We start from the raw sequence: 49,661 nt of genomic DNA, 5'->3' as shown, positions 1-49,661 counted from the left end.
CGGTTAACACTTCCTGCTGTAATGGCGTGTTCGGGACTTACACCCTAGAGTTATCACCCATGCTGGGCACACATATACAAAAAAGACTATCAGCATTGATAGTCTTTTTTGTTTTATCCTAACTCAATCTACTCCATTTAAATCAAGAGTAAAAGACAAGTCACTACTATTTTTTATTTAACTGAAGAATAAGATCACTATACGATACCGCAACTAAATCTTTTTTAGTCAACTCCATTAGATCAAAAAAATAATCACATTGTTGCTTTAAATCAACTCCTTCTTCTACTCCAATATCACAAGCTTCTACTTCCACAAAGCACCCCAAACCGTCTACCTGATCCAAATGAATACTAACATTCTTATACTTTAAAACCTTACGCACTTTAGACACCTTTACTTTTATACCAAACTGCAATTCTAATATTGCACCTAACGCAGAATCCTTCTCATGTTTATAATAAATAACATCTGAACTCTTCGCCTCCTCCCCATTAACACGATTATAATAAATCAAAGAACTATACTCGTCATACTCACGAAGCTTCACCCTTCCAATAGGGACATTATAATAAGTATCCACTTGCTTATATACCCCGTCTAAAACGAGCTCTAATCCTTTTAATTTATCTTCTATGCTATCTAAGTCAGCTACACGTGCTTTAAATTCCACATTCTGTAATTCCATCTATCTCTTTTTAGGTTCTAGCAAATATAACCGATTAAAATAAAAAAGCCTCACTGCATACAGTAAGGCTTTTAAATATATTAAGTAAGATAAATCAGATTTGACAAACGTTTATTATTTTACTTTATTAACGATAGCTGCGAAAGCTTCTGGGTGATTCATAGCTAAATCTGCAAGAACTTTACGGTTCAATTCGATATTGTTAGCTTTTAATTTACCCATGAATTGAGAATAGCTCATTCCGTGTAATCTAGCACCAGCGTTGATACGCATGATCCATAATGAACGGAAGTTTCTTTTCTTTTGTTTTCTATCACGGTAAGCATATACCATTGCTTTTTCTACCGCGTTTTTAGCTACTGTCCAAACGTTTTTACGTCTTCCAAAGAATCCTTTGGCTTGCTTCAAAATTCTTTTTCTTCTTGCTCTTGAAGCTACTGAGTTTACTGATCTTGCCATTTCTTAAAAATGTGTTTTTTGTAGTGGGCGGTTATGTTTCAAACACTTCTAAACTTTCATTTGCTCCACTCCAGGGTTATTAAATAATTTTAACCGGAATTAAGATTAGATTAATCTTAATTGATCTTTGATACTGTTTGTATCTGCTTTAGACACTAATCCAGAGTGTGTTAAAGCTAATTTACGCTTTTTAGACTTTTTAGTCAAAATGTGACTTTTGAAAGCGTGTTTTCTTTTAATTTTTCCAGAACCAGTCAACTTGAAACGTTTCTTAGCACTAGATTTAGTTTTCATTTTAGGCATTATTTCCTAGGTATTAATGATTATCTTACTTAACTATCTTAATATACTTAAATACTATTTTTTCTTTTTAGGTGCGATAAACATAGTCATACGTTTACCCTCTAAAACTGGCATAGTTTCCACTTTCCCGAATTCCTCAAGATCTTGAGCTAATCTTAATAATAAGATTTGTCCTTGATCTTTATAAATAATCGAACGTCCTTTAAAGAATACGAATGCTTTTAATTTAGAACCCTCTTTCAAGAATTTCATTGCATTCTTCTTTTTGAACTCATAATCGTGCTCATCTGTTTGAGGACCGAAACGAATCTCTTTTACAGTGATTTGAGTCGATTTAGCCTTTAGCATTTTTTCACGCTTCTTCTGTTCGTAAAGGAATTTGTTGTAATCAGTAATTTTACAAACAGGAGGTTCAGCATTTGGTGAAATCTCAACTAAATCCAATTCTAACTCCTCTGCTAAACGCATTGCGTCAGCAAGTTTATATACACCTGTTTCGACGTTGTCTCCTACAAGACGAACTTCAGGAACGCGGATGGCATTATTAATTCTATGCGCATCTTTCTTTTCTTCGCGAGGATTTCTTCCTCTGTTTTGTCTTATTGCTATGGCTATAAAATTTTATGTGCTTGTTCATCAAGCGTTATACTATTTTTACTCTCCAAATTGTTTAATAGAACTATTTACCTCTTCTTGTACTTGAGCGATAAAATCTTCTATCTTCATTGTCTGATTAGATTTACCAGAATCACCGTGTCTTCTTACAGAAATCGTACCGTTTTTCTCTTCATCTTCTCCTACAATTAACATGTAAGGGAATTTTTGTACTTCAGCTTCTCTAATCTTTTTACCGATAGTCTCATTACGGTTATCTACCAGCGCGCGAATTTCGCTATTTTCTAGCAAATTTAAAACTTTTTCGGCATATTTTTCATATTTCTCACTCAAAGACAGGATTATAGCCTGCTCTGGCATTAACCATAATGGGAAATTACCTCCCGTATGCTCTAAAAGTATCGCTATAAAACGTTCCATAGAACCAAATGGAGCTCTGTGGATCATCACTGGACGATGCAGCTCATTATCCGATCCTTTATAACTTAACTCAAATCGCTCTGGTAAGTTATAGTCTACCTGAATGGTACCTAACTGCCAGCTTCTACCTAATGCATCTTTTACCATAAAGTCTAACTTAGGACCATAGAAAGCAGCTTCTCCACTCTCGATGACATAATTAAGCCCTTTATCTCTAGCTGCATTGATAATAGCATTCTCAGCTTTTTCCCAATTCTCTACACTACCGATATACTTATCAGGATTACTTAAATCACGTACTGATACTTGTGCTGTAAAGTTCTCGAATCCTAACGACCCGAATACATATAACACTAAATCAATTACTTTTTTAAACTCTTCATCTAATTGTTCTGGTGTACAGAAAATATGTGCATCATCTTGAGTAAATCCTCTTACACGAGTCAATCCGTGTAATTCTCCCGATTGCTCATAACGATAAACTGTTCCAAACTCAGCAAAACGCTTAGGTAAATCTTTATAAGACCATGGTTTTGCATTATAAATCTCACAGTGGTGAGGACAGTTCATCGGTTTTAATAAGAACTCTTCTCCCTCTACTGGAGTATAAATCGGTTGGAAACTATCTGCTCCATATTTTGCATAGTGTCCAGAAGTAACATATAATTCTTTTTGTCCAATATGAGGAGTAACTACTTGCTCATATCCAGCTTTCTTCTGTGCTTTACGCAAGAACTGCTCTAATCTATCTCTTAACGCAGCACCTTTTGGCAACCATAATGGCAACCCTTGTCCTACTTTTTGAGAGAATGTAAACAATTCTAATTCTTTACCTAATTTACGGTGATCACGTTTTTTAGCTTCTTCTAATAAAGCTAAATACTCAGTTAAATCCTTTTGTTTAGGGAATGAAATACCATAAACACGAGTTAACTGCTTATTCTTCTCATCTCCTCTCCAGTATGCACCAGCAATAGATAATACCTTAAATGCTTTAATAATTCCTGTATTAGGAATATGACCTCCACGACATAAGTCTGTAAAAGTGTCATGATCACAGAAAGTAATCGTACCATCAGCTAGGTTCTCTATTAACTCAACTTTATAAGGGTTTTCTTCTTTTTTATAAAACTCTAAAGCTTCAGCCTTAGTAGCAGAACGCATTGTAAAGTCATGCTTCCCACGTGCTATCTCTAAAACCTTATCCTCAATTTTCTTAAAGTCAGCATCTGTCACTTTATAATCCATGAAATCCACATCATAATAGAATCCATTAGCGATAGCTGGACCTATTGTTAACTTGATTCCAGGGTATAAATCTTGTAAAGCTTGCGCCATTACGTGTGAAGTAGAGTGCCAAAAAGCTTTTTTCCCTTCATCATCATTCCATGAATATAAAACTAGACTACCATCCGTGGTCATAGGTGTCGTGGTTTCGATGGTGGTACCATTGAAGTTTGCAGAAATAATATTTCTAGCTAAACCTTCACTTATACTTTTTGCAACATCGAAAGGAGTTACGCCCGAAGCAAACTCTTTCACTGAACCGTCTGGTAATGTAATTTTTATCATAATAATTTTAAAAAATAAAATGCAAATATACGGGTTTTACCATAGAATCGCAACATTTAGCACTGCTTAACTCATTTTTTTTAACACTAAAAAAATAAAGTGCAGCCAATACTTACCTCACTAAAAAAAGAATACTTGATCCATCTCATTATTTCGGCGCTACTCTTAATACCTTTAAGCAAAAACAATCCCTCTTCTTAGCTTTCTATATAACAAACTAAAGCCTCTCCTCCCCCTATTTAAAAACATCTGTTTAGATTGACATCAATCCTACTAACACTAATCTTGACACTCACCTCATCCTCTTATTTAAAAATTGGCCATCAAGACTTATATCCATCTCAAATAATATACGCTTTTTTTCATTCATTACCGACTCAAAATAAATTAGTTACAAAAACACACTTCAAAAAACTTATTTTTTTCATTCAAAACGCTTGCAAACATCAGACTTTGCAGTATATTTGCACTCGCAATACGGAAGTAATGTAGACCTCTGGAGAAATGGCAGAGTGGTCGAATGCGGCGGTCTTGAAAACCGTTGACTGTAACAGGTCCGGGGGTTCGAATCCCTCTTTCTCCGCAGTAAAGCTTGATTATCAGGTAATTACAAGAGCAATACCCAATTTTACACCCAAAAATGTAAGGTTGGGTTTTTTTATAAAAGTCAATACTGATATTTTTATTCAAAATATTGGATCACAGTCAAAAGTTGTGGGATAAGTAAAAAAATTGAGGCTTAAACTACCAAGAGATTTTCTAATTGGGTAGTTTTTTATTATAAGCCATTAGGCAAAGTCTATTCTATATATTTATTTTCTAATATTCTTTTTATAACATCCTTTAGACCGGAATCAGAATTATCAAAATCAAGTCCTAAACTTCCTATAAATGGATAAACTGTCTTATTTCCAATAATAGAGTATTCCTCTTTAGAGTGGTAACTTTGGTGAGTTTCATTTTTAGGAAAAAGAATTAACAAAGCGATTGCTTTCAGATATCCTCCTTCTTTAGACCCAATTCCATGTAAATATTTTAAAGCTAAATTTTCATAATCATACTTTTCTATATTATTTAGTTTTTTATATTTTGCGTCTAAAATAACATAAGATAAATCATCAAACTCAATAATAAAATCAGGTCTTAAATTATTTGTATGCTTTTTAATTGTTGTTAAATTTATAGGTAAGCTCTGATAATATAAAGTAATTTTAAAGGTGTTTTTTTCAAACACTACTTTTTCATAAATGTTAGCTTCATTCAGAAAATTTATATTATCATCAATGATAGGAGTAAAACCTAGTTCAACAAATGTATCAAATAATTGATAGTAACATGCACGTTCAAACAGTTCATCTAATCGACTAATTCCTTTAAAATATTTATTGTCAGTAGAGTAATTAGTAGCACCTTTGTATAACAACCACATTAGTAATTGATTATAAACGTAAAAATAATGTTCTTTCGATTCAAATTTATTTGTATAAAAAAATCCAAATCGATATTAGTAACATATCTAAACTAACTATTGCTAAGTACATGAAAGAGTTAGGATTACGTAGTAAATTAGCTCGTAGATATAGAATAACCACAGACTCTGAACACAATTATTTAGTGGTTGATAATATTTTAGATAGACAATTTACACAAACTGAACCAGGGAAAGCCTGGGTGTCTGACATTACTTATATCTCTGTTAAAGAAGGGGGTATTTATCTAACTACATACAGTAATAGATTTATATGATAGAAAGGTTATTGGATGGAGTTTGAGTAAAGATATGTCAACAGAAAACACCACTTTAGCAGCCTTTAAAATGGCTAAAAGAATCTTAACATTATTCTGAATGACTGGACGAGCAAATATACAGAGAATACCTTGCTGACGGCAGCTGCGTTATACATGAACTTGGAGGAATATAATGAAGCGATTGTGCACCTCTAAAAACTGGAGATTACATCAGAACTTGAAGAAATATTACCTACATATAGGAGACTTGGATCAAGTGGAGAAGTATGTGTATTTGATAGAGAATTCTGATCGACTATCTGAGGAAGACATAGCTAGGGCACATTTGTACAGTGCACAGGCATTGCTAAAGAAAGGAGATAAAGCGTTTGTTATGAAGTAAAACAGAATTGGCGACAATGATAAGCAAGACAGTTATTGATGCAGAGGCACGTTATCGTATAGGACGACTACAGTATAAAAACAAACAGTAGGACAAAGCTCAGGAAATGGTCTTTGATCTGGTCAATAATATGGAGGAGCATGATTACTGGGTGTGGCCAAGAGTTTCATCTTGATTGCGGACACGTATGCTATCAAAGGCAATAAACTGCTGGCAAAGAATATGTTGGAAAGTGTGATTGAAAATTATGAAGAATATGATGATATTATTCCTTCAACAAAAGAGCGCTTAAAGAAATTGAAATTAAGGAAGTTAATTGATGAATTACGACAAACCCTGAAGAAAAGCATCGAAATCATCTTCCTTATCCAATTCAAATTTTTGTTTCAAACGATATTTTGCCATGCGGACACTTTTGGGTGCAACATTTAAGAGTTCGGCTATTTGCTTGGTGGAAAATTGGAGGGAAAAATAAGCACAATAGCGCAGATCGGTTTGGGTTAGTCTTTCAGAGGCTTTATCCTGTAATTGCTTGAAAAAATCTGGGTGAATATCTTGTATTTCTGAGCGGATCAGGTCAAAATCATTGTTGATTCTCAGTTCTTCTTTGATAAATTGATTGAGCTGGGGATGTTGGCTTTTGGCAGTTTCTATTTTTTCTTTTAATTCCTTGAGCGATTCAGCACCACGTTCTATTTGCAGCATCCCGACCATCAATTCCTTTTGCAATTGTTCTTTCTCCTGTGCGATTAAAGTTTGTTCAGCTTTTAATCTTGCCGCTTCCTCAATTTGAAGCTTTTCCCGTTCCAAAGCATATTTTAGTTTAAACCTATACGCTACAAACAAAAACAATAATCCTGTTATAGTAATAAGTGCTATGGCACTATACAGCCAAGTCTGTCTTTTTTGAAAAGCATTTTTTTGGTGTAGCAATTCCAATTCTTTACTCTTTTTGTCATTCTCATATTGAGCTTCCAGCTGTTGAATAATTTCGGTCTGTTTCGAGTCGAATACTTTTTTATAAGTCGTTATATATTTTTGATAATAGTCTAAAGCTTTTTGCGTATTTCCCTTTTTTTCATACAGGTTAGCCAACAATTCCAAGTTATTCAACTCTAAATAATAATTAGACGAAGGCAGTGAGTTAGCTAAGGCCTTTTGTGTTAGTAGTGCTTTTTCGGCTTTAGACCAATCTGCAGCCTGCATATGGATTTTGCCGAGTATTGCATATCCGTTAGCCTGCATCTCAATATTGTTGACTTCTTTCGAAGTTCGTAAAGCAAGATTCACGTATTCTATTATCTCTTTTTTCTTTAAAGAAGAATCATATTCCAGGTACAAGTTCGCCAGATACAGTGCAGAAAGAGCCACAACACTTGGATTCTTAATAGAAGTCTCATGTTGCTTGTATAGTGAAATGGATTGTTCAAAAGCATTTTCTGCAGTCTGAAGACGAGAAGTGTCCCTTTTTCGTTCAAATAAATCTACTTCATGGGTACCGTTAATCTGCCAAGCTTTGATCTGCGCATCTATATCTTTGCTTTTTTGTGCAGTTTTCAGTGCTAAACAGACATATCTTGCTGCGTCGTTTTGATTTTCACGCTCCGAATATATTCCGAACTTTAGGTAATAAATATTTGACAAGTACTTTTGTCCTTTATTCTCTTCCAGTAGGGGAATAGCTTTTTCCCAACTCTCAAATGCATCTTCAGGTTTGTTTTGTAAATTTTGCAAATAGCCCATTCTGAAATAGGCAATTCCTTTATAAAGTTTAGATGCATTTTGTGTATAGTAGAACATACTGTCAGCAGCTTTCTGAGCAGCTATGCCATCCCTTTGGATCATTTCAAACTGCACTTGCTGTGACCATGCGAGGCAGAGACCGTCTGTATATTGGTGTTTTTGGCCTAGTACAATGGCTTTTTTATTAGTTTGAATAGCCTTATCAAGGTGGGCTAATGAAATGCTATTTGCCAATTGACACAAGCTTAAAATTCGAGTTTGGGTGTCTAACTGAGAATTGGACAGCAATACCTCCAGCGAATCACTTATTGCTTTTTGAGCAAACGAAGGCGTCCATACAACGTATAGGAACTGTATTAAACATATATAAAAAAAACAAGTTCTTCTCATTCTATTTCTGATTGTTGTCAAATATAGAACAAAAAATAGACCTTCTATTTAACACTTGTAAAAGACTAACAATCAATAATTAAACTTATATGTAGATACTTTGTAGACGCTTCATATGATAAGAATATCTATTTATTAACATATTTTTGCTCATATTAATTAGTTAATACCACATCATCACAATGGTAGTTGAGGTATGAACAAACGACTAAGTCAAGGGATGCAAAACTTAAAAACATATCGCTTCTATATCACACAACTTCAACCAACCTACTTTTTTTTGCTGAGTCTGTTTGGAGGTTTGTTACTGATGATTGTTGTCCCTGTCATCTTTTTACTGAAGTATCAAGGTCAATCTATTTACATCTTATACTTAATAGGCTTTGTACTAATGTCAATGACAGGCAATATAATTTACAGTGTTTGGAAATGGCGCAAAGTTCGTGCAAAATATGCAGAACCTGAAAAGATAATTCTAAGAACAAATCGTTTCAATTCCCAATACTTCGGTATTATCCGATTTGAGGACATCAATAGCTACAGCATAAGGCAAAGCTTACCATGGATAAATTGGAATATGGCTTCTCCAACTCTAAAAATAAAATTACAGAACGAAAAAGTCATTCGGTTTCACCCCAAGCCTGACCAAAACAACACCGAACTGGAAGAGTACTTAAAATTCTTATCTGATTTCACTAGGTATTGGGAGGTTTATAAACAGAATTTGAATAAAGAAACTAGTTTTTCTTCAAAAAAGACAATCTCCTCTCCTTCTCTTTCACCGCAGGAAAACGAATATGAGACAGCAATTCGGGCAATTGCTAAAGCTCGGAAGAAAAAACTACGAAAGAATATTGTGATCCCTTTCAGCTTTATTATTGGTTTTGTCTTGTTTGCTCGATTTTTTGGCGGTAAAATAATCGAATATTACAAGACAAAACCTATGAGAGATATGATGACATATTCTCAGCAACGTATGGACCAGTATCCCGTATTGTTAAGAAATGCAATTGCGGAGGAGGGCGCAATATATATGTACACCAACGATAGCTTAGCCAAGCTTCACTTAGTTCCCTATATCAAGAGTACAAAAATTGAGGATCTAGATCAGTTGAACGCACTGAATACAGATACGCAGATCCTGAACTTTTTGACTCATCCGAAAGAGAGAAACTTCTATCTGTCTCTAGAAAATGAAAATGGAGTTTGGAAACAACTTAAAAGCTCTGGAATAGGAAAGCCAAAAGAACCTAAATCTATCAAGTTTCTATTGGACAATAGCGAGGAAAAAGAGACTGCCTCAAACTTAGGTTTACAATTTGTTGGACATTTTATTTTCGAATCCGAAGCAGAACTTAAAAAGCAGCTGTATCGACATGCACCCATGTTTAACAATCGCAGCTATTCTAAACAGCTACAAGCTTCTCAACCGAAATGGTATCTTATAGCTATGGAAAGTGAAGGAATGGATCTAGAAAGTTTTCAAATAGCCTCAAAAACTATTGTCGAATTTTTAAATAATGATCAAGATATTACTTTTTCATTTCATCTGTATAAGCATAACGGAAATGGGGATCCAATTGAAACTCCCCCAGAGGAAATCACAGATTCTTCAATAAAAGAATTGCAAGAGGCAATAGAAATAAGAAAACGTATTAAAGGGACATCACATAAAAATCAATAAGTATTCGAATGAGAAAACAAACACTATATATAGGTTCCCATTGGTTAACTACTTTAATTATCGTATTAGGTATGCTTAAGTTGGCAAAAGCGCAAACCAGCTTTATATTAGATGATTTTTTGGAAGAATATTATATCAAGTTGACTGTAGAGCCTGAAACAGATGACTCCGAAATACAAACCGTAAGATTCCATGTGTTTGACAAACAGAGTGACAAAAAACTTACAACCTCTTCTGCAGATTGGAGCAGTCGATACTTCACACAAAACTTCCCACAAGCAGAAGGCATATCTGTACCCTATCAAGAGCAGTCTTGGTTTTTGTATGAAGATATTAAATTTGATAGAATTAAAGACGTTGTGCTTCCTCAAACTTATATCCTGCTTTTTGAGAGCATCCCCTCACAGGGATTTGTAATATTTAAAAAAAAATGAATAAGCTGAATTAAGAAAACTATGGTAGGAATATTATACTTGATCTATTACTTTGCCATTACGCTCTGGTATGTTTACCTCTTAATAGGAGGGCTGTTACTATTCTTAGCTAAAAGGTGGTTTATAGTCACTACTTCTTTAGGCGGTAAGATAGGAAGTGGCTTCCTGATCTTTATAGGTGGATTAATCCTGATACTAGGAATATATGGTGCTTACGTTTATTTAGACAATCAGGTGTTTTATAAATGGCGGGCGGAACTCAATGATCGTAAGCTAGAGCGTACACAAAACACGGTGTTGGATACAGATTTAGACTTTCCTAGGCTTTCTTTACCCAAAGGGACACGCATAAGATGGCGCAATAGATTTGATGTTAAGAAAAAAGAACACGCTACTTTAGACGATATTAGGTGGGTAACACTTTCAGAATCTACAGATTTTTTTGGGTTTGTTTTTGATAAAGATTGGAGTGTGTATCTAAGGGAAGAAACTATAAGAGGTCATCTGCTGGATGTCCAATATATAGCAGAGTTGCCCGTGTGTGGAGAAATTGTTCTCAGCAAAGAGGGAAAGCCAATTCAGGCACATATTGCCGAGAACACAAAACTTAATGGACAATCTATAGCTAAAAACAGTATAGTTTATTTTGAGGTGGATGAAGAATCTCAAAAGAAATACATTCGGATAGTTCATCCTGAAGGCAGAGACTGTGAGTTTACATTTGAGTTGAAAATAGATAAAAAATGATTAGAAACAAACAAACACTTAGCAAAAAAGAAAGAAAAGACTTAATCATGCGTTATCGTTCTGCGCAAGCAAATAAGTGGGTAGGTCTGATACTTACTGGTTGTTTAACTTACTTAAGCTACCTCCTTATTCGTTTGGTTTATGATGAATTACGGTCAAATCGTTACAGCATAAAAGATGCGGAGATCATTGATTTAGGATTAGTAGTATTAATTTTTGGCACGCTTGCTATCTTCACGGTATGGATTACGATATTTGCTTTTCGATGGATGTTCTTGGCATATCGCAAGAAAGCAATATTGTTTGAAAAAGATAAAATACACTCTAAAAAAGAAGTGATCCGAGGGCAGCTGGTCGGAGTAGGTGGACGCAGGCAAGGATTCAGTTTCAAGTTTGATAATGGTGAGGAAGTTTCCGTTGATTTTAGTTATCTCATTTCTGGAGGATATAGGATAATCAATTCAGCTATATTGACAAATGCTGAAGTAGAAATCACTAGACTCCCTCACTCTCTGCTGTGTTATGGAGTGCGTTATATCCAGCTCTCGGAACAAAAGCAGGAATTAATGCAGGGAACACAAAAACAGGTAACGGTATCCGGAACAATTACTTTTGCCTTTGTTTTTGAGGTAGGATTGAAAGTTAAATACAAAGGAATCATCAAATTAGATAGACCACAAATGATAATACAGATTGGAAACTATCCAATAAAATTGGCTGTAACAGAACTTCCGATTCCTGGATCCTATACGAAGCAAATAGTACAGAAATACATGGAAATAGAACTATGAAAAATTAAAAACAGATGGAAAAAGCAAGTTTTAAATTTAGATTGATCAAAGTCAAATACATTTACAGACTACTTGGTACTATTATAGGTGGATTTGCACTGCTTATATCCCTACTCCTTATTGAAAGTTTTTTCTTGATTAAAAACTCTAATTATATTGAGTTAGCTACTTTTTTTATTATCCTTTTGATAGTAATGATTTGTGGGTATTGTGTTTTTAAGATTATTCAATCTACACGCCAAGGACGCGAAACCGTAAGCCTTACTCCATCAGGAATACAATCCAAAGTATTTGGAGATATTCCCTATGCAAAAATTCACTCCTATTGGATAGACTTGAAGTTCACTTGGTTGAATTGGGATAATCCTGCTCCGGGACTAAGGATTCGTTTGAAAAATAATATTTTAATAACTTATGATCTACTATCCAAAAACAATGAAGAAGGAAAACAAGAAGCAGAGGTGTATTTTAGTTTCGTACTACACTTTATGGATCAGATGAAGGCTTTAGATACGCAAGGCGAATTGTCTGAATCCTATTTTAAAGCCTTAGCTAAAATGGAAAAAGCAAGAAAACGAAAAAACAATCCACCCGTTTATCTCTATGCTATACTCCTGCTAATTTTTGGTTCAATCTTACTCTTAACCACATTAATAAAATAGGTTATAGAATGAATAAAAAAGGACTTACTGTTTCGAAAGTATCTGAGAAAGAATTAAAAAAATCGAAGTATCTTAATACTTACACCGTAATTAATGCAAAAATAGAGAATGCTAACCTTGGAAAAGGGGTGTTAGAGAGCGCTGATTATAGTATTAAAAAAACACAAAGTGTTGAATATATAACCTTTATAGATTTAAATCATGTGAGTTTAAGAGGATTGATATTGGAAGAAGATATAAATCAAATTATTTCTTTTAAAAAACACTATAATATTGTAAAAGATAACTTAGGATTAAAATTTAGGGAGTATTCTCCTTTAGCCTTTGGAAAAGTTTTAAACAATGATCTAAATAAATCTTTCAAAGAATTGGGAAAAGAAGAGTCTTATATTATATCTAATCCTTCTGAAGTTGTACTAGGGTTTTATAATCCTTCTATTTTGCCTCCTATAATAACAGATCCAACAAATCCAACAAATCCGACAAATCCTGGAACTAATGAACCAAGTAACTCTCCAGCACTATATAGTGAATCTATAAAAACAGAAATACTTAACTATTATAAAACTCCTAAGTATGAAAATACTCTAAATCCTTACAGTGAGACCCTATATGAGAATTCACCACTTAAAAGAGTATTAAAAACAGGTTCTCCTGGAGAGGATTGGAAAATCAGTGGAGATCATACAGTTGATTTTACCTATCGATTCAATACGCAAATGAGGTCAAATACAGACGTGTAAATGCTGTATTAAACGCAAGTAAAGGATTTTATGATTATACTACAGCAAGCAATGTTGGTAATGGATTTTACCCAGCAAACTCTCTTTATGTGAGCTCTGTATCTAATGAAAATGGTAATGTAACAGAAGAGTTTAAAGATCAAGAAGGAAAAGTAGTTTTAAAAAGAGTCTACAATAATACTCAAGGACTTACAAAACTCTTTAGTGTAGCCTCTAATGCACCTATGTCAAGTCCTATGCCTAGTGTAAGTAATATAATTGGAGATGAACTTAAAGGAAAGTCAGTACAGGATGTCATTGATAATTTTGACAAGATTGTAGAAAATCTAGAAAAAAATGTAGATAACCAGATAGATAATACCACAAAAGAAGTAGAACAGTTGCCTAATAACCCTTTAAGAGGCTCTGGAGTGATTACAGGTACAGGAGAAACATTAGATACTTATTATATCTATGATCAATATGGAAATCTATCTATAGTAACTTCTCCACTATTAAATGGTGATGTTACCCTGGCTAATGTAGACAAGCTAGGTTATCAATATAAATACGATACCAAAAACCGACTAGTTGCTAAAAAACTACCAGGTAAGACTTGGGAATACATGGTCTATGACAAATCAGATAGACTAGTAGCTATAGGACCTGTATATAATCCTTTTGGTACTGAGGCTAAAGGATGGATGGTAACTAAGTATGATGCTCATTCTAGAGTGATTTACAGTGGGTTTTACAATGGATTAGCAGTTAGTGAAACTACGCGTAAGACTTTTCAGGATAATGTAAATGCTAGTGCTACATCTTTTGAGAAAAGAGCTTCATCAACAAACATCGGAGGAGCACCTGTAACTTACACTAATACTGTTTTTCCAAAAGATAATCTTACTGTACTAAGTGTTAACTATTATGACGATTATACCTATCCTGGAGCAGCAACTAACTTTACAGCAATAGAAGGTCAAACAGTTATACAAAATGCAAAAGGATTACTCACAGGAAATTGGACAAGAGTATTAACTACTTCTAGTGAGAATAAAGCAAATATTACTTTTATGTTGTATGATTATAACAGTCGTGCTCTTAGAAGTTATACTAAGAATTATTTACAAGGATATACACAAGTAGATACAAAGTATACTTTTACAGGTTTTCCTTTAAAAGTAACCACTAAACACAAAAGAGATAACGTTGCAGTGCAAAGTATTGTTGAAGAAAACTTTGTTTATGATCACGCAGAAAGATTGTTACATCAAACTCATAAGGTTAATAATTTAGCAGAGGTTGTACTTTTTGAAAACGTATATGATGAACTAGGGACTTTAGAGAAAAAACGCATTGGTGGAAAGCGCTCTGGTAGTGCGACAACTACTAATACATTCTTACAAGAATTACAGTATAAATATAATATCAGAGGATGGCTTACAGAGGTTAACAATACAAATAACTTAGGACAATTAAACAATGGTAAACGCTCATTATTTGCCCTTAAATTAAACTACAATAAGCCAGAGCAAAGTATTAGTGGTGTAAAAGCAATGTATAATGGTAATATCTCAGAACAGATTTGGGTTAGTGGTATAGATAATAAAAAGCGCAGTTATGGCTATGTATATGATGGTGCTAATAGATTAGTGTTAGGTTCTTTTAAATCTCCTGATTTAAATTCAGCTTCAACAGCTAATTTATATGATGAAAAACTAGCCTATGACAAAAATGGAAATATTTTAAAACTTGATAGAAACGGAGCTTCAATAGGGGGAGTAACAACTGTAATTGATAAGCTTACTTATGGTTATGAATCAGGGAGTAATAGGTTTTATCTACTGTAAGAGATGCCACAGAAAATCAAGAAGGTTTTAAACAAGTAAATACTGCAGGTGCTGATTACATCTATGATGAGTTTGGTAATCTCACTAGTGATAAACACAAAAAAATAACTAAAATTAAGTATAATCACTTAAATTTACCTGTTGAGATTAACTTTGGAACTGATAAAATAGAGTATCTTTATACAGCTAGTGGAGAGAAAATACAGAAGAAAGTAACAGAGAAAGGTGTAGTTACCATAACAAATTATCTAGGAGGGTTTCAGTATGTAAAAGGAAAACTTAGTTTCTTACCTACAGCAGAAGGTTTTTTTAATGCTGAAACTAATGCTTATGTATATCAATTTAAAGATCATCTGGGCAATGTAAGACTGTCTTATAGTGATAAGAGTAAAAACAACACAATTGAAGCAAATGAGATTATAGAAGAGACGAACTATTATCCTTTTGGATTAGCACATAAGGGCTATAATCAGAAGAATGATGCTTTAATGAAAGATTATAAATATCAATACAATGGCAAGGAGAAACAGGAAGAGTTAGGTCTTAACTATTACGATTATGGTGCTCGTAACTATGATGCAGCTATTGGTAGATGGATGAATGTGGACCCGTTGGGGGAAGTTCAATCGAATAAAAACCATACCATTTTGTAAGTAATAATCCTATCAATAGAATAGACCCGACAGGGATGTTAGATGGAGATTTTCTTGATAAAAATAGAAAATATTTGGGTAATGATGGTATAGAAGATGACAAAGTTTATGTTGTAAAAACAACTCAAAAAGTTTTGAAAGCGGTGTCGCATCTGCTGGTATATCAAAAAATGATGCAAAAGCAACAACAAATTTTATTAAGAAAAATTCAGGAAATACAGGGGCATTCCAAAATGATTCAATAGCATACAATAATAGTGTAGAAATTGTTGGTGACCAAAGTGTTCGCCAAGATATGGTTAACATAGTTAATCAAGATAATGGAAAGGAGGGGACTTCTGATGCTAATAATAGAGAATATGGAGGAGTTCTTAGAAATGGAAAAGTGATAGAGTCTCTAATAGGTCCAGTAGGCAATCCTAAAACTGATTTGAATGTGTTTATTACTTATCCTACAATAAGAAACGGAGATATTACTTTTCATAGTCATCCAAGCGGACAGATAATTGAAGGGGTAGGAAGTGGACATGGAACAACCATAGGAGGAAGTATAACTACTTATCAATGGCAAAGAGCACCATCAACACACGACGTTAAGGAAGCTTCAGGAAATGAATATGTTTTCTCTCGTGGTAATGGAACGGTTTATATATATAACTGAAGTTTCGCACCCAAAACTGGGGCTTATAGAAGTGAAAAAATAGCATGTAAACCAAGGTAATCCCTTGGTTTTATTGTATCTTTAAGTTACGACACACAAAGTACAAAACATGCTACACTACGAAGATATTACTAAAGTTCAAGAAATAAAAGCGAAATTTAAAAAGGTTTGGTTGAGTACTGAATATTTAAATTCCCATTTAAACATATTAGGCTTTAATAAGATCACAAAACAGTTTGATTGGTGTAAAAAATCGGGGTATACATTTAGGGATTTAATATCCATACTTTTAATACTTCCCATTATAGGTATTAGTTCTGTATTTTCTTTATCTAAGGATAAAGACACTGCTATAAATAACTGTGGTAAAGATTCTTACTACCGTCTATTATCGAATCAAAACATTGACTGGAGGTCATTCTTATTTCAGTTTGTCATGCAATATTTACTTAAAGAAGAGCTTTTTACACCTGAAAAAGGTGCTACAAAATGCTTGATTTTTGATGATTCTGACCTTGCTAAAACAGGTAAAACAATTGAAGGTGTTTCAAAAATATACAATCATGTATCAAAGAGTTTCTACTTGGGATATAAGATTTTAGTAGCAGGATATTAGAATGGTAGCGTATTTATTCCAGTAGATTTTAGTTTACACCGTGAAAGCAAAAAGTCAAAACTGAAATATGGTTTAACTGCAAAACAACGTCAAGCTCAAAAAAAGACGCCTCGATGCTCGAAAACCGTTGCTGCAAAAAGATATTTAGAACTCAACAAAAAGAAGACAGATGTATTAGTACAAATGTTTTCAAGAGTGATAAAGCGCAAAATACCAGTAGATTATATTTTGATAGATACATGGTTTACAAGTATAAGTCTACTCAAAAAACTACGTAGTATCTGTGGGAAAACTCATATTATTGGTATGTATAAATACAATAGTAAGATTGAAGTTCAGTCGAAGATAAAAACGATTTCACAGCTTAAAAAGCAAGATAAAAAACCTAAAAGATGCCGTAAATTCAACTATTATTATCACTCTTATACAACTACTATTGACGGACTTGATGTTACAATATTTATTTCAAAACGAGGTGTTAATGGTAAATGGCATACATTAATAACTACGGATACATCATTAAGATTCGTCAAAGTAATAGAAATATACAGCATCCGATGGTCAATAGAAGTATTCTTCAAAGAAACTAAACAGCTTTTTGGACTTGGTAAAGCTCAATCCACAAACTTTGATGTTCAGATAGCCCAAACAACTATTGTATTTGTACAGTATTTGCTCATAAGTATCCGTTATAGAATGGAAGCTTATGAAACTATTTGAGGTCTATTTAAAGACCTCAAACAGGATTACATTGAAAACAAATTGAACGTTAGATTATTAGCTGTAGTAGCCTTAATACTTGATGTTTTGGAAAAATTGGTAGAGTCTATTGATATTCATGATATTATAACTAGAATAATTGATAATATCGAATCTTTGGGACTTTTGTCCAATAATTACAACTTTAAATATCAGACTAATACGTGAAAGGAAATCAGTGCGAAACTTGAGTATATAATAAATCAGGTGTTGTAGCTATCATCCCACAAAATCGTTTTGTTACACCTAAAAAATAAAAAAATGAAGCTTAAAATCAGTATATTATCCGTAATACTAATCTCTATTACAAATTGTTATGGTCAATCAGTTAATCAATTAAATGAATTGCTTAATAAAAGTATAGAAAAACATATATTAGAAAAACATTTAGAACAAGCTATTTTCTTAAAAGAGAATGTTCCTTCAGATTTTCAATTTGCAAAAATAGTCATTGATAACTGTGAAGTTACTTTTTTTGATAAGAGTATGTACCGTAAATCTGAATTAAAACAAGGGATAAAATCTTTTAGATTACTTCCTATTGTTCTAAAATATAATACTTTGTCGATTACGATAGCAAGTGTATTTGTTTCTAAAAAAGGCAATAATATTACTATAAGTAGCAGTGATTATTCAACTTATGATTATAGGTACTCCTGTGAGAAAATGCAATGGGAATTATTGGATATTAAAGAGAAAGGAATATAAAACCAAAATTCCAGATTAACAGTTCGGCGTTTTACTTTATAAAGTAGATTGAGTTTTTCTTTTAGTGACAAATAGAATCTATTTTGAGATTCTTTATTATGAAAAAACTATTTAGTACATTTGTTATCATTGTTGTCCGGTAAAAATATGTTGTAAAAAAAGAAGCCAGCATGCTGGCTTCTTTTTTTATGCTATATTGACAAATCTTGGGTTACATATTTTTATCGGACAACAATGAAAAAATTTCATTTTATCCAGCCTAAACTACCCCTATTTTACTATTTAGTTCTACTATTTTTAGAAAAAGACTCCGTATCTAGTCTGTTTAGGGACTTTAAACTAAAAAATGCTTGTACTTTTTTTAATAACCAAAAAACATAACTCGCTGATTTTTATATTATTATTATTTTAATCGGTTTTCTATAGTCCTTACGATCCCAGTAATAGCGTGCGTTCATCTTAAATTACTCGACAATTGGTGGAGAATACCCCGTAAATAGTGGAGTTGAAGATACGTTAGTCGATGAATGCTTCTTCTATTGATCAGGGACTGTTCTCCTATTTAAAATTTAGATTAACTGAGGCTGTCCACATCCTATCTAGCGCTATAATTATGCTAATAATAAAAAAGGATCTAAGATGAAATACTAACAAAGGTAAATAGGCAAAAACTGAGCTATTTTTAAGTAATCACATTAATTTCAACATCTTACTTATTGTCATGTGGTCTTTTTTCTCTATTATTACATTATTATGATACAAATCAATTCTAAACTTTATAAATACAGCGTAGAAGAATAAATAAACGCTATTTATATTGGTCTGATCAAAAAACATCCTTAATTACACCATAAACAACATCATCAAAACACAATGAACACTTTAAAACATATTCTATTAGCTAGTTGCATACTTTCTTTGGGTACGCTATTCTCACAAAAATTGAAAGACAAGGATCCTAACATACTTATACCTGAGCTATTCCAGAAAGAACAAGACATCCGTAAACGTTGTGAAACACTCAGCTCTAATCCTAATAGTGATCAAAAAGAGCTTTCTGACTGTTATATAGCAATGTCTAAAATTGATATTGAAAATCAACAATTAGCCTTACCTCTTCTAGATTCATATTTAGATAAACAGATCAGCCTAAACAATGAATCTCTGTCTAACCTATATTATATCATACAACACGCTGGTGGGGAAATACAGAAGAAATACAAAAAATTTATATCAGATCTCTTTACCAAGCAAATTATTACAAATCAAGAATACGCTTGGTTTACAGATAGGTTAAATGTCCGAAACAATAAAGCTCAGACCTTTGGTTTTCAAATAAAGTATTGGTCAGATACACAAGATACTCTTCCTTATCCTATCGATATTGATGCTGAAAAGAATACCATTCAGCTGGGATTAGAATCTAGTAAACAATATATGCTAGAGAACTACACTAATGAGTATAGCCCACAGTATATGACAGAAGAAGAATTTGTTTTATTTGGGCATATCAAAAACTCTTTTGATACTAAGACGACTCATATTCTCATTAATAATAAAGAGAAGATAGCTATTAATGATAAAGGTTTTTATATCATTAAACTGCATACTCGACCTCAAACTATCTCTGTAAAGCTGATCAAAAATAATGAAATAGTAGATTCTCAAGATATTCTAACTAACCAAAAAGACTGGATAGAAGTTGACTTTTACTAATATCGCATTAAGATCGTTACTGTAAATAGTAGGAACACTATCTATACATTCTACTATTTACATTACTGTTACTCACAATACTTTCTGACTACCTGTTCTATCCAGTCTTCAGTAGATGATAAATAGAAATCAGGTATCACTCCTTTTCCCTCATAGGGTAAATACTCGCGCCAATGTGTATTTAGATCCGTAAAATGTATTCTAAAAAGAGCAGATGGACTTACCTTATCTACAGCATAATTTCTACCATAAGTAATCGTCCCTCTGGTATTATCACCTAATACCATCACATTATTTAATTTCTTCAATTTTAATGTGAATTGCTCTGCATTACTAATGGTATTAAAATTTACAAGTACATATATTTCCTTTAAACTTCTTAAACAGGTTATAAAACTGTGCAGAGCTCTTGTATCCTCCTCCACTATTATTTCTTAAATCAAGAATAAGGTTCTTACTTATCAGATTATCTTTAATGAAGTTATAAAAAAAACATACTTCATAAACAGTTAATTCACTAGGTTATACATTAGATTAAAACATCACAGTTATCACTTCTTATCCCCTTCTTTCTCCATCAGCTCTATACGCTGTTCTAGCGTATTTTCTGTCTGAATAATATCTAATACGACCATCTTAAATGTCTGTTTGATGCTCTTATCCGTCTTATCCATATTAGAATACAAAAGATTCATTAGAAAAGCACTCTTATTACTTAACATTTGTTTTAAGTCTTCAATATTAGTCATAGCAGCTACCTTATCATAAGCAATTAGATCAATCTTAGTCGCTGCAATAGAACGCCACGCAGTTGTTTTAATCTGAGGAATGAAGATCCCCTTAGACTCCATGACTATCTGTTGTAGGCTTTTCTCTTCGTTATCAGCGTGCTTTTCTAAGGCTTTAACTAAGTCTTTCTGTATAGGGAGAATAAACTCTATTTCTTCTCTAGATTCTTTTAACTCACTGTAAACAGTCGAAAACACTTGATTGATATAGGCCTGGTCTTTTCTATGAGCGTTCCAATTATCAATAAAAAGAGCAATAAGAATACCCACCACGATAGGAATAATCTCTTTAATAAAGTGAATACTATAATTTTTAATCTTTTGTTTCATCTAATGATTATTTGTTAAAGTTAGAGATGATTTATTCCTAAAAAGTCAAAGCTAATTTAAATAAATAATTGAAAGATGGGAATAGTACTACAAAAAAAGTATGTATAAATGATAATATATCTTAATCCACCGATTAGATAGCCGCCCCTCTTTTACCCAAGATCTAAAAGCAACAACTCTACATCACTTTCATAATCACTCATATCCTTTGATTGTAAAATTAGATTAGTATTATTCTCTAATGCTATGGTCAGACGACAACTACTTTTAATAGACTGGCAATAAATACCTTTTATCTTCACTCCTATGGCCTCTAATTCTTGAGATTTATCTAAGTACATATAACTATCATCCTCTTCTATTTCTTTTATCTTCTCCATCACTGCAATACCCACGTCAATAAAAAAGTCAAACCAACCTAAAGCTTCTACTTTTAAGTAAAGTACAATCACATTATCACGTTCATCACTCATACACGTTATCACGCGCTCTATCCTCAAGCCATTTAACTCTACACAAACAAATTCATCATCTTGATACATTCTCTCCATCGTTTCTACCTATTAAACCCAAAAAAGCTAGTATTTATACTAGCTCTCTTGTCTTATTCTACTGTGATATCAATCTTATTAATCCAAATCGTCTTTCTATCTCTAGTCTTGTCAAAATTATCTAATATAAATGTAGTATCGTAATCTACTTTCTCATCATAGCACAACTTACCATTGACATATACTTTAACCTTGTTCTTCAGGTCTACCATTTCAGGAGAAATAGCAATAGAGAAGGATTTAACACGAGATGTTTCTATTCTAAATTCATTGTCTTTATAACGGGCTACAGTCTTACCTGATAAACGTAACATATCGAAGGCATTCTTATCTACCTCTATCATTTGTAGGTTTTCAGCTTTATTATACTCTAGCCATTTGGTAATTTTAAAGTTTCGTTCTTTATGCCAATCTGCTTTCTGGCCTAGTGTATCTAATTTGATATTAGTCAACCAATCTACACCTCCATAAGCATTGTCATCAAACTCCCATGTCAGCTCTTTAGTAAAACTCTTGCGCTGTCTCTCCTTAAGATCTTTAAACAATATCTCATAAGCTGGTTCTGATTCATCAAACTCAGGGAACCAATGTGGAAAACCGTTATATCGATACTCTTTATAGTCAGCCTTTAACTCATTCATCATCGCTGTAAAAGAATCATTTGCGTTAGGTGGATAATAATAGTCCTCATCTGTAGAGAAGTTGATAAAAGAACGATTCTTTATATTCTCTATAAAAGTTCCTCCTGTGAATACCTTAGGTTGAGTATTAAACCCATAGAATCCTGCAAAGGGAGAAGAGTCTTTCATCAGATAAGAGAATGAACCCGTCGCTCCATTAGAATGCCCTGCGATAAATACCTTATTATCATCTACATTAATAGCCTTCTTAACTTCTCTCAGCATAGCAGGTATCATAAAGAAGCCATCATTAGATGTCATCCAATTATACTTCTTACCTCCACTTGGGAATATTAATATTACCTCATCTAAATCTCCATATTTCGTATAGTATCTATTCCATCCTCCTAAACTAAGTTCTTTAGTCTGAAACTCTTGAAGATTATTGTATCTAACTGCTCCATGCAAAAAGAATAACACTGGATATTCCTTCTCTGGAGAATAGTTCTTAGGCAAATGAATAAAGAAAGAAGTCTTCACTGTATCATTTATAGCAAAGTTGATAGAATAATCTTGTTTTGCTTTAGGCAGATAAGGATTGTGCGCTTTGATTTCTTCATATAATTTCTTTCCATTAGTAGAGGCTAACTCTTTAGTAGATTTCACCTTATAGAATTCTTCCTCTGCCTTTTTTAGATTTACATCAAACTTAGCTTTTAACGCATATGCTTCACTCATCATAGAAGCCCATCTAGGATCATCTAATAAGTTCTTGTATTCCTCTAAAGCACTTTTGTTTGTTACATTTTGCCAACCAGGGAAGCCGTATTGTGCCCGTTCTATCTTTATCAACCGATCTAGATAAGCAAAGGCTTTATCTGCTTCTTTTAACTCTGAGGCAATGATTGATATTTCTGATAAATCAGCTGCTGTTATACTGTCTGGAAATGACTTAAACGCCTTTTCATAAAGAGAAAAAGCTTGTCTTTTACTTTGTTCATCCTTGTGCTCTTCTAACAAATAATCTGCTTGATTGATCAACTTAGAGTAAGTATTCTGTCCAAAAGACACTATACTAAACATAAATGTTAGTAGTACATGATATCCCTTCATAATTCTAATTATTAATAAAGCGAAAGTAAACAACACTACAATACTAAAATTGTACAAATGGAACATCTATTTCTCTAGATGCCAAAAAGTATCTTTGCTTCCTAGTTTAGTTCCTTTCTCAAAGAAGTTTTTAGGAGAATTATTTGTCATCGCTTTATAAGTTTTAATCAAATGAGACTGATCATTAAAGTTAAAACGATAAGCAATATCAGTCAACTTCTCTTCAGGAGAGGTATAGAGTTTCTGGTTCACCGTTCTTCTAAACAAATAGATATCATAAAACCTCTTTAAAGACACTCCCATATTGGCCTTAAAAACTCTATTTAGATGTTGTCTGCTAACTCCTAGTCTATCTGCTAACTCTTGTACAGAGAAGTTATCCTGTTCATGAAAGATATAAGCTATTGTTTGTTCTAGAAGGATATTTGAGAATGGCTTATATCTCTTCTCTAGCGCTGTATCTAGCAATGTGGTTATAATATCTACATCAGTAGTAGCAAAGACTTCTGCTAATTCGCCTATTTCCATAAACTTATAATCAGTAATCAGATTGACAAAACTTAAATGGCGATAAAACTGCTGTATCCCCAATGGGTGAAAGACAATAACGACTCTGTGTACTCTCCCCACCTGCTTCACATGAAGTATATCTTCTCTAATAGGAGTGAATATCTGATAATCATCTGCTCCTTCATTAAACGCCATCGAACCATCACTAGCTAATTGATGAGACGCATAGATAGAAATCGTATTGTTATAATGAGGAAAGCATTGATACTCTCTCACCTCATTATTCGGCTTTATATCTAAATAGTAATAGTCCACATACTTCTTTACTAAAGCACTCTTAGGACTAAAGGTTTCAAAAATCTCTTTCATCTCTTCTGTATCATGTATTTTTATCTTTATTATACTCCTACCATTAGGGTAGCCATATTGTCTGCCTCTGTAAATCCCTTTTTGATTAATACATTATTTACCTTCTGTTTAAAGATAGCTAATTCTAGATCTAATTGTTCTAACTCTTTTACTAAGTCCTCTTCTATAATACTCCATTTTACTCTTATCTCATCGTCTTCAAGCATATCGTTTGTATAATCTGAGAACTCTACCTTTCCGTCTCTTCTCCTATAAAACACCCACGGATGCCCTATCCATAACTGTATCCAAGTATCCTCTTCACTGTCAACTATTGCTAACCAATCTCTACAACTATCCATATCACAACAGCACATTGGTTCTTAAAGAATTACCTCTCCCTCTATAACAACGATACCACCTACTAATTTAGCGATTTGATCCTCATATTCTTCTAGCTCTATCTCCTCTAATTCCTTCTCTATAACTACAGATAGAGCATCTTCATCCATAGAGTTTACATCCACTAAAAAAGAACCTTCTTTTATGACTACTAAATGCCCTAGACTACTATCTGACAAACTTCTGTGCCAGTAAGCTTTCCACTCTTTTGGGCACTCTGTAGTACTACCTATAGGACTCTGATAGTCGCTTTTAGCATAATTGAATGGTGGTAATTCTATTGCGTTTATAAATCTCATCTCTATAAGTTTAACTCCTTTATACGAAGGTATTATAAAACCTCTTTAGTAAACTTGATAAAGCACAATCTTTCTAAAATATTTTTAATAAGATTTGTATAGCTAAACACAATAATCGTTTTAAAGAATAAGTCCTTTCATACTACATCGTACACACCTTATAACTAGATAAATATATCAAAAAAAAAGCTACTACATTAAAGGTAAAAACCAATTTTGTCAGTAAATTGCATAAAAACAATTCATAGACAATGGAAAAGAAATTAGTAGTAATCACAGGTGCTAGCTCAGGATTTGGTATGGAACTAGCAAAAGAATTTGCTCAAAGTGGACATCCTCTATTGCTATTAGCAAGAAGATTGGAAAAGATGGAGGCTCTAAATCTACCAAATACACTATGCAAAAGTGTAGATGTATCTGATAAAGATGCTTTCGAAAAGGCAATCCGTGAAGCTGAAGCAATATATGGCAAGACTGACTTATTAATTAATAACGCAGGTGTAATGCTATTAGGTGATTTAGCTACTCAGGATCCTCAAGAATGGAAACAAATGCTTGATATCAATGTATTAGGTGTCATGAACGGTATGCAAGCTGTAATGGGAGATATGAAGGATAGACAAACAGGGACTATTATCAATGTATCCTCAATAGCTGGTGTATTACCCTTTCATAATCACGCTGCCTACTGTGCTAGTAAATATGCTGTAAGAGGAGTAACACAAACTGCTCGTCTAGAACTCAGTCCTTATAATGTGCGTATTATTTCTGTTGAGCCTGGAGCAGTAGCAACAGAGCTCTTAAGCCACACAACCAGTGAAGATATTAAAGAGGGCTATAAAGAGTGGATGAAATCATCTGGAGCAAACCGTATTCAAGCTATTGATGTAGCACGTACTATCAAATTTGCTTACGACTTACCTCAGAGTGTATTATTACGAGAACTGATCATCTCAGATACAAAACAAAACGCTTAAAATAACAAAACGCTTATAGCTATAAACTATAAGCGTTTATTTCTACTTTATATTGTGCATTGAAATCTGGAAATCACTTGGTCTGACATTAAACAATTGCTGAAAAGTATTACTAAAAGCAGCAATGCTAGAATATCCAACATCGAAGGCTACTTCACTCACATTCTTATCTGTACTCATCAAAAGTTCCATTGCTTTAATCATTCTTACCATCTTTAAATATTGCAAAAACGAAATATCTAAATGAGTTTTAAATAATCTCGTCAACGTCCTCACACTATAGCCAAATACCTCAGCCATTCCATTTAGAGTTAATGCTTCTCCTAAATTCTTCTGTATATACTCTGTGATCAACAACATTTTAGGCTCTTCTGTTGTAGGCAATTGAATAGAAAATGATTTACCTGGATGCTGCATAATGTAGTGCTTCATCGTAGATAGAAACTCATAAGCCCAAGTATCAGGTAGGATAATTCCCTTCCACTGCCTAGCATAGATTAACATCTCATACATCAAATTACTCACTGGGTAAATACCTAAACGCTCCATAAAGCGATGCTCTACATCAGTATCTTCTTCATAGAAGTAGATATTTAGAATTACTACATCCGTAGTATTAGACTTGACATTGTGTATCATCCCTTTAGGTATCCATACATAATGCTGAGCTGGTATATAATACTCTCTTTCTTTTGTCTTTAGATAAGCAATCCCACCAGATACTAGAAGTATCTGACTCTTATTGTGCTTATGAGGAGGAAACCTGTGTTCTAATTGCTCTCGCATAATATAGATACTGTCCTTGTATTGATCTATTTCCTTTTCTGTTTGTAATAACATTTCCATAATGGCTAAAATAAGTAAAATATTGGCTAGTTATATAAAACACTTAGAATCATTCTAATTTAGTTTTGCAGTAAATAAATAGAATACATGAAACAGAACAACTTTTTATACCTAATAGTCTTTTTGCTCATAATAGGTCAAAAAGCACTACCCCAGTCTATTACGGATGATAAAAACACTTTTGATTTAGACAGAATATGGGAACTTACGCAAGAGAATCATAAAAAAACAAAAGCAATACAGCTAAATGAGAAAGCGCAACAAGAAAGTATTAAAAATACAAAAGCGAGTCAACTTCCTACTATAAACTTACAAGGTAGTTATAGTAGACTATCGGATATGCCCTTATATGAAGACGGTTTTCTAAACAAGCCTACAACAGTTAGGATCAACTCAACCAACTATAGTTCAATGTTAGCGACAGATGTAATACTGTACAATGGACTGAGCAAAAACAGAGAGATTAAAATACAAGAAGTAACTCTAGCCTCTATCCATTCACTACTCCAACTTTCGTTAGCTGAAATCAAACTAGAAAGTACGAAACTCTTTTATACGCTAATACGCCATACACATTATAAAGATCTTGTCGAAAAAGAGATAAAACAAGACAACAAACAACTTGCTGAGATTAACAGTCTATATAAGAATGGTACTATTCTTAAAAGTGATGTGTTGCGTTCTGAGGTGACCTTATCTAACCATGAAATGCTATTGACAGAAATAGAAAACAACATTCTGATTATCCAACAGCAACTTAATTTGCTAATGGGGCGTGATGAACTAGCCCCTCTAACACCATTGTATAAGGATTTAAAGGAAGAAATTAACTTAGAATCATCTTATGAATCTTATTTAGAAAAAGCATTGCATAACGCTTATGAACTGCAAATAGCAGATAATGACATTCAACGAAGTGAATTGGATTTAAAACAGCTCCAAGCGAAACTACTTCCTAAAGTAAGTCTATTCGCTGATTACAGTTTTAACTATCCACAGAGTAAAGCATATCCTTATGCTGATGCCTTATACGGTATGGGACAGGTAGGTCTTAAACTAAATATTCCTATCTCTAACTTATATCACACCAAGCATCAGAAAATAAGCCAGCAGTCCTTTATCTCAAAACAAAAAGTAGAAAGAGAACAAAAAGTAGATCAGTTAAAAAATGAGCTTAGAGCTTCTTATGTAAAATATACAGAAACGTTACAAAGAATTTCTGTTGCTGAAAAGAACATCAAGCAAACTACAGAAACATTGCGCATTATCAGAAATAGTTACTTTAATCAACAGTCTTTATTGACAGACTTATTAGATGCAGAAACACAACTATTACAAGCTCAATTCGACCTCACTACAGCAGAGATAAATGCTAAAATAGAATATTATCAAATACAAAAGGTAATCGGTAATTTATAAGTAAAAACAACTATGAGTACAAATAATAAAATAACAAAAACAGACCGTATCATTCTTAAAATAACTCAAATAATAGCGTTAGTAGCCATCGCTGGGTTAGCAGTCTATGGGATGATTTTGGGAATAGAATTTTTAAGATATGAATCAACTAATGATGCTCAAGTAGAGCAATATGTAAACCCTATAAATAGCAAAGTAGGTGGTTATATCAAAACAATACACTTTGAAGAAAATCAATTAGTAAAAGCTGGAGATACACTAATCACAATTGACAACAGAGATTATAAAGCTGTTCAACAAGAAGCTAAAGCCTCTCTACAAAGTGCGCAATCTCAAATCGACATACTAGATGCAAACATCAATACACTACATACTAATGCACAAGTAACAAAAGTTCAGATAGAAGTAGCTAAAGCAAAGCTCACTAGACAACAACAAGAGTTTAAACGATTTAAAAATCTACTCGAAGAAGAATCAACTACTCAACAGCAATTTGACAATATCAAAACGGCTCTAGATATAGCAGTATCAGAATACCAAGCTGCTAAACAAGCTTATCAAGCTGCATTGTCTAAAATAGAAGATGTAAAAGCTCAGAAAATAGCTGCTATATCTAATATAAAGTTGAGTGAAGCTACTTTAGATAAAAGCAACCTCAACCTAGGCTATACTGTTATCACAGCACCTTATACTGGTCGAATAGGCAAGAAGATTATACAAGAAGGACAATTAATCCAATCTGGTCAAACAATCTCTTATATCGTCAATGAAGAAAGAGGTAAATGGATCATAGCGAATTTTAAAGAAACACAAATTGGCAAGTTTAAAATAGGGCAATCTGCTAAAATAACAATAGACGCTTTTCCCGATATGGAATTTATAGGAGAGATAGAATCTATCTCTCCAGCTACTGGATCTAGATATTCCTTACTACCTCCTGATAACGCTACGGGGAACTTTGTCAAAATAATTCAACGCATCCCTGTAAGAATAAAACTAAAAGACAATGTGGCTAAGATTAGTAATTTATCTGCAGGAATGAATGCCAATGTATATATCGATAAACCATGAGAAACATAAAACTACCAACTTTTAAAGAGTGGGTACCAGATTACCTTATTCGTATCACTATTTTCTTAATACTCTTTCCTGCTTTAGCAGTATTTGCTTTTTATTATAGCAATACGCTAGAGACGATGAGTTATTATGGTATCGAAGCTTCTGACGTCCAGTATTCAGTAATATTAATGTATGGCGCTTTAGTTTGTTTTTTACCACTAGATGATCGATTAGTCAAGTATTTTTCCTTAAGACAATACCTCTTACTAGGTATTGTCTTTAATACGATCACTTATATTATCTGTGCTATGACTAGAGACTTGACTATCTTCTTTATTTGTCGTTTTATACAAGGAGCTGTATGTGCTTTATTCTGTAGCATCTGTCTTAATCTTATTTTTCCAAGACTTAATTCTGCTAGAGCACGTGTGATAGGATACACTATATTCTATGGTACTTTATTAGTTTCTGTTCCGATATGTGGAATAGTATGTAGCTACATACTTCAGTACTATTCATTTAATATTATGTTTTACTTACTGATTATCTTGCAGGTACCGGGAGCTGTTCTATTACTCACTATTACTAATAATGTACACATTAGAGAAAAACTCCCTCTATATCAAGTAGATTGGATTAGTTATATTTACTTTACGATTATTATCTGTTCTATCGGCTATATATTTGTATATGGACAACAATTAAATTATTTAGAACACAGTAGAATCAGACTGTTAACTAGTACAACAGTTGTAGGGTTAATCTTATTCATCTTGAGACAACTCAGTCTTAAAAGACCTTTTATTAATCTAACTGTTTTTAGGTATAAAGATTTTTGTTTAGGTATTCTCTTGATTATGATCTATTACTTTTTTAAAGGAACGACAGGTTTTGCTTACTCCTATTTACAGACATTAGGCGTATCTTCTATTCATCTGACTAGTATTTATGTCAGTAATACCTTAGGAACTATAGCCGGGTTGCTAATTGTGTCCAGATTATTATTAAGTGATGTTGCGATTAAATACATTGTATTACTTGGTTTTGGAACTTTGTTAATCTATCATATCCAAGTCTATTTTTTATTCTCTAATACAGGTACTAAAGAAAGCTTTATCATACCCTTTTTTATTCAAGGATTTGCCATTGCAGCTTTACACATTCCCTTAATAATATATGCAGCTACTTCTATACCACCAGCTATATCTAATGCTGTTTCATTCTTAGGAATTAGCTTTAGGTTTTTAAGCTTTTCTGTAACTATAGGAATTACCAATTACTTTCAATTATTTAATAAAAGTATACACTATAATAGAGCATCTGAATATATAGCATCCACCAATCCATTAAACAATGAAACACTTAAAAACATACAACACCATGTCACACTAGATGGAAAAGATTACACCACAGGAGCTCAGCTAGCCACTAAAATTTACAATAATCATATCAATACACAGATTATAACTAGAGCTTCACAAGACTACTATACTTGGGTTATTTGGGGATTGATATTTATTATTCTAATCGTCATGTTATCTTCCCCTACGAAGAAGATTCTTAGTAAGCTAAGTAAGGACTTTATACCTTATTAATACTTTTCCTTTTTCTAAGCTTTTTATACTGCCAGCCAAGTTCTCTCTAGAGGGAACTTGGCTCTTTTTCAACTAAAAGTGTAGATATACTATATACACAGTAATAACTCATTACAAGATAAGATTGAAAAACATTATCTTTATAAAAACGAAATACAATGTTCCGATATATAAGTTACTTTTTATTCTTCTCTTTAATTTTTACTAGTTGTACCTCAAATAGAAGGTATCAAAAAATGAGTAATAAACAAATACTAGAATTAATAAAAATTGACGCTCTTAATGATAAAGTTTATAAAATATTATCTCCAAATAATGATCTTATAAATTATGAACAAGCGTCTATATACTCTCCCAAAAAATATACTGTAGATAGATACGTAGACCAACAAAACGATTCTACAATTTTAAAATTTAGAAAAATCACTAGAAAAGATATAGCATTTAAAAAGACTATGCTATTGTATCAAACTTATGGGACATATACTGACACTATTAATACTAAATTAGATATCGACTGTACCCAAATAGATAATCTTCTAAAAGATGCTTACCTAAAAGATAAAGAAAATAGATTAAGTGGTACAATCGACCTGAAAGTTGATGCACTGAATCAAAGATTATTATTTAACATCTTTGATCATTGTGATTTTCATACAGCAATAGTAAACAAAAAAGAAAGTAGTTACCATGCTCTTGTCATATTATTACATTCTAATACTAAATATCAAAAGAAATATTTCAAACAAATAAAAAAGGCTATAAAACTAGGTTATTTAGACCCCAAACACTTGGCTTACTTACAAGATAAAATAGCTACAGGCGAAGAAATCCCTCAAAAATATGGAATACAATCGACTTATGATGACAATGGAAAGCTAATATTATACCCTTATGATAATCTCAAAAAAGTAAATCAGAGAAGAAAAGCTCTAGGGCTTGAGCCCCTCAACATACAATAATAAAAATGGCCATAAACAAATTGTTCACAGCCATAATCAAAATTAACTTATAAAATATACTCTTTATCAAAAGAACTTATTCACTAGATTTCCATCTTATCATGATATAAGAAGGCTTATTAAAAGGTTCTATAACAGACTCTTGATTAATCTCAAACCCCCACTCTTTCAAGAAAGGAATTAAAGGGTTGTTCTGTAAAAGCTCTATCCATATTGCGTCATAATTACGGGTTAAGGATAAACTCTTTTGCCATAAAGACTCTCTTACTTCTTCCTCATTATACTCAGAATTGATATAAAAAGGTTCAAGATTAATAACTTTTTTATCCTTTAATACTTCTGGTTGTATTACTTGTTTAATCATCACAAACCCCGCAGGTACTTCTTGCTTAAATACTGTTAGCATTTGTGTACTTAGATTATTCAGTTCTAATACAGCTTCTTTATGATTTAATTGTTGAGTTATATATTGATTTAATTGCTCTATTTCCACTGTATCCGCATACATTTCTCTTATTTGAGCTTCTCTTAATTGAAAAAGAATACCAAGTCCTTCTTCAGTTCCTATTGTGAATTTCGATATTACATCCATATTATTTCATGTTTATCTACAAACATACCCTTTTCTATCCCATTTGTTTCGATACAGTATTCTAAAAAAGCATCGGTACATCACTTATAATATAGACTCTCCTACTCTTCTTATGGCTTCTAGATTGTGTAAAGTAAGTTGTTTAGAGAATACTGCTCTAAAGCAATTATCGTATACATCTGTAAAGGAGAAAGTCTCTCCAGGTGTAAACTGTACTCCTTCTTCTGTACATCGCTTATAGAAAAAGTTCATATCTATATGTGCAGGTAATTGAACCCATGTACAATACCCTCCTTGTGGAAGTTGAACATGAATAGAATCAGGAAAACTATGAATTAATTGCTTCACCAACTGTAATGCTTGACGCTCTAATTGCTGACGAAAAACTCTAAGATGCTTATCATAAGCTGAAGATTGAAGAAGCTTTAACATTACCTCTTGATTTATAGGAGATACCGAACGCCCTAGAGCGAACTTCAAGCGCTCTGCTTCTGAAAAAAACTGTCCTGCTGCTAACCATCCTAACCTAATACCTGGTGCTAACGATTTAGAAAAAGACGAATATGTCATTACTAATCCTGCTTCATCATAGTTACGAATATTACTGGGTCTACTTCCCTTAAAATAAAGACAGCCAAAAACATCATTTTCTATGATGGGTACATTGTGATATAGAGCGGTTTCATAAACTGCTTTTTTACTCTCCTCTGTCATTAATATTCCAGTAGGATTATGAAAATTAGGAGTTAGTACAATCGCTTTTATATTATTAGTTGCACAGACCTTTTTTAAATAATCTGTATCAAATCCATCATACGCACGAACAGGTATTTCTATTGTCTTTAGCTTCAGACTAGCAATAACTTCTAAAATAGAGAAGATACATGGGCTCTCCACTGCTATAATATCATTAGGTGAAGTAATAGAGCTTAAAGCAATATATAGTGCTTGTAATGCTCCATCAGTCACCAAAAGTTCATCTGATGATATGGAAGCTCCATGAAGTCCAGCTCTCTTGACTAATAAATCTCTTAGCTCATCTGCCCCATTATTAGGATAATAACGAAGTAAAGATGCTCCTTTTTCTCTTATTACCTCTTGCATTGTTTTGAGAACTAATTTTTGAGGAATAAAGAGGTCAGATGGACTCGCTTCATTCAGTATTGTCTGACTAGTATCACTTATTGGATTCGTTATAAGATGTATTTTCTTTCTAAAAACTGCATCGCGAGGGATAATAGGTAATTCTACTTCTAAATTTTGTTCCGCAAGACAATCAGATACAATATACCTAGAGCGAGGCACACTAGTGACCAAACCCTTAAATACAAGGTAATCATAACCACTCTGAACAGAACTTATACTTAAGTTGTATTCTTTTTTTATAGCACGAACAGAAGGTAATTTATCTCCAGGCTTTAATAATCCTTTATTTATTCCCTCTTCTATTTTATCCGTAAAAATACTATACTTATATTCCTTCATTCTCATATAATCAGTTCGTAGAGATTCTTCATGACTTCACACAATATTGTAAGTAGAATTAAAACTACTCTCTATCAAAGATACAATTATTCATTATTCTCTGATGCTATATCACGCCTATCTGTAGGTATATTTACAATCTCAATAACATTAGCTACTTGATCTAACTTAATACCAGTTAACCCATAACCATAATAAGCTCCTGTATCTATATTATACGAGTGGCTATCTAAAGTATACTGAGGATGATTTTGTTTTAAAGGAGTATGACCATGAACTTGTAGTTTATGAAGATTGACAAGTGGCTTACGTGTCCATAACACCCCATCCCAATTAGACTCATCATAAGGATTAGTCGTATCACATACTCCTGCATGTGTGGCAATAAATGAAGAAGTCTCAAACTTAAGTGGTAATTTTTCTAAGTGTGGTAAAAGGTTTTGCAAATCTACATGATGCCTTTGAAAGTCTTCTAAAGTGGCTAAACCACACTGAGATGTCCATATTTCATGACGTCCATCCTTGATATACTGAATAAGTTCAGCTTCATGGTTTCCCTTAAGAACAGTTACTGATAATGTTGTATCATTTAATAAGGCTAAACACTTCTCTACGACTAACCAACTATAATTGCCCCTATCTATTAAATCTCCTACTAATATTAAATGCTCATTAGAAGAATCCCACTGCTCTAGAAGAGAACAAAACGTGTGATAACAACCATGTATATCACCAATGATAAAATAGTTCATGCTCTTTTTATAAAACACAAACTTAAAGAATAAAAAAACTCCTACTTAGTAAAGTAGGAGTTTTTATTATTATTGTTTTGAAGCATCTAAAGAAGCTTTTCTAAACTCTTTTAAAAGTTTTTCAATAGATAAAGAAGCTTTACGTGCTCTTGTACCTGCAGCTTTATTTCCGTTTTCTAATTGTAAAGCTGAATCTTGTTGGAACGCTTCAAACTCAGCGTTGATTTTTTCGATTAATTCTTTCATGGTAATTTTTACATTTTAAATATGTATTACAAAAATAGAATATAATCTCACATATACACAGTATTTACTGACTTTTTTACCACTTTACCTCTCTCTTTTAGCACTTGATATTTTTACTTTATTGTGTTTTAAACGGTAAATATCACCTAATCCACTCACTTTCAACACACCAAAGCTAAACGCATCGAATGTACCGTCATTACTACATTTCGCTAAAAAAGTGGACAGATATTACTCAAAACAGATCAGTTCCTATAGATTTAGTCCTTAAAACATCCTGTTTCTATACAAAAAACCGTCATTTTCCATTACTCGTAGGAATAATTACAAGCTTAAATGTAAGATAGGATAAGGCTTTCCTTGTCCGTCTGTCTCAGACCTGTTTACTGATTTGAACCCCATATGTAAATAAAATCCAACTGCTTGTTGATTTTGTTCATTTACATCTACTTTAGTAATATGAAGTCTATCTTTAGCATAATTTAATAACAATTTACCTATTCCTTGTCCACGAAAATCATTGTGTATGAACAACATTTCTAAGTTTCCATCAGCAACACCGATAAAGCCAGTCATTCTTCCTTCTTGGTTAAGATGAACATACAACTCTACGAATTCAAAATAACTAGGTATAGTCTTTTTAAAATACTCAAAATCTTCTCTTGCTAAAAAATCATGAGTATGTATTACTGCACTTTCCCATATCTCTACTAACACTGGATATTCTTGACTCTTTACTTTTCTAATCATAATTTTAAATTTAATAGGGCAAATTTCTAAGCTTTGACAGACAATCTACTGAACCTGGGTTAAAAAATTCGCTTGCGAATTCTACTCAGCCCTTGTGGAGTAATTCCCAAATAAGAAGCTATATCTTTTAAGGGGATATAATTAAATGCCACTCCATACTCTTCTTGCATTCTCAAATAATATTCTTCTGAAGAATACTTGATTAGATCTATATTCCGCTGTAGGAGACGATTTAAAAGCCTTGCTGTTAATTTTCCGAACATTATCTCTAATCCAGAAATAGAAGCGTATAAATCGCTTATTTGCTCTTTATTAATTCGATATACTACTGCATCCATAACAGCTTGTACAGAAAAATCCGCTCGCTCTTGAAGTGAAAAAGAAATATTCGACATAGAAAAAGTTCCTTCTTTACAAAACCAAAATGTTTGTTCTACACCTTTAGTATCAATAGTCCAACATTTAAATACTCCTTCATAAATAAAATAACTATACTGTTCTACCTCTCCTTCTTTTATTAGGTATTCATTTTTAGAAATGGTAATTCGTTCGAAGTATTCATCAAACAAAGCATATTGTGAAGAAGTAAATACAGCTAATTCGACTTCAAACTCTTTTAATAACTTTTCTAAAAGCATATTTTACTTATTAACTTGATAAATATATAAAAACACTTAGAAAAGTCAAGGAGGTAGAAATAAAAAAGCCTATTCATACAGGTTTGTACAAAAAAAGTCGGCTTTTTAAATAATTATTACCAACTCATTTTAAACAAGTTATAAAAACAATATAAAAAAGATGTTCTTTTTTATTCAAAATCTCTTGCAAAGCCCAGTATTTGCAGTATATTTGCACTCGCAATACGGAAGTAATGTAGACCTCTGGAGAAATGGCAGAGTGGTCGAATGCGGCGGTCTTGAAAACCGTTGACTGTAACAGGTCCGGGGGTTCGAATCCCTCTTTCTCCGCAGTTTACCTTGATTATCAGGTAGTTATAAGTATAACACCCAATTTTACACCCAAAAATGTAAAGTTGGGTTTTTTTATATCTTTTATTTAGGTAAATTAGCTTTTCAAAAAGACTATATTTATTATGAATAATAAAATAATTTTAAACGGTTGCATACAACAATTCAAAGAAGCAAATCAATTAACAGTTAATAACGATGAAATATTTGAACTTTTCTCTTTAGTACAAATAACTAAAGGTTATGACTTAACGTTTGAATCTTTGCAAGAGTCAATAGTTGATGGTGGCAATGATGGAGGGATAGATTCCATCATAACTTTAGTAGATGATTTTGTCATAGACTCAATAGAAGATCTTGATGATATAATTTTTGACAGAAAAAAAAATGTTACAATTATTATTTCACAATGTAAGAATGAAAATTCATTCAAAGAACTAGCTATAGATCGATTGATAACTTCTATTCCAGAACTTTTTAGTCTTGAAAAAACAACAAGAGACTTATTACAAAGATTTAATCCTAATATTGTAGAAAAAGGAAGTATAGCGAGAGAATCTTGGAAAAAATGTATGGCAGCAGGTGCGAAGTTAAAAATAATTTTCAACTATTGCGCAAATGCAGAAAACATTGAAATTAATAATATATTCGAATTAAAAGTAAATCAACTAAAAGGTTTATCAGAACAGATATTTATTGGAGCAGATATAAGTTATTTTAATTATAGTTGCAGAGAACTATTAAAACTCTATCAAATTCGACGTGATAAAAGATTACAAATTGTATTTAAAGAAACACCTCTTTCAACTAGCTATAACGATGATGGTATAGGATACGTAGGAACTGTTAAACTGTCAAATTATAAATCTTTTTTAACTGACGAAGATGACAAAATAAGAGAAGATCTCTTCGAAAGTAATATTAGACATTTTCAAGGTACGGTTGATGTTAATAACAAAATCAAAAATACAATTGATAATCCATCTGAGGAAGACTTTTGGTGGCTAAATAATGGTATAACAATAATTGCCTCGAACCCATCATTAGTTGGTACTACTTTAAGTCTAGATAATATACAAATAGTAAATGGATTACAAACATCATATTCAATTTTTTTACATCATAAATCAGATCAAAATGATAAAAGATCTGTTTTAGTAAAAGTGATTGTTAATGAAGATAAGAAAACTATAGATCATATAATTGCATCAACAAATAGTCAGAATCCAGTATCTGCTGCACTCTTACGTGCAACTGATGATATTCAAAGAAATCTTGAAATATTTTATGGAACTGAGGGTTATTTTTACGATAGAAGAAAAAATTATTATAAGAATCAAGGAAAGCCTGCTAGTAGGATTTTTAGTATCCAAACAACAGCTCAAATTTTGGAATCTTTATTATTTGACAATCCTCATTCTGCAAGATCAAAACCTACATCTTTAATAAAAGACGATGCCACTTATAATAGAATTTTTAGCCAAAGACGTGATTATAGAATTTATCTTAATAGTTGTTTATTAAACAAAAAAGTTATTGAATTATGGTCTAACATTGAAGATCGTACTTTAAAAAATACCCTAACTAATTTTAAGTTACACTTAGCAAGGGTTGTAATATCTTTTGTTTTTGAAAAAGCAAATATAACTGAAAATGATATTCAAGTAATAAGTTTAGATGAAATAAACGATCAAAAATTTGTATTAAGCACACAATTTCTAATTGACTGTATGTCACAATATCAATTAGAAAATATAGAGGCAAATCTAATTAATATGGCAAAAACAAGAGGTTTTACAGATTATATTTTAACTAAATTAACTCAAAAATTCTAAAATACAAATATATAGTTAAAATTGTAATTATTCTTTTTTTGAATTAGAGATTAACTACGAAATGTAATGACCCTATTAGGTAGATGTGTTGTCTGTTATTAAGATATTTACAGATCTATCCTATGAGAGGGTTTTAACAAAACAAAAATGAGGGTATTCCAAAAGAACATCCTCATTTTTGTTAAGTTATATTGAATACTTAAGATTCTACTTATTAATCTTTGTTGTTAAGTAATCGTTTCTATTGAGATTTATTAATAGTAATTTTCACTACTACAAACATTAAAAAACTAATGGTTAAAAGTTAAAAAGCATTATCTATAATTAAGTATATTAATAAAATATTAGAGTTCACCCTCTAATATTTAAATAACAAAGGCATCTTATAAGATGCCTTCATCTGCAAAAGAGTAGTAACTCTCTGCTGTTATAATTAAATGATCTAAAAGATTAATATCAAGTATTTTACTTGCTTCTTTAATCTTTCTTGTGATTTGTCTATCAGCATCACTTGGTGCTAATTTTCCTGACGGATGGTTATGTATAATCAAAAATCCCACTGCATGCGCTTTTAAAAGAGCGGAGAAAATGATTCTTAAATCTACTATTGTACCTGTTATTCCTCCTGAGGAAACTTCTAATACTCCAAGTACTTTATTGTTGTTTGAAAGCATAAGTACTTTAAACTGTTCTAATAATTCAATCTTATTACTATCCCATGCTTTTAATGCTATTTGATAGGCATTGTAAGAAGATGTAATCTGAGGTCTCTGTGAAGCCTTTACTTTTGATTTGTAAATCAATTCTACTTCTGAGGCAATAAGCCAATCTGTGTTTAAAACTGTAGTTTCCATACTATTAAATTTTTTAAATTAATTATGGAGCCACAATTGGTAATGGCTTAGCGAGCACAAGAAGCAACGCAATAAAGCGAAGACTTTAGTCAAGCATTTATGGGGGAATTTCTTGTTAGCGAACCGCTAGGCATTGCCTAACTTTGTGCAATTATTAATAAAAATAAAACTATAATCAATGTGTCTTAATCTTTAACCTGATAACACTCTTTAGCAAATTCATAAAGCTTACCAATGAAATAATAAACTCTGTTCCACTGTTCTTCTGTGTATTTAACCGTTGGGTATTTGATATTAGGATAATTTCTAAGACATGTATAATTCTCAAATAACATTTCCTTTATCTCCTTATTACAGTCAATAACAAGACCTAATTCAGGAGCATACCATTGAATTAAACGCCATAAATAACTTGTAGTGTGTACTTGTGGCATATAATCTATTTTAGCAAAGAGTATAGCCATTAAAAGTTGTTGTAAGGTATACTTATAAAAAATCACATCTGCATCACTCTGACAGCCTTCTATTTGATAACTGAGTCTTTTCACAATAGGTTTAAGCATTGATTTGCACTCAACCCAAAACTTTAATTTAAGTTCACTCAGTGGAAACGTTTCTAAATCTGGATTCTCGGCTATTAAAGGCTCTCCAATCCATAGCTTATCCTCTGTTATATTCTGTTTAAAGAAAGAATGATAAACAGGTATATGTAAATACCAATTTGATTTTTTAATCAGGATTACGGTTACATCAACTAAATCCTCAGTATGAAAAGAAACATATTGCCTTATATTACCCTCTTCATTAATGTGCAATGTCTCAATACTCGCTAGTAATAGTAAATGTAGCTTATAAGAAGTAGAATCATCAGAGTTTAAGAGTATCTGATCGTTAGTTCTTCTCTTAATTAAATAAAATGAATCCACCTTCTTATACTTCAAAAGTATTTTTCTCGTCCGCTCTTCGAGTTCCTCTTGTATTTCCGTTATCTGTTTGGGATTATTTAAAGAGAGTAGCTTTTGCTTGTTTACCATGAGCTTATATTTAGTGAGTATTCTATTTGGTATTTCTACGTACATTGCTTTTAAAAAATCCTGAGCTATGTTAAGTAAATATCCTACTAATGGTTTTTCATAGGGTTCTATCTGTTCAGCATTTTTCTTTGGTTTTAGCTCTTCTCTGAATAATGAAGTCATATCTCTCACATAAAAATCAAAGTCTTGTTTAAAAACATCTTGAACAGTAGAGCAATGGCTAAATACGAAATTTAGAAAAGAAGCAGTACTACACTGAATGCTCCCTGATAATATAGGTTGAACTCTTTCTTTAGTATCTTGTATTACTTGTTTGATACCAAGCATAGCAGATTGTTCATCTATGTGATTAGCTTTCAACTCCTTTTTTAAAGACTTTAAAAACTTAGTGTTTCTTTTGTAATGCTTAGCAAACCATTTAGAAACAAAGCTTTCAAAATCATTTTCTTTCTGTTTAGATTGGTGCAAACTAAATAATGGTTCACTATCGTGTAAAGAACCATAAACGAGATTTTCTTTTTGGCAATTTAATGTTGAATACATTATATTTTGAAAAGAATCGGATTGATAAAAGTCTTTGATACACAAACAGTAAATATTTACTTGGTAGTGATTAATTCCCTTAGTGATCCATTTACTTCTACGTATATTATTTAGTTCAGCAGCATCATAAAAACAAAGAGTAATAATAGGATGATTGAGCAAGTTCTTCTGCGAATAAAAAATAAACCCTACTAAATTTTTTTCGATTAAATCTTCAAGTTCGTGTCTTAATTCGCTTGATAGTTTCAAACTTGAAAGGTTGTTAATGATTGATTTCATAATTACAGTATTTAAGGTTAACAACTGCAAGGTCTTACCTTGATTTACGGTAATCTATTCGAATTAAGGATATTATAGTTTCTAAACGAATAGTTTATACTCTGTAAAGAGATCAAATTTATGAACCTAAAAATTATATTATTATGACTAATAAAGAGAAAATTAAAAGGCTTATAATCAATCGAGAGCAAGTAGTTAATGTGGTGACTATTATAAGTGAAGATGAAATGGTTTTATTGCAAATGATAGATAATATCTTACTTGCATTAAATGATCCAATTGTAATGGAGCATTACAATAACTATCCTAAATATATTGAAGAATACGGGATTGAAAAACTTTTAAAACGGGAAGTTGAGTTCGAAGATAATGCTAAGTTTGAGTTTGAAGTTGTAAATACGTTAATGGCTTTACAATTACTTATATGTTGTGCTTTTGAACTAATCAAAGAGGGTAAGTTAGTTGATTATAAAAAACATGAAAAAGAGGTATTGGAGAAAAATAGCTTTAGAATATATGCCATAGAAAAGATTATAAACATAATAGGCTTTGAGTATTTTATGGCTCACATTTATAATCTTGTTATTCTTGTAGTTGGCAAAGAGAATTACAAGACAATAACTGACTTATTTTCCAGTCAAGATATATCTGTGTTAGAAAAGGAGAATGTACTTGATGATAATCCTATTATGCAATATAATAAGGAAGTTATTATTTGGTTTGGGATGATACGCATATTTATTGATTTAATGACTTGTATTGTTGAACTAAATACAGGCCAAGATAATACTCTGGTTGATTAAAAGCATATTTTATCCTTGATATAGAATAGTTTACCAATACAAGGGAAGGTATTTTTATATAAACCTTAAAAGACCTGAATTATGAAAAAAGTAAAAATTCCCTTAGAAGCTCATATATGGTATAGAGAGCCTATTAAAAATCCTTATGATATGTTATCTCGTTTGTTTGAAGTTGTAATTCCTTCTGAATTAAAACAATATTTAAGCGAATTAATGGTCTATACTCATAAAAGCGAAATATATCAACAACAGAGTCCTCATGTCGTTTTTTTAATCTATTCTATACTACGTTCAATAGTGCGCGGTAGTTATAAAATACGAAGTAACTCAAATAAGTATTATATTCTTAAACCATTAAAGAAATCAACTGTAGCTGAGTCTAAAGTATTTTTGGGATCATTGTCATTAGATGAGTATTTAAACCCTTACATGGTATTTGAGGATGTTTTTGAAAAACAATCAGTAATAGATATAGAGATTGATTTGTTTGAAATTGTAGAGTTTGCACTTGGTAATTTTATAGAACCACCTTCTACAGAAATTAATATTTCTTTTATCAATGTCAATAGATTGATTGAGGCATGTTGGTTGATATGTGAAAGAACTGAATAGTCATGGCAAAACAAGAACATTCATTAGAATCATACTATTGGACAAAAGACAATGTTGAATGTCCATACGAACTACTGAACTGGCTTAGAGAACTTGCGGATATTGAATATTTTCAAGAACAATTACGAAGTTATTGTTGCTATACTTTAAGTCATAAGATGTATGATAAAATCAGTGCTTCTGAAGTTATCTATGATGCAACTGTTTTACAATCTATATTTAAAGCAGGATATAAGATATATCTAAAACCAAAGAAGTTTACTAAAAAAGGACTTACTGTTTCGGAAGTATCTGAGAAAGAACTAAAAAAATTGAAGTATCTTAATAATGATGAATATAAGAATCCCTATATAGTATTTGAGAATGTCTTTAATCGATTTACTATTGAACAAGTAAGTAAATCATTCTTTGATTTAATTTTAGCTACAATGGCTAATAGTTTATATCATAAAGATTATTGTTGCAATGTCTCAATGCTGAACTTTCATAAAATGTTGGATGCTTGTAAACTCATTCAGCAAAGAGATAAAACTACTTATCAATAAATATTTATCTAAAAAAGAAAAAGGTAGAATACCCTTCATAGTAATTCTACCTTTTTTTATTATATACGATATCATCTAATGCCTACTTACTTTGAATAAGCTTTTCTAAACGATTCATCATTTCTTCTTTCTCTTTAAGCATACGCTCATACAAGGCAATCTTTTCTTCGTGAAGCTTCACAATTGCATCAATAGGACTATTATTGAAAATTGGATTTTGATTAACTGCAACAGAACCATTATCAAACGTATTTGAAATAATATTAATCGCCTGCTGTTCATCAAAATTTTCAATTGCTTCAACAGGTATCTTAAGTACCTTAGAAATCTGCTGTAAAAGAGAATTATCAATTACTTCCTTCTGTTCCAATACAGATATCTTCTTTTGATTCCAATCATCTCCCAAATCAAAGGCAAGAACTTCTTGTTTGATTCCAAGCATTTCTCTAAAACGCTTTACATTTCTTCCTTGATGTATTTTATGTTCCATAATTAATAGCTTAGTTTAAGAAGGCTCAAAAGATACAGCCATTGATTTAAAAAAGATTGAATCGTAAAGTTACACAAAAAACTAATATTTGAAATACTTCAACTAACAATGTTGCTATTTCAGTTTGTATATGCACAAACAAGTAACCAAGAAAAAGAAGATATTAAGCAGTACTAAGTACAGAATCTTTTTTGAGTTGATAGATTTATTTACCTTGTAATGCTGTTCATTAATAGCTTGTAATCTAACACAAAAGTGATCAAGATAAGAATGAAGCCGTTCTGTTTGTTGCTCTTCTACTTTTTTAAGCTCTGACAGATTTACTTTTACTTCAATGCTATTTAATTTGTATGAAAGCTCTGTTTGTTGAGCGATATTCTGCTTCATTGTTTCTTGCAAGTAAACTACTTGTTGAAAGAGTAACTCAGTGAGTTCTGTTAGTGTTGGTTGATGTTTTGCCATAATTATCGTCTTATTGTTCGTTTTTTCTTTTTAGTGATATCAGGAGTATAGTCTTCATAGTAATTGCCATAAGAGTTTAGAAAACTAAACAGACTTGCTGTGTTTGTATTCCAATTCTCAAATGAAATTTGTTGGTCTTGATCTTTAAGTAGAACAGCATGAAATAAATCATCATTACGTTTGGGAGTGTTATTTTCAAACAGCTTATTTAGTTTTAGATTGCGGTCAACCTCACTTGCTTTTAGATTTGTATTAGTTGGTAAGTGAATAAATCGATACCCTTGAATATTGCCTTGTTTGTTTACGCTCGGTTTTACTTCTATTTGATGCATACGCATCATATCAATATACTGTTGTAAGCTTTTAGGACGCTCTTTTAAAACAAGATAATGAGCTTTTTTAATCTCTTGGGCTACTTGCTTCTGATTAGCTTTTACTTGTTCTTTTTTGTTTTCGTTTTCTTGTCTTATAGAAGTCCAACCATATTTTAAAGCTACTCCATGAGCAATGCGCTGCGCTTGAAATCCGATATAATTATCCTTAAGTGCTTTTGCGTTTTCATCAATGCGATTAGCCAGTATGTGAATGTGTTTATGTTCTTTTTCAGTGTGAACAAAAGCGATGTATTGCGCATGTTTGGGATCTAACTTTAAACCAACTAAAAAATCATGGACAAGATTGTTTAAATCTTTATCTGTCATCTTCTTACTATCTTCAATAGTAGGAGAAATAACAACGGAGATTGTATTGTTCTTACAGCGTGAGTTTTGATTTTGTAGAATCTGCATAGTTTGAAACATATCTTTCGGAGTTTCCCCCGAAAGATTGTTTCTAACAAGTTCATAGCCTTTGTTTGGATTAATCACATAATTAAAAAGAGCAGCTGCTCCAATACACGTTTTTGCTTTAGCTATCATATTATTTTAGTTTTTGAAGGTGAACTCTAATTAAGTTTGCAGTTTCAATAGTAGCTTCTTTTACACCTGTGGTATCTCCAAGTTTAAACAGGTTACCAATTCTTCTGAAGTTATCAGCAAACTTGTTTAGTAGTTTGTAAACCTCAATTTCATCTTGTGTTAGTTTGTAGCTAAGTGCGTACCCAAGTGCAGTACTACGCAGGTACTCAGAAACGCTGCAACCAATTTTATCTGCTTTGTTTTTTATAAGCAGAGATTCTGTTAGGGTAACTCTAAATTCTATCTTGTGTTCTCTTTTCATCGTCTTACTAATTTTGCGACCTTCGGGAGAAAAACGAGTGGTCTTTGTTTCGATTCAAATTTTCAATTTGTAAGGACAAAGACACATCTCGATAATTAGGACGTCAAATCACAGTGCAAAACCCACAGGTCAAATCGCCTTTGTAGTGTCCACAAGTCAAATAACATCCTGTAATTTTCACACCGAATTATCTGGGTTAATAGTTAATAAATAATCATTCAAGTCTTTGTACTCTTGATAGGCTAATCGTCCGTCAACGGTAATATTTCTGTAAGTATCAAATACTTTTTCAGTAGCTAAATCACCCGCTTTGTCATTATCAAAAAGACAAATAATCGATTTATATTTAATTTTATCAGACTTATACAGATAAGAGTTGGACTCTTTTAGCAATGTGTTATTTAGGGTTGTAACTGAATTGAGTATGATATAATCAAATTGGTATTCTGTATTTGGGTAAAGAGTCAGAAAGCTTATAAAGTCACTCCAAGACTCTAAGAGGATAACCTTATTTGAGTTATTAGAAAAATAAGAAACAGCTTTAGAACCTAAACACATCTTTACATACTTGTTTCGAAGTTCATACCCGTTTTTATCATTCCTAAATCCAATAGCATAATACGATTTGTCATTTAAGGAGTAGTGTATCTCTTTACAATACTTTTTAAGCATTCTAAGACATAGTTTTCTACTTTTGGCATACTGTATAAGATAGGTATTAGTTACCTCTTTAATTGATGTTATTTCGTAATTATTTTCACTTTGAGAAGTCGTGTTTAAAACAGTCGGCTGAACAAATGAAAAAACATTGTTGTCTAAAATGCTCAAAGCAGATTTTAGATCACAATTATTATATCGCATTACAAAATCGAGTGTTGTTCCACCAGTACCTTCTCCAAAATCATAATAGAGGTTCTTGGCTAAGTTGACTTTAAATGAAGGTGTTTTTTCCTGTCTAAAAGGACTGATATACCACCAACTCTCATTAGCTATTCTCTTGGGACTATAACCTAACTTTTCAAGTAGGTCAATTATTCTTATTTGTTTGGCTGTATCACAATTCATAGTCTTTTGGGTTAAAGGGTTAAAAATGTGTTTTATTTGATGCAATGATGCAGAAAACACATATCTAATTGAAATTCAGCAAAGTACTCTGCATCACTCTTGCATCACTGCATCAAACTGATTCTGTTTTCTGCATCACTCTTGCATCAAATAAGGTCTTTTTTAAGTTTGATGCAGAGTTTGATGCAAGTCAAAATATTGTTTATCAAGTGTTTAATTCATTCTTGCATCAAAGCATCAAATGTTTTATAGAAAAAAGGTTTTTCTATGGTATAATACCGTCCTCTGCGTTCTACTTTTACAAACTCTCCGTGAGATAAAAGTTCTATTCCTTGATAAGATTTTGTGTTATCCTCTGGAGTGAAATTCCATTTTTTTAAAGTCTTTCTTATTTCACTTGCAGAGATAAAAAGCCTTGGGTTTATTTTTCGAAGCAAAAGCAGAATATCATTTGGAGCAATACAAAGTACTTGTTCGTCTATCTTTTCGAAACAAAGATGTATTAGCTCTATCATAGCTACTTCAACTTTGTTTTTACTGATTAGCTTTAACAGTGACTCTGTGAGTATCTGCTTGGGAGTAAACCACATTCGTGTTTTTTGCTTTGACTCTAAAGGTCTTAGAAGTAAAAACGCAATGAAATAGGGTATCTCCTTTTTGAGCTTATTTACAAAAAAGACATCTTCGGATTCAATGGGCTTAATCTTTCTAATCCAAAACCTGATTTCCTCTTCATCTATTTGAATAAAGTTGTCCTCGTTGTTTGAACACAAGATAAACTTGGCAAAGAACTCAATCTCTTGTCTGTCTTTTCCCTTGGCTTCCACTTTGTCTTTATCGGTGGTGGAGAGATACTTTAAGCGTTCTGTTATCTCCTTTCTATCAAAGAATACTTCATCTATAGCAACAAGTAACATACTTGCCCAATCGGCATTGAATTGAGAGCTAAAGGAATCTCCTTTGATGTAGGTCATATTAAGCCCAAAGATTGTCTTAAGCCACTTTATAAAAGAACTCTTTCCAGTAGCTCTTTCTTTGCTGACCAAGCAAAGTATAGGCAAGGGCTGTGTTGGTTGTTCATATAGCAACTTTAGGTAATCTAATCCATAGAGATACTGTTCTCCAAAGATGTGCTTTACAAAATGTAAAGAGTTTGGAATGTTGTTCTCTAACTGTTGCAAACTCAGCTTATCTTCATTTGGCTTTATTGGAAGCTCGTGATAGGTATTGTAAAAGTTATCTACTAAGAGTTGATAGTTTAGATGATCTGGAATACAGCAAAATCCGTCTAATTTTAAAATGTTTTCCAAGTATGACTTTCCATGATCTGATACAATAGTTTCACGGTTCCACCGAACTCTTACTTTAACTTTATCCCCAGATATTAATGGTTTTTCGATAATTTTAAAATAAGAAGTTCCTACTCGGATATAAGGTATATCTAAGAACATAATACTTCTTGATTTAAATTAATTGATTGTAATTCTTACAAAGGATGTTTTGTAGTAGTTATCCTTTTACTTCTTTGAAAAGAGTTCTAATGCCAGTTCAGCATCTACAATTATCTTTCTACCATACTGTAAGATTGCACTTTTGATTTTACCTTCTTTTTTGATTTTGTTGGCAGTAGATATACTGCAACCAAATAATTCGGCTATACCTCGTATTCCATAAACGTAACGTTTACTAAGAGTATCATTTGATTGATTAGTAGAAGAATGAGGAGATTCGTTTACTGCTATTTCTTTTAATAAGTTTAATAGCTCTTGTCCTGTCATTTGCCAAACAGGCTTTTCTTTTAATTCGTTTAAATACATGTCATAAAGTTTTTTAGGTTGTACAATTGCTTCGTTCGAACATTGTAAAACTACCTATCAAACTCTGTGATATTATGTGATAAAATGTATTATTTAATTTTATAAACAATTAACAAACAATGAATTACATTTATTTAAGCGTTTTAAAATATGATTTGTGTTTAAATCGTTGTCTAATGATTTTTGAAATACTCTAAAAGCATATTTTTATTGAATTAGTGGATGAATTATTTTCGTATCTTAAGGTATCCCATTGCTAAATCAAAAAATATAATGCATTATCAACAAGAACAATTACTTAGAGAATTAATAGTCCTTAAGGAAGAAGCTAACGATACTATTACTGAGCACCCTTATGATATATTAATACATTCTGTTTTAAATACAATAGAATTAGAAAACTTAATTACTTATTTTATTAAAGGAAGTCCAAAGGAATTTAGAAATAGTATTGATTCAAATATTTCTAAAAGAATAATTAGTATTAAGAACCCTGAGGAACTTTATGAACAATTAAAAGAATCCTTAAAGGATAATAATGAATATTTCCAAAACGTAAGAACAAGAAATATAATGGAGAACCTTCTTGATGTATTAGATACCCGCTATAAGATTGATTTTTTTTATACTTTCTTTAATTCTAAGTATTCTATAAATAAGAAAAGAGCAATTAATTATATTGAGTTTATTGATGAGGATTTAGGAGAGCTATTGTTAAGCTTTATACTTGAAGGGAATTATATAAAATATTTAGATTATTTAATAAATAGGAAATATGAACATATTTTAATAAAAAACATTGATGTTATTTGGACATTAGAATTATGGAATAGTCATAAGAGAAAAATAGTTGAACTTTTGGCTCCAAAATACTTTAATGAATTACTTTTTTTACAAGAAAACGACTATCAACTGCATCTGTATAATTTATTAGTGAACGGAAAAATATCACATTTAGAGTATGCACCCGAGCAAGTACATCTTGTGAGATCTAATTATTCTTCGTATGCACCCGAGCAAGTACATCTTTTGAGATCTAATTATTCTTCTACATTATCCAGGATAAGTTTCTTGTAATTATGAGGATATAAGTCAGCGATATTCTTGTGGTTGATGGATTGAATATTTTCAAGAACATACTTTAGCCATTTATATGGATTAATGTCAT

At 32.1% G+C, this 49,661-nt stretch carries 53 protein-coding genes, 2 tRNA genes and 2 pseudogenes; 27 read left to right on the top strand and 30 right to left on the bottom strand.

Annotation, left to right across the window (positions count from 1 at the left end):
* Window positions 1–166 precede the first annotated feature (166 nt).
* The 5 genes from HX049_RS14690 to thrS form a co-directional block, all read right to left on the bottom strand.
* Window positions 167–688 carry a class IV adenylate cyclase gene (locus HX049_RS14690; RefSeq protein WP_286416777.1) on the bottom strand — a complete coding sequence of 174 codons (522 nt, stop codon included), beginning with the start codon at window positions 686–688 and terminating at the stop codon, window positions 167–169.
* Window positions 689–802: 114 nt separating this feature from the next.
* Window positions 803–1,147 (bottom strand): 50S ribosomal protein L20, encoded by a 345-nt coding sequence (gene rplT / locus HX049_RS14685; RefSeq protein ID WP_006259287.1) that lies wholly within the window; start codon window positions 1,145–1,147, stop codon window positions 803–805.
* A gap of 105 nt (window positions 1,148–1,252) precedes the next feature.
* Complete coding sequence (gene rpmI, locus HX049_RS14680; protein ID WP_016361612.1) at window positions 1,253–1,450, bottom strand: 50S ribosomal protein L35; 198 nt, start codon at window positions 1,448–1,450, stop codon at window positions 1,253–1,255.
* A 54-nt stretch (window positions 1,451–1,504) separates the two neighbouring features.
* The gene (gene infC / locus HX049_RS14675; protein WP_198032310.1) at window positions 1,505–2,059 is read right to left on the bottom strand and encodes a translation initiation factor IF-3; all 555 of its coding nucleotides are present in this window, start codon (window positions 2,057–2,059) and stop codon (window positions 1,505–1,507) included.
* Between the two features lie 45 nt (window positions 2,060–2,104).
* Complete coding sequence (gene thrS, locus HX049_RS14670; RefSeq protein ID WP_286416775.1) at window positions 2,105–4,057, bottom strand: threonine--tRNA ligase; 1,953 nt, start codon at window positions 4,055–4,057, stop codon at window positions 2,105–2,107.
* 498 nt (window positions 4,058–4,555) lie between these two features.
* On the opposite strand from thrS, the gene HX049_RS14665 reads away from it, so the two are divergent.
* Window positions 4,556–4,640: transfer RNA gene (locus HX049_RS14665), tRNA-Ser, on the top strand.
* A 216-nt stretch (window positions 4,641–4,856) separates the two neighbouring features.
* On the opposite strand, the gene HX049_RS14660 is transcribed toward HX049_RS14665, so the two are convergent.
* Complete coding sequence (locus HX049_RS14660) at window positions 4,857–5,486, bottom strand: hypothetical protein (RefSeq protein WP_286416774.1); 630 nt, start codon at window positions 5,484–5,486, stop codon at window positions 4,857–4,859.
* Window positions 5,487–5,596: 110 nt separating this feature from the next.
* Between HX049_RS14660 and HX049_RS14655 the strand changes: the two genes are divergently transcribed.
* Together HX049_RS14655 and HX049_RS14650 are read left to right on the top strand one after the other, a co-directional pair.
* A complete protein-coding gene (locus HX049_RS14655) occupies window positions 5,597–5,803 on the top strand; it encodes a hypothetical protein (protein WP_286416773.1) in 207 nt (68 codons plus the stop codon).
* A gap of 175 nt (window positions 5,804–5,978) precedes the next feature.
* Complete coding sequence (locus tag HX049_RS14650) at window positions 5,979–6,188, top strand: hypothetical protein (protein ID WP_155093259.1); 210 nt, start codon at window positions 5,979–5,981, stop codon at window positions 6,186–6,188.
* A gap of 324 nt (window positions 6,189–6,512) precedes the next feature.
* Here the strand turns inward: HX049_RS14650 and HX049_RS14645 are convergent, their stop codons facing one another.
* Entirely contained in the window at window positions 6,513–8,165 is a 1,653-nt protein-coding gene (locus HX049_RS14645; protein ID WP_286416769.1) for a helix-turn-helix transcriptional regulator, read from the bottom strand.
* Between the two features lie 376 nt (window positions 8,166–8,541).
* Here HX049_RS14645 and HX049_RS14640 point away from each other — a divergent pair, with 376 nt between their 5' ends.
* The 13 genes and pseudogenes from HX049_RS14640 to HX049_RS14580 all read left to right on the top strand — a co-directional run bounded on the left by HX049_RS14640 (window position 8,542) and on the right by HX049_RS14580 (window position 20,324).
* Window positions 8,542–10,005 carry a hypothetical protein gene (locus tag HX049_RS14640; protein WP_286416767.1) on the top strand — a complete coding sequence of 488 codons (1,464 nt, stop codon included), beginning with the start codon at window positions 8,542–8,544 and terminating at the stop codon, window positions 10,003–10,005.
* 8 nt (window positions 10,006–10,013) lie between these two features.
* A complete protein-coding gene (locus HX049_RS14635; protein ID WP_286416766.1) occupies window positions 10,014–10,439 on the top strand; it encodes a hypothetical protein in 426 nt (141 codons plus the stop codon).
* Between the two features lie 21 nt (window positions 10,440–10,460).
* A complete protein-coding gene (locus HX049_RS14630; RefSeq protein WP_286416764.1) occupies window positions 10,461–11,186 on the top strand; it encodes a hypothetical protein in 726 nt (241 codons plus the stop codon).
* On the top strand, window positions 11,183–11,977 hold the full coding sequence (locus HX049_RS14625) for a hypothetical protein (protein WP_286416762.1): 795 nt from the start codon (window positions 11,183–11,185) through the stop codon (window positions 11,975–11,977). The genes HX049_RS14630 and HX049_RS14625 overlap by 4 nt, the downstream gene beginning before the upstream one ends.
* 14 nt (window positions 11,978–11,991) lie before the next feature.
* Window positions 11,992–12,639, top strand: coding sequence for a hypothetical protein (locus HX049_RS14620; RefSeq protein ID WP_286416760.1), 648 nt, complete (start codon window positions 11,992–11,994; stop codon window positions 12,637–12,639).
* Between the two features lie 8 nt (window positions 12,640–12,647).
* Window positions 12,648–13,382: a DUF6443 domain-containing protein gene (locus tag HX049_RS14615; RefSeq protein ID WP_286416758.1), complete on the top strand. Its 735-nt coding sequence runs from the start codon at window positions 12,648–12,650 to the stop codon at window positions 13,380–13,382.
* 89 nt (window positions 13,383–13,471) lie between these two features.
* Entirely contained in the window at window positions 13,472–15,211 is a 1,740-nt protein-coding gene (locus HX049_RS14610) for a hypothetical protein (protein WP_286416755.1), read from the top strand.
* Between the two features lie 59 nt (window positions 15,212–15,270).
* Window positions 15,271–15,864, top strand: coding sequence for an RHS repeat domain-containing protein (locus HX049_RS18515; protein ID WP_435793529.1), 594 nt, complete (start codon window positions 15,271–15,273; stop codon window positions 15,862–15,864).
* Between the two features lie 35 nt (window positions 15,865–15,899).
* The gene (locus HX049_RS14600) at window positions 15,900–16,109 is read left to right on the top strand and encodes a hypothetical protein (RefSeq protein ID WP_286416751.1); all 210 of its coding nucleotides are present in this window, start codon (window positions 15,900–15,902) and stop codon (window positions 16,107–16,109) included.
* 50 nt (window positions 16,110–16,159) lie between these two features.
* Window positions 16,160–16,525, top strand: a complete 366-nt coding sequence (locus tag HX049_RS14595; protein ID WP_286416749.1) for a hypothetical protein — start codon at window positions 16,160–16,162, stop codon at window positions 16,523–16,525.
* A gap of 109 nt (window positions 16,526–16,634) precedes the next feature.
* Window positions 16,635–18,068: pseudogene (locus HX049_RS14590) on the top strand (IS4 family transposase).
* A gap of 93 nt (window positions 18,069–18,161) precedes the next feature.
* A complete protein-coding gene (locus HX049_RS14585) occupies window positions 18,162–18,608 on the top strand; it encodes a hypothetical protein (RefSeq protein ID WP_286416748.1) in 447 nt (148 codons plus the stop codon).
* Window positions 18,609–19,481: 873 nt separating this feature from the next.
* Complete coding sequence (locus HX049_RS14580) at window positions 19,482–20,324, top strand: hypothetical protein (RefSeq protein ID WP_286416747.1); 843 nt, start codon at window positions 19,482–19,484, stop codon at window positions 20,322–20,324.
* 68 nt (window positions 20,325–20,392) lie between these two features.
* Here the strand turns inward: HX049_RS14580 and HX049_RS14575 are convergent.
* From HX049_RS14575 to HX049_RS14545, 7 genes and pseudogenes are all read right to left on the bottom strand, one after another.
* A pseudogene (locus HX049_RS14575) lies at window positions 20,393–20,771 on the bottom strand (S41 family peptidase).
* A gap of 104 nt (window positions 20,772–20,875) precedes the next feature.
* Window positions 20,876–21,442 carry a hypothetical protein gene (locus tag HX049_RS14570; RefSeq protein WP_286416746.1) on the bottom strand — a complete coding sequence of 189 codons (567 nt, stop codon included), beginning with the start codon at window positions 21,440–21,442 and terminating at the stop codon, window positions 20,876–20,878.
* 152 nt (window positions 21,443–21,594) lie between these two features.
* Window positions 21,595–21,993: a hypothetical protein gene (locus HX049_RS14565; RefSeq protein ID WP_286416745.1), complete on the bottom strand. Its 399-nt coding sequence runs from the start codon at window positions 21,991–21,993 to the stop codon at window positions 21,595–21,597.
* 53 nt (window positions 21,994–22,046) lie between these two features.
* The gene (locus tag HX049_RS14560) at window positions 22,047–23,726 is read right to left on the bottom strand and encodes an alpha/beta hydrolase-fold protein (protein WP_286416743.1); all 1,680 of its coding nucleotides are present in this window, start codon (window positions 23,724–23,726) and stop codon (window positions 22,047–22,049) included.
* 66 nt (window positions 23,727–23,792) lie between these two features.
* A complete protein-coding gene (locus HX049_RS14555) occupies window positions 23,793–24,605 on the bottom strand; it encodes a helix-turn-helix domain-containing protein (RefSeq protein WP_286416742.1) in 813 nt (270 codons plus the stop codon).
* A 29-nt stretch (window positions 24,606–24,634) separates the two neighbouring features.
* Window positions 24,635–24,946: a hypothetical protein gene (locus HX049_RS14550; protein WP_286416741.1), complete on the bottom strand. Its 312-nt coding sequence runs from the start codon at window positions 24,944–24,946 to the stop codon at window positions 24,635–24,637.
* Between the two features lie 21 nt (window positions 24,947–24,967).
* Window positions 24,968–25,285, bottom strand: coding sequence for a hypothetical protein (locus HX049_RS14545; RefSeq protein WP_286416740.1), 318 nt, complete (start codon window positions 25,283–25,285; stop codon window positions 24,968–24,970).
* A gap of 251 nt (window positions 25,286–25,536) precedes the next feature.
* On the opposite strand from HX049_RS14545, the gene HX049_RS14540 reads away from it, so the two are divergent.
* Window positions 25,537–26,262 carry an SDR family oxidoreductase gene (locus HX049_RS14540; RefSeq protein ID WP_286416739.1) on the top strand — a complete coding sequence of 242 codons (726 nt, stop codon included), beginning with the start codon at window positions 25,537–25,539 and terminating at the stop codon, window positions 26,260–26,262.
* 42 nt (window positions 26,263–26,304) lie between these two features.
* On the opposite strand, the gene HX049_RS14535 is transcribed toward HX049_RS14540, so the two are convergent.
* The gene (locus HX049_RS14535) at window positions 26,305–27,108 is read right to left on the bottom strand and encodes a helix-turn-helix transcriptional regulator (protein WP_286416737.1); all 804 of its coding nucleotides are present in this window, start codon (window positions 27,106–27,108) and stop codon (window positions 26,305–26,307) included.
* Between the two features lie 87 nt (window positions 27,109–27,195).
* On the opposite strand from HX049_RS14535, the gene HX049_RS14530 reads away from it, so the two are divergent.
* From HX049_RS14530 to HX049_RS14515, 4 genes are all read left to right on the top strand, one after another.
* Complete coding sequence (locus HX049_RS14530; RefSeq protein WP_286416736.1) at window positions 27,196–28,527, top strand: TolC family protein; 1,332 nt, start codon at window positions 27,196–27,198, stop codon at window positions 28,525–28,527.
* 12 nt (window positions 28,528–28,539) lie between these two features.
* Window positions 28,540–29,598 (top strand): HlyD family secretion protein, encoded by a 1,059-nt coding sequence (locus HX049_RS14525; RefSeq protein ID WP_286416735.1) that lies wholly within the window; start codon window positions 28,540–28,542, stop codon window positions 29,596–29,598.
* The gene (locus HX049_RS14520; RefSeq protein ID WP_286416734.1) at window positions 29,595–31,181 is read left to right on the top strand and encodes an MFS transporter; all 1,587 of its coding nucleotides are present in this window, start codon (window positions 29,595–29,597) and stop codon (window positions 31,179–31,181) included. Before HX049_RS14525 ends, HX049_RS14520 begins: the two co-directional genes overlap by 4 nt.
* Window positions 31,182–31,417: 236 nt before the next feature.
* Window positions 31,418–32,143, top strand: a complete 726-nt coding sequence (locus HX049_RS14515; RefSeq protein WP_286416733.1) for a hypothetical protein — start codon at window positions 31,418–31,420, stop codon at window positions 32,141–32,143.
* Between the two features lie 76 nt (window positions 32,144–32,219).
* Here the strand turns inward: HX049_RS14515 and HX049_RS14510 are convergent, their stop codons facing one another.
* The 6 genes from HX049_RS14510 to HX049_RS14485 all read right to left on the bottom strand — a co-directional run bounded on the left by HX049_RS14510 (window position 32,220) and on the right by HX049_RS14485 (window position 36,606).
* A complete protein-coding gene (locus HX049_RS14510) occupies window positions 32,220–32,735 on the bottom strand; it encodes a hypothetical protein (protein WP_286416732.1) in 516 nt (171 codons plus the stop codon).
* A gap of 84 nt (window positions 32,736–32,819) precedes the next feature.
* A complete protein-coding gene (locus HX049_RS14505; RefSeq protein WP_286416731.1) occupies window positions 32,820–34,226 on the bottom strand; it encodes a PLP-dependent aminotransferase family protein in 1,407 nt (468 codons plus the stop codon).
* Window positions 34,227–34,306: 80 nt separating this feature from the next.
* Window positions 34,307–34,972, bottom strand: a complete 666-nt coding sequence (locus HX049_RS14500) for a metallophosphoesterase family protein (protein ID WP_286416729.1) — start codon at window positions 34,970–34,972, stop codon at window positions 34,307–34,309.
* A gap of 69 nt (window positions 34,973–35,041) precedes the next feature.
* Window positions 35,042–35,218, bottom strand: coding sequence for a histone H1 (locus tag HX049_RS14495; RefSeq protein ID WP_006259332.1), 177 nt, complete (start codon window positions 35,216–35,218; stop codon window positions 35,042–35,044).
* Between the two features lie 324 nt (window positions 35,219–35,542).
* Window positions 35,543–35,968: an acetyltransferase gene (locus HX049_RS14490; RefSeq protein WP_006259333.1), complete on the bottom strand. Its 426-nt coding sequence runs from the start codon at window positions 35,966–35,968 to the stop codon at window positions 35,543–35,545.
* Between the two features lie 59 nt (window positions 35,969–36,027).
* Window positions 36,028–36,606, bottom strand: coding sequence for a Crp/Fnr family transcriptional regulator (locus tag HX049_RS14485; RefSeq protein WP_286416727.1), 579 nt, complete (start codon window positions 36,604–36,606; stop codon window positions 36,028–36,030).
* 245 nt (window positions 36,607–36,851) lie between these two features.
* On the opposite strand from HX049_RS14485, the gene HX049_RS14480 reads away from it, so the two are divergent.
* Together HX049_RS14480 and HX049_RS14475 are read left to right on the top strand one after the other, a co-directional pair.
* Window positions 36,852–36,936, top strand: a tRNA-Ser gene (locus tag HX049_RS14480).
* 125 nt (window positions 36,937–37,061) lie between these two features.
* The gene (locus HX049_RS14475; protein WP_286416724.1) at window positions 37,062–38,771 is read left to right on the top strand and encodes an AIPR family protein; all 1,710 of its coding nucleotides are present in this window, start codon (window positions 37,062–37,064) and stop codon (window positions 38,769–38,771) included.
* A 383-nt stretch (window positions 38,772–39,154) separates the two neighbouring features.
* Here the strand turns inward: HX049_RS14475 and HX049_RS14470 are convergent, their stop codons facing one another.
* On the bottom strand, window positions 39,155–39,625 hold the full coding sequence (locus HX049_RS14470) for a JAB domain-containing protein (protein ID WP_286416723.1): 471 nt from the start codon (window positions 39,623–39,625) through the stop codon (window positions 39,155–39,157).
* A gap of 185 nt (window positions 39,626–39,810) precedes the next feature.
* On the bottom strand, window positions 39,811–41,481 hold the full coding sequence (locus HX049_RS14465; RefSeq protein ID WP_286416722.1) for a hypothetical protein: 1,671 nt from the start codon (window positions 41,479–41,481) through the stop codon (window positions 39,811–39,813).
* Between the two features lie 143 nt (window positions 41,482–41,624).
* On the opposite strand from HX049_RS14465, the gene HX049_RS14460 reads away from it, so the two are divergent.
* The 3 genes from HX049_RS14460 to HX049_RS14450 all read left to right on the top strand — a co-directional run bounded on the left by HX049_RS14460 (window position 41,625) and on the right by HX049_RS14450 (window position 43,441).
* The gene (locus tag HX049_RS14460) at window positions 41,625–42,284 is read left to right on the top strand and encodes a hypothetical protein (RefSeq protein WP_286416720.1); all 660 of its coding nucleotides are present in this window, start codon (window positions 41,625–41,627) and stop codon (window positions 42,282–42,284) included.
* A gap of 81 nt (window positions 42,285–42,365) precedes the next feature.
* The gene (locus HX049_RS14455) at window positions 42,366–42,896 is read left to right on the top strand and encodes a hypothetical protein (protein WP_286416719.1); all 531 of its coding nucleotides are present in this window, start codon (window positions 42,366–42,368) and stop codon (window positions 42,894–42,896) included.
* Window positions 42,897–42,898: 2 nt separating this feature from the next.
* Window positions 42,899–43,441 carry a hypothetical protein gene (locus HX049_RS14450; protein ID WP_259190708.1) on the top strand — a complete coding sequence of 181 codons (543 nt, stop codon included), beginning with the start codon at window positions 42,899–42,901 and terminating at the stop codon, window positions 43,439–43,441.
* Window positions 43,442–43,523: 82 nt separating this feature from the next.
* On the opposite strand, the gene HX049_RS14445 is transcribed toward HX049_RS14450, so the two are convergent.
* The 7 genes from HX049_RS14445 to HX049_RS14415 form a co-directional block, all read right to left on the bottom strand.
* Complete coding sequence (locus HX049_RS14445) at window positions 43,524–43,931, bottom strand: helix-turn-helix domain-containing protein (RefSeq protein ID WP_006265427.1); 408 nt, start codon at window positions 43,929–43,931, stop codon at window positions 43,524–43,526.
* 114 nt (window positions 43,932–44,045) lie between these two features.
* Window positions 44,046–44,393, bottom strand: a complete 348-nt coding sequence (locus HX049_RS14440) for a hypothetical protein (protein WP_286416715.1) — start codon at window positions 44,391–44,393, stop codon at window positions 44,046–44,048.
* A 2-nt stretch (window positions 44,394–44,395) separates the two neighbouring features.
* A complete protein-coding gene (locus HX049_RS14435) occupies window positions 44,396–45,310 on the bottom strand; it encodes a relaxase/mobilization nuclease domain-containing protein (RefSeq protein WP_286416712.1) in 915 nt (304 codons plus the stop codon).
* 1 nt (window position 45,311) lies between these two features.
* On the bottom strand, window positions 45,312–45,611 hold the full coding sequence (locus HX049_RS14430) for a plasmid mobilization protein (RefSeq protein WP_286416710.1): 300 nt from the start codon (window positions 45,609–45,611) through the stop codon (window positions 45,312–45,314).
* A 177-nt stretch (window positions 45,612–45,788) separates the two neighbouring features.
* Window positions 45,789–46,676 (bottom strand): CHC2 zinc finger domain-containing protein, encoded by an 888-nt coding sequence (locus tag HX049_RS14425; RefSeq protein ID WP_286416709.1) that lies wholly within the window; start codon window positions 46,674–46,676, stop codon window positions 45,789–45,791.
* Window positions 46,677–46,894: 218 nt separating this feature from the next.
* Window positions 46,895–48,127, bottom strand: coding sequence for a primase-helicase family protein (locus HX049_RS14420; protein WP_286416707.1), 1,233 nt, complete (start codon window positions 48,125–48,127; stop codon window positions 46,895–46,897).
* A gap of 66 nt (window positions 48,128–48,193) precedes the next feature.
* On the bottom strand, window positions 48,194–48,493 hold the full coding sequence (locus HX049_RS14415) for a DUF3853 family protein (protein WP_286416705.1): 300 nt from the start codon (window positions 48,491–48,493) through the stop codon (window positions 48,194–48,196).
* A gap of 273 nt (window positions 48,494–48,766) precedes the next feature.
* Here HX049_RS14415 and HX049_RS14410 point away from each other — a divergent pair, with 273 nt between their 5' ends.
* Window positions 48,767–49,570 (top strand): hypothetical protein, encoded by an 804-nt coding sequence (locus HX049_RS14410; protein ID WP_286416704.1) that lies wholly within the window; start codon window positions 48,767–48,769, stop codon window positions 49,568–49,570.
* The last annotated feature ends 91 nt before the right edge of the window (window positions 49,571–49,661 follow it).

It is taken from the genome of Myroides odoratimimus (assembly GCF_030326305.1).
GTDB classification, from domain to species: domain Bacteria; phylum Bacteroidota; class Bacteroidia; order Flavobacteriales; family Flavobacteriaceae; genus Flavobacterium; species Flavobacterium odoratimimum_A.
Note: the sequence above shows the minus strand (reverse complement) of the source record. Positions and strands in the feature narration are given on the sequence as shown.

Bases quoted from the DNA above. Each gene is read 5' to 3' on its own strand.
- HX049_RS14690 (WP_286416777.1), bottom strand. From the start codon at position 688: ATGGAATTACAGAATGTGGAATTTAAAGCACGTGTAGCTGACTTAGAT.
- rplT (WP_006259287.1), bottom strand. From the start codon at position 1,147: ATGGCAAGATCAGTAAACTCAGTAGCTTCAAGAGCAAGAAGAAAAAGA.
- rpmI (WP_016361612.1), bottom strand. From the start codon at position 1,450: ATGCCTAAAATGAAAACTAAATCTAGTGCTAAGAAACGTTTCAAGTTG.
- thrS (WP_286416775.1), bottom strand. From the start codon at position 4,057: ATGATAAAAATTACATTACCAGACGGTTCAGTGAAAGAGTTTGCTTCG.
- HX049_RS14660 (WP_286416774.1), bottom strand. From the start codon at position 5,486: ATGTGGTTGTTATACAAAGGTGCTACTAATTACTCTACTGACAATAAA.
- HX049_RS14655 (WP_286416773.1), top strand. From the start codon at position 5,597: ATGAAAGAGTTAGGATTACGTAGTAAATTAGCTCGTAGATATAGAATA.
- HX049_RS14650 (WP_155093259.1), top strand. From the start codon at position 5,979: ATGAAGCGATTGTGCACCTCTAAAAACTGGAGATTACATCAGAACTTG.
- HX049_RS14640 (WP_286416767.1), top strand. From the start codon at position 8,542: ATGCAAAACTTAAAAACATATCGCTTCTATATCACACAACTTCAACCA.
- HX049_RS14635 (WP_286416766.1), top strand. From the start codon at position 10,014: ATGAGAAAACAAACACTATATATAGGTTCCCATTGGTTAACTACTTTA.
- HX049_RS14630 (WP_286416764.1), top strand. From the start codon at position 10,461: ATGGTAGGAATATTATACTTGATCTATTACTTTGCCATTACGCTCTGG.
- HX049_RS14625 (WP_286416762.1), top strand. From the start codon at position 11,183: ATGATTAGAAACAAACAAACACTTAGCAAAAAAGAAAGAAAAGACTTA.
- HX049_RS14620 (WP_286416760.1), top strand. From the start codon at position 11,992: ATGGAAAAAGCAAGTTTTAAATTTAGATTGATCAAAGTCAAATACATT.
- HX049_RS14615 (WP_286416758.1), top strand. From the start codon at position 12,648: ATGAATAAAAAAGGACTTACTGTTTCGAAAGTATCTGAGAAAGAATTA.
- HX049_RS14600 (WP_286416751.1), top strand. From the start codon at position 15,900: ATGTTAGATGGAGATTTTCTTGATAAAAATAGAAAATATTTGGGTAAT.
- HX049_RS14595 (WP_286416749.1), top strand. From the start codon at position 16,160: ATGGTTAACATAGTTAATCAAGATAATGGAAAGGAGGGGACTTCTGAT.
- HX049_RS14585 (WP_286416748.1), top strand. From the start codon at position 18,162: ATGAAGCTTAAAATCAGTATATTATCCGTAATACTAATCTCTATTACA.
- HX049_RS14580 (WP_286416747.1), top strand. From the start codon at position 19,482: ATGAACACTTTAAAACATATTCTATTAGCTAGTTGCATACTTTCTTTG.
- HX049_RS14570 (WP_286416746.1), bottom strand. From the start codon at position 21,442: ATGAAACAAAAGATTAAAAATTATAGTATTCACTTTATTAAAGAGATT.
- HX049_RS14565 (WP_286416745.1), bottom strand. From the start codon at position 21,993: ATGGAGAGAATGTATCAAGATGATGAATTTGTTTGTGTAGAGTTAAAT.
- HX049_RS14560 (WP_286416743.1), bottom strand. From the start codon at position 23,726: ATGAAGGGATATCATGTACTACTAACATTTATGTTTAGTATAGTGTCT.
- HX049_RS14555 (WP_286416742.1), bottom strand. From the start codon at position 24,605: ATGAAAGAGATTTTTGAAACCTTTAGTCCTAAGAGTGCTTTAGTAAAG.
- HX049_RS14550 (WP_286416741.1), bottom strand. From the start codon at position 24,946: ATGGATAGTTGTAGAGATTGGTTAGCAATAGTTGACAGTGAAGAGGAT.
- HX049_RS14545 (WP_286416740.1), bottom strand. From the start codon at position 25,285: ATGAGATTTATAAACGCAATAGAATTACCACCATTCAATTATGCTAAA.
- HX049_RS14540 (WP_286416739.1), top strand. From the start codon at position 25,537: ATGGAAAAGAAATTAGTAGTAATCACAGGTGCTAGCTCAGGATTTGGT.
- HX049_RS14535 (WP_286416737.1), bottom strand. From the start codon at position 27,108: ATGGAAATGTTATTACAAACAGAAAAGGAAATAGATCAATACAAGGAC.
- HX049_RS14530 (WP_286416736.1), top strand. From the start codon at position 27,196: ATGAAACAGAACAACTTTTTATACCTAATAGTCTTTTTGCTCATAATA.
- HX049_RS14525 (WP_286416735.1), top strand. From the start codon at position 28,540: ATGAGTACAAATAATAAAATAACAAAAACAGACCGTATCATTCTTAAA.
- HX049_RS14520 (WP_286416734.1), top strand. From the start codon at position 29,595: ATGAGAAACATAAAACTACCAACTTTTAAAGAGTGGGTACCAGATTAC.
- HX049_RS14515 (WP_286416733.1), top strand. From the start codon at position 31,418: ATGAGTAATAAACAAATACTAGAATTAATAAAAATTGACGCTCTTAAT.
- HX049_RS14510 (WP_286416732.1), bottom strand. From the start codon at position 32,735: ATGGATGTAATATCGAAATTCACAATAGGAACTGAAGAAGGACTTGGT.
- HX049_RS14505 (WP_286416731.1), bottom strand. From the start codon at position 34,226: ATGAGAATGAAGGAATATAAGTATAGTATTTTTACGGATAAAATAGAA.
- HX049_RS14500 (WP_286416729.1), bottom strand. From the start codon at position 34,972: ATGAACTATTTTATCATTGGTGATATACATGGTTGTTATCACACGTTT.
- HX049_RS14495 (WP_006259332.1), bottom strand. From the start codon at position 35,218: ATGAAAGAATTAATCGAAAAAATCAACGCTGAGTTTGAAGCGTTCCAA.
- HX049_RS14490 (WP_006259333.1), bottom strand. From the start codon at position 35,968: ATGATTAGAAAAGTAAAGAGTCAAGAATATCCAGTGTTAGTAGAGATA.
- HX049_RS14485 (WP_286416727.1), bottom strand. From the start codon at position 36,606: ATGCTTTTAGAAAAGTTATTAAAAGAGTTTGAAGTCGAATTAGCTGTA.
- HX049_RS14475 (WP_286416724.1), top strand. From the start codon at position 37,062: ATGAATAATAAAATAATTTTAAACGGTTGCATACAACAATTCAAAGAA.
- HX049_RS14470 (WP_286416723.1), bottom strand. From the start codon at position 39,625: ATGGAAACTACAGTTTTAAACACAGATTGGCTTATTGCCTCAGAAGTA.
- HX049_RS14465 (WP_286416722.1), bottom strand. From the start codon at position 41,481: ATGAAATCAATCATTAACAACCTTTCAAGTTTGAAACTATCAAGCGAA.
- HX049_RS14460 (WP_286416720.1), top strand. From the start codon at position 41,625: ATGACTAATAAAGAGAAAATTAAAAGGCTTATAATCAATCGAGAGCAA.
- HX049_RS14455 (WP_286416719.1), top strand. From the start codon at position 42,366: ATGAAAAAAGTAAAAATTCCCTTAGAAGCTCATATATGGTATAGAGAG.
- HX049_RS14450 (WP_259190708.1), top strand. From the start codon at position 42,899: ATGGCAAAACAAGAACATTCATTAGAATCATACTATTGGACAAAAGAC.
- HX049_RS14445 (WP_006265427.1), bottom strand. From the start codon at position 43,931: ATGGAACATAAAATACATCAAGGAAGAAATGTAAAGCGTTTTAGAGAA.
- HX049_RS14440 (WP_286416715.1), bottom strand. From the start codon at position 44,393: ATGGCAAAACATCAACCAACACTAACAGAACTCACTGAGTTACTCTTT.
- HX049_RS14435 (WP_286416712.1), bottom strand. From the start codon at position 45,310: ATGATAGCTAAAGCAAAAACGTGTATTGGAGCAGCTGCTCTTTTTAAT.
- HX049_RS14430 (WP_286416710.1), bottom strand. From the start codon at position 45,611: ATGAAAAGAGAACACAAGATAGAATTTAGAGTTACCCTAACAGAATCT.
- HX049_RS14425 (WP_286416709.1), bottom strand. From the start codon at position 46,676: ATGAATTGTGATACAGCCAAACAAATAAGAATAATTGACCTACTTGAA.
- HX049_RS14420 (WP_286416707.1), bottom strand. From the start codon at position 48,127: ATGTTCTTAGATATACCTTATATCCGAGTAGGAACTTCTTATTTTAAA.
- HX049_RS14415 (WP_286416705.1), bottom strand. From the start codon at position 48,493: ATGTATTTAAACGAATTAAAAGAAAAGCCTGTTTGGCAAATGACAGGA.
- HX049_RS14410 (WP_286416704.1), top strand. From the start codon at position 48,767: ATGCATTATCAACAAGAACAATTACTTAGAGAATTAATAGTCCTTAAG.